This window comes from Paenibacillus sp. FSL R7-0216, from assembly GCF_037969915.1.
In the GTDB taxonomy this organism is placed as follows: Bacteria; Bacillota; Bacilli; order Paenibacillales; family Paenibacillaceae; genus Fontibacillus; species Fontibacillus rhizolycopersici.
In genome coordinates this window covers 4,215,001-4,270,867 of the sequence record NZ_CP150222.1, presented here as the reverse complement: position 1 = coordinate 4,270,867, position 55,867 = coordinate 4,215,001, and the positions used below count along the sequence as shown (strand labels likewise).

57 protein-coding genes and 1 riboswitch (2 of these 58 running past the window's edge) are annotated in these 55,867 nt (G+C 53.9%); of the genes, 47 read left to right on the top strand and 10 right to left on the bottom strand.

All coding sequences use genetic code 11. The annotated features are described in order from the left end of the window. Together MKZ15_RS19700 and MKZ15_RS19695 are read left to right on the top strand one after the other, a co-directional pair. A protein-coding gene (locus MKZ15_RS19700; protein WP_339817515.1) for an MMPL family transporter crosses the window boundary here: on the top strand, positions 1 to 330 show its 3' end. The gene continues 1,899 nt to the left of window position 1, outside the view; 330 of the gene's 2,229 nt are visible here — the last part of the coding sequence; the start codon falls outside the window, past its left edge; the stop codon is at positions 328 to 330. A 171-nt stretch (positions 331 to 501) separates the two neighbouring features. Next, positions 502 to 1,896: an amino acid permease gene (locus tag MKZ15_RS19695; protein WP_339817514.1), complete on the top strand. Its 1,395-nt coding sequence runs from the start codon at positions 502 to 504 to the stop codon at positions 1,894 to 1,896. 2 nt (positions 1,897 to 1,898) lie between these two features. Here MKZ15_RS19695 and MKZ15_RS19690 read toward each other — a convergent pair whose 3' ends face one another. After that, positions 1,899 to 2,531, bottom strand: coding sequence for a LysE family transporter (locus MKZ15_RS19690; protein ID WP_339817511.1), 633 nt, complete (start codon positions 2,529 to 2,531; stop codon positions 1,899 to 1,901). Positions 2,532 to 2,697: 166 nt separating this feature from the next. Between MKZ15_RS19690 and MKZ15_RS19685 the strand changes: the two genes are divergently transcribed. The 16 genes from MKZ15_RS19685 (at position 2,698) to trxB (ending at position 17,523) form a co-directional block, all read left to right on the top strand. Further along, positions 2,698 to 3,453, top strand: a complete 756-nt coding sequence (locus MKZ15_RS19685) for an MBL fold metallo-hydrolase (RefSeq protein WP_339817507.1) — start codon at positions 2,698 to 2,700, stop codon at positions 3,451 to 3,453. Between the two features lie 2 nt (positions 3,454 to 3,455). Next, positions 3,456 to 4,025 (top strand): TetR/AcrR family transcriptional regulator, encoded by a 570-nt coding sequence (locus MKZ15_RS19680; protein WP_155607831.1) that lies wholly within the window; start codon positions 3,456 to 3,458, stop codon positions 4,023 to 4,025. A gap of 70 nt (positions 4,026 to 4,095) precedes the next feature. Continuing rightward, positions 4,096 to 4,362 carry a YqkE family protein gene (locus MKZ15_RS19675; RefSeq protein WP_339817505.1) on the top strand — a complete coding sequence of 89 codons (267 nt, stop codon included), beginning with the start codon at positions 4,096 to 4,098 and terminating at the stop codon, positions 4,360 to 4,362. A 109-nt stretch (positions 4,363 to 4,471) separates the two neighbouring features. Next, positions 4,472 to 4,831 carry a hypothetical protein gene (locus MKZ15_RS19670; protein WP_167521274.1) on the top strand — a complete coding sequence of 120 codons (360 nt, stop codon included), beginning with the start codon at positions 4,472 to 4,474 and terminating at the stop codon, positions 4,829 to 4,831. Positions 4,832 to 4,899: 68 nt separating this feature from the next. Then, on the top strand, positions 4,900 to 5,091 hold the full coding sequence (locus MKZ15_RS19665; protein WP_155607876.1) for a helix-turn-helix transcriptional regulator: 192 nt from the start codon (positions 4,900 to 4,902) through the stop codon (positions 5,089 to 5,091). Next, complete coding sequence (def, locus tag MKZ15_RS19660) at positions 5,084 to 5,665, top strand: peptide deformylase (protein WP_155607834.1); 582 nt, start codon at positions 5,084 to 5,086, stop codon at positions 5,663 to 5,665. Before MKZ15_RS19665 ends, def begins: the two co-directional genes overlap by 8 nt. Positions 5,666 to 5,747: 82 nt before the next feature. Continuing rightward, a complete protein-coding gene (gene deoC, locus MKZ15_RS19655; protein ID WP_240908792.1) occupies positions 5,748 to 6,398 on the top strand; it encodes a deoxyribose-phosphate aldolase in 651 nt (216 codons plus the stop codon). Between the two features lie 189 nt (positions 6,399 to 6,587). Further along, entirely contained in the window at positions 6,588 to 7,475 is an 888-nt protein-coding gene (locus MKZ15_RS19650; protein ID WP_155607836.1) for an ABC transporter ATP-binding protein, read from the top strand. After that, positions 7,475 to 9,649 carry a hypothetical protein gene (locus MKZ15_RS19645; protein ID WP_339817502.1) on the top strand — a complete coding sequence of 725 codons (2,175 nt, stop codon included), beginning with the start codon at positions 7,475 to 7,477 and terminating at the stop codon, positions 9,647 to 9,649. Before MKZ15_RS19650 ends, MKZ15_RS19645 begins: the two co-directional genes overlap by 1 nt. Next, positions 9,630 to 10,364: a hypothetical protein gene (locus tag MKZ15_RS19640; RefSeq protein ID WP_339817499.1), complete on the top strand. Its 735-nt coding sequence runs from the start codon at positions 9,630 to 9,632 to the stop codon at positions 10,362 to 10,364. Before MKZ15_RS19645 ends, MKZ15_RS19640 begins: the two co-directional genes overlap by 20 nt. Positions 10,365 to 10,391: 27 nt before the next feature. Next, entirely contained in the window at positions 10,392 to 11,012 is a 621-nt protein-coding gene (locus MKZ15_RS19635) for an RNA polymerase sigma factor (RefSeq protein ID WP_155607839.1), read from the top strand. Then, positions 10,996 to 11,868 (top strand): hypothetical protein, encoded by an 873-nt coding sequence (locus tag MKZ15_RS19630; RefSeq protein ID WP_339817495.1) that lies wholly within the window; start codon positions 10,996 to 10,998, stop codon positions 11,866 to 11,868. Before MKZ15_RS19635 ends, MKZ15_RS19630 begins: the two co-directional genes overlap by 17 nt. Continuing rightward, on the top strand, positions 11,865 to 12,725 hold the full coding sequence (locus MKZ15_RS19625) for an ABC transporter ATP-binding protein (RefSeq protein WP_193417822.1): 861 nt from the start codon (positions 11,865 to 11,867) through the stop codon (positions 12,723 to 12,725). The genes MKZ15_RS19630 and MKZ15_RS19625 overlap by 4 nt, the downstream gene beginning before the upstream one ends. 151 nt (positions 12,726 to 12,876) lie before the next feature. Continuing rightward, the gene (locus MKZ15_RS19620) at positions 12,877 to 14,169 is read left to right on the top strand and encodes a homocysteine synthase (RefSeq protein ID WP_339817492.1); all 1,293 of its coding nucleotides are present in this window, start codon (positions 12,877 to 12,879) and stop codon (positions 14,167 to 14,169) included. 289 nt (positions 14,170 to 14,458) lie between these two features. Then, on the top strand, positions 14,459 to 16,405 hold the full coding sequence (locus tag MKZ15_RS19615) for a heavy metal translocating P-type ATPase (RefSeq protein ID WP_155607843.1): 1,947 nt from the start codon (positions 14,459 to 14,461) through the stop codon (positions 16,403 to 16,405). Between the two features lie 170 nt (positions 16,406 to 16,575). Further along, entirely contained in the window at positions 16,576 to 17,523 is a 948-nt protein-coding gene (trxB, locus tag MKZ15_RS19610; protein ID WP_339817488.1) for a thioredoxin-disulfide reductase, read from the top strand. A 71-nt stretch (positions 17,524 to 17,594) separates the two neighbouring features. Here the strand turns inward: trxB and MKZ15_RS19605 are convergent, their stop codons facing one another. Next, entirely contained in the window at positions 17,595 to 17,792 is a 198-nt protein-coding gene (locus MKZ15_RS19605) for a hypothetical protein (protein WP_155607845.1), read from the bottom strand. 295 nt (positions 17,793 to 18,087) lie between these two features. On the opposite strand from MKZ15_RS19605, the gene MKZ15_RS19600 reads away from it, so the two are divergent. Further along, positions 18,088 to 19,221, top strand: a complete 1,134-nt coding sequence (locus tag MKZ15_RS19600) for a transglutaminase domain-containing protein (protein WP_155607846.1) — start codon at positions 18,088 to 18,090, stop codon at positions 19,219 to 19,221. Positions 19,222 to 19,281: 60 nt separating this feature from the next. Here the strand turns inward: MKZ15_RS19600 and MKZ15_RS19595 are convergent, their stop codons facing one another. After that, positions 19,282 to 20,754, bottom strand: a complete 1,473-nt coding sequence (locus tag MKZ15_RS19595; protein ID WP_155607847.1) for an amino acid permease — start codon at positions 20,752 to 20,754, stop codon at positions 19,282 to 19,284. 138 nt (positions 20,755 to 20,892) lie between these two features. Beyond that, positions 20,893 to 21,092: riboswitch (Lysine riboswitch) on the bottom strand. 111 nt (positions 21,093 to 21,203) lie between these two features. Beyond that, the gene (locus tag MKZ15_RS19590; protein ID WP_339817484.1) at positions 21,204 to 22,358 is read right to left on the bottom strand and encodes a virulence factor; all 1,155 of its coding nucleotides are present in this window, start codon (positions 22,356 to 22,358) and stop codon (positions 21,204 to 21,206) included. A gap of 239 nt (positions 22,359 to 22,597) precedes the next feature. Between MKZ15_RS19590 and MKZ15_RS19585 the strand changes: the two genes are divergently transcribed. From MKZ15_RS19585 to MKZ15_RS19575, 3 genes are all read left to right on the top strand, one after another. Beyond that, positions 22,598 to 23,947, top strand: a complete 1,350-nt coding sequence (locus MKZ15_RS19585; protein ID WP_155607849.1) for a cytochrome ubiquinol oxidase subunit I — start codon at positions 22,598 to 22,600, stop codon at positions 23,945 to 23,947. Further along, positions 23,944 to 24,975: a cytochrome d ubiquinol oxidase subunit II gene (locus MKZ15_RS19580; protein ID WP_339817482.1), complete on the top strand. Its 1,032-nt coding sequence runs from the start codon at positions 23,944 to 23,946 to the stop codon at positions 24,973 to 24,975. The genes MKZ15_RS19585 and MKZ15_RS19580 overlap by 4 nt, the downstream gene beginning before the upstream one ends. Positions 24,976 to 25,163: 188 nt before the next feature. Next, positions 25,164 to 26,186 carry an MBL fold metallo-hydrolase gene (locus MKZ15_RS19575; protein ID WP_339817480.1) on the top strand — a complete coding sequence of 341 codons (1,023 nt, stop codon included), beginning with the start codon at positions 25,164 to 25,166 and terminating at the stop codon, positions 26,184 to 26,186. Between the two features lie 225 nt (positions 26,187 to 26,411). On the opposite strand, the gene MKZ15_RS19570 is transcribed toward MKZ15_RS19575, so the two are convergent. Beyond that, positions 26,412 to 27,317: an IS1595 family transposase gene (locus tag MKZ15_RS19570; protein ID WP_339817477.1), complete on the bottom strand. Its 906-nt coding sequence runs from the start codon at positions 27,315 to 27,317 to the stop codon at positions 26,412 to 26,414. 424 nt (positions 27,318 to 27,741) lie between these two features. Here MKZ15_RS19570 and MKZ15_RS19565 point away from each other — a divergent pair, with 424 nt between their 5' ends. Next, on the top strand, positions 27,742 to 29,367 hold the full coding sequence (locus MKZ15_RS19565) for an ATP-binding cassette domain-containing protein (RefSeq protein WP_339817474.1): 1,626 nt from the start codon (positions 27,742 to 27,744) through the stop codon (positions 29,365 to 29,367). Between the two features lie 88 nt (positions 29,368 to 29,455). Here the strand turns inward: MKZ15_RS19565 and MKZ15_RS19560 are convergent, their stop codons facing one another. Beyond that, complete coding sequence (locus MKZ15_RS19560; protein WP_193417837.1) at positions 29,456 to 29,644, bottom strand: hypothetical protein; 189 nt, start codon at positions 29,642 to 29,644, stop codon at positions 29,456 to 29,458. Between the two features lie 195 nt (positions 29,645 to 29,839). Here MKZ15_RS19560 and MKZ15_RS19555 point away from each other — a divergent pair, with 195 nt between their 5' ends. The 8 genes from MKZ15_RS19555 to MKZ15_RS19520 all read left to right on the top strand — a co-directional run bounded on the left by MKZ15_RS19555 (position 29,840) and on the right by MKZ15_RS19520 (position 36,882). Then, on the top strand, positions 29,840 to 30,742 hold the full coding sequence (locus MKZ15_RS19555; protein ID WP_272491455.1) for a cation diffusion facilitator family transporter: 903 nt from the start codon (positions 29,840 to 29,842) through the stop codon (positions 30,740 to 30,742). Positions 30,743 to 31,236: 494 nt separating this feature from the next. After that, positions 31,237 to 32,520, top strand: a complete 1,284-nt coding sequence (locus MKZ15_RS19550; protein WP_339817471.1) for an SH3 domain-containing C40 family peptidase — start codon at positions 31,237 to 31,239, stop codon at positions 32,518 to 32,520. 165 nt (positions 32,521 to 32,685) lie between these two features. After that, on the top strand, positions 32,686 to 33,186 hold the full coding sequence (locus MKZ15_RS19545; RefSeq protein WP_339817468.1) for a DUF948 domain-containing protein: 501 nt from the start codon (positions 32,686 to 32,688) through the stop codon (positions 33,184 to 33,186). A 162-nt stretch (positions 33,187 to 33,348) separates the two neighbouring features. After that, the gene (locus MKZ15_RS19540; RefSeq protein ID WP_155607858.1) at positions 33,349 to 34,503 is read left to right on the top strand and encodes a fused response regulator/phosphatase; all 1,155 of its coding nucleotides are present in this window, start codon (positions 33,349 to 33,351) and stop codon (positions 34,501 to 34,503) included. Next, the gene (locus MKZ15_RS19535; protein WP_339817465.1) at positions 34,476 to 35,243 is read left to right on the top strand and encodes an ATP-binding protein; all 768 of its coding nucleotides are present in this window, start codon (positions 34,476 to 34,478) and stop codon (positions 35,241 to 35,243) included. Before MKZ15_RS19540 ends, MKZ15_RS19535 begins: the two co-directional genes overlap by 28 nt. A gap of 62 nt (positions 35,244 to 35,305) precedes the next feature. Then, on the top strand, positions 35,306 to 35,644 hold the full coding sequence (locus tag MKZ15_RS19530) for an STAS domain-containing protein (RefSeq protein ID WP_155607860.1): 339 nt from the start codon (positions 35,306 to 35,308) through the stop codon (positions 35,642 to 35,644). Positions 35,645 to 35,662: 18 nt separating this feature from the next. Continuing rightward, positions 35,663 to 36,112, top strand: a complete 450-nt coding sequence (rsbW, locus tag MKZ15_RS19525; protein WP_193417848.1) for an anti-sigma B factor RsbW — start codon at positions 35,663 to 35,665, stop codon at positions 36,110 to 36,112. Next, positions 36,109 to 36,882 (top strand): sigma-70 family RNA polymerase sigma factor, encoded by a 774-nt coding sequence (locus tag MKZ15_RS19520; RefSeq protein WP_155607862.1) that lies wholly within the window; start codon positions 36,109 to 36,111, stop codon positions 36,880 to 36,882. Before rsbW ends, MKZ15_RS19520 begins: the two co-directional genes overlap by 4 nt. A 45-nt stretch (positions 36,883 to 36,927) precedes the next feature. On the opposite strand, the gene MKZ15_RS19515 is transcribed toward MKZ15_RS19520, so the two are convergent. Further along, on the bottom strand, positions 36,928 to 37,149 hold the full coding sequence (locus tag MKZ15_RS19515; RefSeq protein ID WP_193417850.1) for a hypothetical protein: 222 nt from the start codon (positions 37,147 to 37,149) through the stop codon (positions 36,928 to 36,930). A 174-nt stretch (positions 37,150 to 37,323) separates the two neighbouring features. Between MKZ15_RS19515 and MKZ15_RS19510 the strand changes: the two genes are divergently transcribed. Next, on the top strand, positions 37,324 to 38,334 hold the full coding sequence (locus MKZ15_RS19510) for an asparaginase (protein ID WP_155607864.1): 1,011 nt from the start codon (positions 37,324 to 37,326) through the stop codon (positions 38,332 to 38,334). A gap of 23 nt (positions 38,335 to 38,357) precedes the next feature. Here MKZ15_RS19510 and MKZ15_RS19505 read toward each other — a convergent pair whose 3' ends face one another. Beyond that, entirely contained in the window at positions 38,358 to 38,585 is a 228-nt protein-coding gene (locus tag MKZ15_RS19505) for a DUF1128 domain-containing protein (RefSeq protein ID WP_155607865.1), read from the bottom strand. A gap of 136 nt (positions 38,586 to 38,721) precedes the next feature. On the opposite strand from MKZ15_RS19505, the gene yyaC reads away from it, so the two are divergent. The 4 genes from yyaC (at position 38,722) to MKZ15_RS19485 (ending at position 42,255) form a co-directional block, all read left to right on the top strand. Next, positions 38,722 to 39,249, top strand: coding sequence for a spore protease YyaC (gene yyaC / locus MKZ15_RS19500; protein ID WP_339817458.1), 528 nt, complete (start codon positions 38,722 to 38,724; stop codon positions 39,247 to 39,249). A gap of 173 nt (positions 39,250 to 39,422) precedes the next feature. Then, positions 39,423 to 40,229: an alpha/beta hydrolase gene (locus tag MKZ15_RS19495; protein WP_339817455.1), complete on the top strand. Its 807-nt coding sequence runs from the start codon at positions 39,423 to 39,425 to the stop codon at positions 40,227 to 40,229. Between the two features lie 152 nt (positions 40,230 to 40,381). Then, complete coding sequence (locus MKZ15_RS19490) at positions 40,382 to 41,029, top strand: DUF6483 family protein (RefSeq protein WP_339817453.1); 648 nt, start codon at positions 40,382 to 40,384, stop codon at positions 41,027 to 41,029. A gap of 41 nt (positions 41,030 to 41,070) precedes the next feature. Beyond that, positions 41,071 to 42,255: an SAM-dependent methyltransferase gene (locus MKZ15_RS19485; RefSeq protein WP_155607869.1), complete on the top strand. Its 1,185-nt coding sequence runs from the start codon at positions 41,071 to 41,073 to the stop codon at positions 42,253 to 42,255. Positions 42,256 to 42,954: 699 nt separating this feature from the next. Here MKZ15_RS19485 and MKZ15_RS19480 read toward each other — a convergent pair. Further along, positions 42,955 to 43,098 carry a hypothetical protein gene (locus MKZ15_RS19480; protein ID WP_339822582.1) on the bottom strand — a complete coding sequence of 48 codons (144 nt, stop codon included), beginning with the start codon at positions 43,096 to 43,098 and terminating at the stop codon, positions 42,955 to 42,957. Positions 43,099 to 43,228: 130 nt separating this feature from the next. Here MKZ15_RS19480 and MKZ15_RS19475 point away from each other — a divergent pair, with 130 nt between their 5' ends. Beyond that, the gene (locus MKZ15_RS19475) at positions 43,229 to 44,806 is read left to right on the top strand and encodes an O-antigen ligase family protein (protein WP_339822528.1); all 1,578 of its coding nucleotides are present in this window, start codon (positions 43,229 to 43,231) and stop codon (positions 44,804 to 44,806) included. Between the two features lie 71 nt (positions 44,807 to 44,877). Here MKZ15_RS19475 and MKZ15_RS19470 read toward each other — a convergent pair whose 3' ends face one another. Continuing rightward, positions 44,878 to 45,189, bottom strand: a complete 312-nt coding sequence (locus MKZ15_RS19470; protein WP_155608881.1) for a dehydrogenase — start codon at positions 45,187 to 45,189, stop codon at positions 44,878 to 44,880. Positions 45,190 to 45,361: 172 nt separating this feature from the next. On the opposite strand from MKZ15_RS19470, the gene MKZ15_RS19465 reads away from it, so the two are divergent. From MKZ15_RS19465 to MKZ15_RS19420, 10 genes are all read left to right on the top strand, one after another. Further along, a complete protein-coding gene (locus MKZ15_RS19465) occupies positions 45,362 to 45,973 on the top strand; it encodes a DedA family protein (RefSeq protein WP_193419137.1) in 612 nt (203 codons plus the stop codon). A 124-nt stretch (positions 45,974 to 46,097) separates the two neighbouring features. Next, positions 46,098 to 46,727 (top strand): MBL fold metallo-hydrolase, encoded by a 630-nt coding sequence (locus tag MKZ15_RS19460; protein ID WP_339817448.1) that lies wholly within the window; start codon positions 46,098 to 46,100, stop codon positions 46,725 to 46,727. A gap of 370 nt (positions 46,728 to 47,097) precedes the next feature. Further along, positions 47,098 to 47,481 (top strand): ATPase, encoded by a 384-nt coding sequence (locus MKZ15_RS19455; protein ID WP_339817447.1) that lies wholly within the window; start codon positions 47,098 to 47,100, stop codon positions 47,479 to 47,481. 163 nt (positions 47,482 to 47,644) lie between these two features. After that, positions 47,645 to 47,932 carry an Asp-tRNA(Asn)/Glu-tRNA(Gln) amidotransferase subunit GatC gene (gatC, locus tag MKZ15_RS19450; protein WP_155608878.1) on the top strand — a complete coding sequence of 96 codons (288 nt, stop codon included), beginning with the start codon at positions 47,645 to 47,647 and terminating at the stop codon, positions 47,930 to 47,932. Positions 47,933 to 47,999: 67 nt separating this feature from the next. Continuing rightward, positions 48,000 to 49,454 (top strand): Asp-tRNA(Asn)/Glu-tRNA(Gln) amidotransferase subunit GatA, encoded by a 1,455-nt coding sequence (gene gatA / locus MKZ15_RS19445; RefSeq protein ID WP_213623781.1) that lies wholly within the window; start codon positions 48,000 to 48,002, stop codon positions 49,452 to 49,454. A 33-nt stretch (positions 49,455 to 49,487) separates the two neighbouring features. Next, a complete protein-coding gene (gatB, locus tag MKZ15_RS19440) occupies positions 49,488 to 50,927 on the top strand; it encodes an Asp-tRNA(Asn)/Glu-tRNA(Gln) amidotransferase subunit GatB (protein ID WP_193419139.1) in 1,440 nt (479 codons plus the stop codon). 64 nt (positions 50,928 to 50,991) lie between these two features. Then, the gene (locus MKZ15_RS19435) at positions 50,992 to 51,456 is read left to right on the top strand and encodes a GNAT family N-acetyltransferase (RefSeq protein ID WP_193419140.1); all 465 of its coding nucleotides are present in this window, start codon (positions 50,992 to 50,994) and stop codon (positions 51,454 to 51,456) included. A gap of 176 nt (positions 51,457 to 51,632) precedes the next feature. Then, on the top strand, positions 51,633 to 53,450 hold the full coding sequence (locus MKZ15_RS19430) for a DUF4097 family beta strand repeat-containing protein (RefSeq protein ID WP_193419141.1): 1,818 nt from the start codon (positions 51,633 to 51,635) through the stop codon (positions 53,448 to 53,450). Positions 53,451 to 53,594: 144 nt separating this feature from the next. After that, positions 53,595 to 54,023 (top strand): peroxide-responsive transcriptional repressor PerR, encoded by a 429-nt coding sequence (gene perR / locus MKZ15_RS19425; RefSeq protein ID WP_155608874.1) that lies wholly within the window; start codon positions 53,595 to 53,597, stop codon positions 54,021 to 54,023. Positions 54,024 to 54,161: 138 nt separating this feature from the next. After that, positions 54,162 to 55,867 carry the 5' portion of a glycosyl hydrolase family 18 protein gene (locus MKZ15_RS19420; protein ID WP_336244924.1) on the top strand. It continues 28 nt past the right edge of the window, so the window shows 1,706 of its 1,734 coding nt (coding positions 1-1,706); the start codon lies at positions 54,162 to 54,164; its stop codon lies beyond the right edge, outside the window.

Here is a 55,867-nt window from a genome sequence, read left to right as displayed (position 1 = left end):
GACTATAACATCTTCTTGATCTCGAGCATTTGGAAGAAACGTAAGGTGATGCCGCTGAAGGATGCGATCCGTGAAGGCGTCAATGAAACCGGGAATGTCATTACCTCGGCCGGTCTGATCCTGGCCGGAACGTTTGCGGTATTGGCCACGCTGCCGATTCAAGTGCTGGTACAGTTCGGTATCATCGCGGCAGTGGGGGTCTTGCTCGACACGTTCCTCGTGCGTCCGTTCCTTGTGCCTGCCATCACGATGCTGCTCGGCAAAGCGGCCTTCTGGCCGTCTAAAGAAGGGCGTCTTGGGCAGAAGTCGGTCGAAGACACAGCCAAATGACATACCGATTCGTGCGATAAATGTAAGAGTATAGCACTTGGGGTTTCGCTGCTGTTGGCGAGGCCTCAGGTGCTTTTTTTTACAAAAGCGAGGGTTACATATTTCCTGTTCCCCGTCGCACAATAGGGGGATGGCAGGAACGAAGAAATTCGATGAAACGGGGGAAAGAGAATGGCGAAGGTGGAAAACGCAGAGGGGAAAAAAGGAGATTTACGCTGGTGGCAACTCTCCTTGCTGGGAGTGGCTTCGACGATAGGCACCGGCTATTTTCTTGGGTCAGGCATCGGAATCCGTATGGCGGGTCCATCCATCCTGATCGCGTTCCTGTTGGCTGCGGTTGGCACCTACACAGTGTTTGAGGTGTTGGCTCGCATGACTGCGGATCGACCGGAGCAGGGATCCTTCCGTTCCTATGCGAAACGAGCCTTTGGACGCTGGGCGGGCTTTGGCAGCGGCTGGGTCTATTGGAGCTCGGAACTCCTCATCATGGGCAGCCAACTCACCGCGTTATCCCTGTTCTCGCGTTTCTGGTTCCCCGGTGTGCCGATGTGGATCTTTGCGATCGGATATGCCGTGCTGGGGCTGGGTGTCATTTTACTCGGCAACAAGGTGTTCGATTCGATGGAAAATATCCTGTCGGTCATCAAAATTGCCGCGATCCTGATGTTCTTGGTCGTTGCGGGAGCCGCGTTAATGGGCTGGATTCCCGGAGGGGGCGGCAAAGCGCCGGAATTCCCGCATACCGCGAAGACTTTTTTTCCAGCCGGGGGAATGGGCTTATGGTCGGGTTTCATCTTTGCGTTTTACGCTTTCGGTGGCATCGAGGTGATGGGGATGATGGCCATTCGGTTACGGGATCCGAAAGAAGCCCCGAAGTCCGGAACGATCATGTTGCTGTTGCTCTCGGTGGTCTATTTGCTCTCGGTGGGGCTTGCAGTCACCATGGTTGCATGGAACGCTATCGACCCCAAGCGCAGCCCATTCGTTACGGCCCTAGGCAAATACCCGTTGCCCTTTATCCCTCATGTGTTTAACGGCGTGTTGATTGTCGCTGGTTTCTCCACGATGGTGGCCTCGTTGTATGCAGTGACAACCATGCTTGTCACACTTGCGAAAGACAAGGATGCACCGCCGCTATTTGCCGGTAAGGCTTGGCGGGGGCGGCCGCTTTACGCCATCGGCTTAACCGCAGTTGGACTTGCGGCTTCCGTGGTGCTGTCTTTCGTGATGCCGGGGCGCATTTATGAGTACATTACGACCTCTGCCGGATTACTGCTGCTTTATAACTGGTTTTTTATCTTGGTTACTTCAGGTAAGCTCCTCAAACTCAGTGCGTTTGGACAGATCAAACGATGGGGCGGTATGATCTTGATCGTATTGGCGGTGACAGGAACGTTATTTCATGATACGAGCCGGCCGGGCTTTTGGGGGAGTTTGGCGTTTGTCGGCGTGATCGGGATCGTGACGCTAATTATGCAGTTTGTCGTGTGGAAGCCGAAGAAGCAAGCCAAGAAGAGAGGGAGACAGGCCAAATCGCTGGTCCTGCGTCCCAAGCGGACGACGTAAACTTATAGTCGCTCTGCAAGCAGCAAGGCGGCTTGATAGCCGAAATAAAGTCCGAAGCCGATCAAGGACACGCCCGACATTACCGAAACGAGGACCAAAATCTGGTTCGTGAGCAACTTGCGGAACACACTAGCAAACCCGGCCATGGTAAAATCCCAGAGCAGCAGTCCAACGATAATGGCGCCGCTGTTCATGATCAGATCTTGAGTTTGCATATTTGCTGACGCTTGAGCCAATACCGAACCGTAAATCCCTAGCCAGAATAAGATGGACAGCGGGTTGCTGACGGACATGAGAAATCCGGATAAAAACGATTTCCGCAGCGGCTCGCTGCCTCTCATTTCGCCCGCTGGGATTTTGCCGGCTTGCTTCAGGCTATCGATCCCAATATAGGTGAGCACGAAGAAACCAAACAACCAAAGGAAAGTTTTCATGAACGGGGTATTCAGGAAGTGAACCACGCCAAAGTAAACGAGCAGCATGTACACCAAATCGGCAGAAAGGGCGCCAAGCCCAACGAACCAGGCGTGCAGGAACCCGCCGCGAATGCCTTTGTCCAATTGAGCTGCATTCACCGGCCCGATGGGGGCGGATAAAGATAAACCAAGCAGTACATAGCTAAGAAAGCTGTTCATAACGAAACCTCCAACTGTTGAAATAAAATGAAGCTGCTTGTACAGCATATTCGGCCAGGCACGCTTGTACGACTTCAAAATAGGTGAAAACCTGCTTGCAAAACTAACGGCATTAGTTTAAACTAAAACTAAAGGTATTAGTTAATGGGAAAGAGGCGATTATCTTATGAAAATAACGAAGGTTGGACAGCTTCTGCAACTGTCGTTTATTCCCCGGTTGTTTCCGGTGAATTGTTATTTGGTGGAGGAAGAGGATGGCGTTACGCTGATCGACGCGGCTTTGCCGTATAGTTCCAAAGGGATCCTTCAGGCCGTGCAAAAAATCGGCAAACCGCTGACACGCATCATCCTCACGCATGTGCATGACGATCACGTCGGGGCGCTGGATGCCTTGAAGGCGAAGCTTCCCGAGGTAGCGGTGCATGTATCTGCTCGCGATGCGCGTTTGATGGACGGCGACGTTTCGCTAGATCCGGGCGAACCGACCTCCCCGATCCGCGGCGGGGTACCGAAGAAGCTGATCACCCGAGCGGATGTCACGTTTACGGATGGGGATCGGATCGGTTCGTTGCTGGCCGTGGCGGCTCCGGGCCATACGCCGGGATCGTTTGCCTTGCTCGACACGCGCAGCGGCGCGCTTGTCGCGGGCGACGCCTTCCAAACCCGGGCGGGTATCGCGGTGAGCGGCACTGTTCGCCCGCTGTTCCCGTTTCCGGCGCTCGCCACCTGGCATAAGGAAACCGCGTTAGCGAGCGCCCGCAAGCTGGCCGGCCTAAAGCCATCGCTATTGGCGGTCGGACACGGGCCGGTGTTGGAGCAGCCGGCCGCCGCCATAGCCAAGGCGATTGCGGCGGCCGAACGTGCACAAGGAACGGTGCAGCCAACAACTACACCGGCTGAGACCGGCCGGAAGGGGGATTGAGCATGTCGCCAAGAATCGGGATTGACAGCACGGCGGTGCTGATGGCTGCCGTAGATGTGGCAAACGCGGAGGGGTTGGAGGCCGTGACGATCACCTCGATCGCCAAGAAATTGGGAATTCGGCCGCCTTCTCTCTATAACCATGTGAGCGGCCTGGAACAAATTCGCACGGAATTGGCCATATACGCTCTAAATCGGCTTTATGAGCATATTTCGACTTCCACCGGTGAAGCAACGGGGAGAGCGGCGATCCACCGGTTTGCCAAGACGTATCTTGATTTTGCTTATGCATATCCCGGGTTGTACGATGCGGCGCAGGCCGCACCTGGTCCGGATCCGGCGTTGCAGGCAGCTGGAGGGCGCATCGTAGATCTGATCCTGCGTTATCTCGGCAGCTACTCATTAAGAGAGGATCAAGCCTTGCACACCGTGCGCGGGCTGCGAAGTCTGATTCACGGCTTCGCCTCCCTGGAACGTCGCGGCGCGTTTGGCTTGCCGCTCGAGTTAGGGGAGAGTCTGGAGTTCAATCTCAGCTTGTTCCTCAGCGGTTTGGACCAAATCACGTCGTATTGACAACGTTTTTTCGACTATGATACTTTAGGCTTGAACTACAGAGGATCGTCGGAACCGAGGTGAAGCATCCATGGGCAAGAAGAAGGGACGTTCCGGGCCAGGCACGCCGGCCAATCCGGCGGCGGATAAACCGGCTACGCTGAAGGATCTGCTTGGCGAGGATACGCTGGCCAAGCTGAGGGCGCAGGCTAATGAATTGAAGAAAGATGAGGAACGACATCAGGAGGAGGCGCGCGTACGCAAAGAGGAAGCGCGTCGTGCCGAGCAGAAACGGCTCGACAATGATTTCGAACACCTGTTAAATACGAGCGAACTGGACTGGCACAAATATAAATAAAACGATGATACGACAATGGCGATGAAGCTATAGCAAAGAACGAAGGTATGGCGGCTCCTGGCAGCGGGAGCTTTTATTTTTGCTTAAAAAGCGAAGGGAGCAACGGCGAATGGAGCATATCGGGGCGTGGATCGTTTTTTTTCTATTCATCGTGGTATTGGGTTTGTTTAACCAAAAGTTCAAATATTCGGCCAAGCTTCGGGAATCTTATGAAGAGTTAACCTCGCTTTCGGAGCGGACTCGGAAAGGCCGGACGACGAAGGCGGATCTGGCACGCTGGGATGCCGCATTGGCGCGGCTGGAGAAGCATCCGAGCGAATATAACAAGTTGGATCAGGAAATCCGCCTGCGCGAGGCTTACGTCCGGTATTTGGAACAGCATTATCCGGAGGATGAGCGGCTTCCGGCGTTGCGTGAAGCGGCTGGATTCCAGAAGGACTCGGTCTGGGGAATCAAGATGAGATCTTGATTTTGACAGGTCAATAGGGTCGTGATACCATGGTGAAGTCCAAAACTTTTGACATTCTGGTGGTGCCGATGAACAATAAGATCAAGCAGCTCCGAAAGCGACTGGGTTTAACCCAGAACGAGCTGGCCGCAGAATGCGGCGTGACGCGCCAAACGATCAATAGCGTGGAGAATAACCGGTACGACCCGACGCTTGAGCTTGCATTCAGGCTTGCGCATATTTTGCAGACGAAGGTGGATGAACTGTTTATTTATGAGTAAATTCAACCGCGATTACATCATTACGATGGATGACATTGTTAGAGAAGGGGAACCTATTCTTAGAGTGGTGACGGAACCCGTCAGTGTTCCCCCAACCGAGGAAGACCGCGAGGAAATGGCGGCGATGTTGCAGTTCCTGAAGAACAGCCAGGATCCGGAGATGGCGAAGAAATACAAGCTGCGCGCAGGAGTGGGATTATCGGCGAACCAGATTGGGCTGAATAAGCGGATGTTTGCCGCTTTACTGACGGACGAGAACGGTCAGGATCGGCCGATCGCCATGTATAATCCGAAGATCATCAGCCATTCCCAGGCAATGACGTATTTACCGGAGAGCGAAGGCTGCTTGTCGGTGGATCGGCCGGTGCAGGGATTCGTACCGCGTTATGAGAAGGTTCAGATCAAAGCCTGCGATGAGGCGGGCAACGAGGTTAAGCTGCGTTTCAAAGGTTTTGACGCCATCGTGATGCAGCATGAAATCGACCATTTGAACGGTATCATGTTTTATGATCATATCAATACGGAGCATCCGTTTAAGCTGCCAAGCGGCGTGACGATCTCCAGTTTATATTGAGGATCCGCACAGCCAGAAATATAGATTCGAAAAAACGAACGGAGGAATTCCCTTGTCCACTCATTCCCAATCCATTACTGCCATGATCGATCATACCCTTCTGAAAGCGGACGCCGGACGCGCCGCCATCATCAAGCTGGCTGAAGAAGCTAAGCAATACGGCTTCGCTTCCGTCTGCGTTAACCCGACTTGGGTGAAGACCGCTGCGGAGGTCTTGAAAGACACTCCAGTGAAAGTCTGCACCGTGATCGGCTTCCCCCTGGGTGCTTCGGCCCCGGAAGTAAAGGCGTTTGAAGCCAGCCATGCCATTTCCGAGGGGGCCGGCGAGGTCGATATGGTCATCAACATCGGTGCGCTTAAAGACGGTGACGACGAATTCGTCCGCCGCGATGTCGCCGGGGTTGTCCAAGCTGCTGCCGGGAAAGCGCTGGTGAAGGTTATTATTGAAACCTGTCTGCTTTCCGACGAGGAGATTGTCCGGGCCAGCAAGTTATCCGTCGAAGCCGGAGCCGATTTCGTCAAAACATCAACCGGATTTTCGACCGGCGGGGCGACGGTGGAAGCGGTCGAGCTCATGCGCAAAACGGTGGGTCCAAACGTCGGCGTGAAGGCGTCTGGCGGCGTGCGTTCGCTGGCTGATGCCGAAGCGATGATTAAGGCGGGGGCAACGCGCCTGGGCACGAGTGCCGGTGTGGCTATCGCCCAAGGGCAAACCAGCCAAAACAGCTATTAAGACAAGGTCCGGCCTTGGCCGGCTCAAGAAGGCTACATGAGGGAGAAACAGGGTGCTATTCCAGAGCGGGTGTGGAAATAGCACCCTTTTTTCGTTGATCCAAACTTTTTATGGACGCTTTCCGTTACAGCTACAGATGCCTCCCGCGGAAGGCGTCACTTGATAAAACGCTTGGAAAAGAGGAACAGTATGATACAAATTGATCATTTATCCAAAAAATATACGCGCGGCGGTCTAGCGCTAGATGATGTCACCTTAACGCTAAACGAAGGTATGGTGGGGCTTCTGGGCCCCAATGGTGCCGGGAAATCGTCGCTGATGCGCATATTGGCCACGCTCACGCCACCTACTTCGGGCGAGGCGACGCTGTTTGGCGTCTCGCTGCGCCAGGCGGAGGAGATCCGCCGCATGATCGGTTATCTCCCTCAGCAATTTCAGGTTTACCCGCAGCTGACGGGGGTAGAATACCTCGACTATGTTGCGGTGATGAAAGGAATGACGGACAAGAAGAAACGCAAAGCGGAGATTGAGGCTCTTCTGGAGCAAGTAAATTTGCAGGATAAGGCGCGAAAAAGAGTGCAGACCTATTCCGGCGGCATGAAACGCCGACTCGGCATTGCCCAAGCGCTGCTGGGTTCGCCGCAGGTCCTGATCGTGGATGAGCCCACGGCTGGACTGGATCCCGAGGAGCGCGTCCGCTTCCGCAATCTGTTGACCCGCTTCAGTCTGGGACGGATCGTGCTGCTGTCGACGCATATCGTTGCCGACATCGAAAGCAACTGTCGCCAAATCGCCGTCCTCGATAAAGGGAGAGTCAAGCTGTCCGGGGAGTTATCCGAGCTGCAAGAGTTCGGACGCGGCAAGGTGTGGGAGGTTCGCCTAAGCGAGAGCCAGTTTGCCCGGCTTGATCCGATGTCCGTCGTGTCCACACGTCCGACGGGAGGCGGCCTGTTGTGCCGCATGATCGGCGAAGCGCCGCTGGAGGTAGCCCAAGAGGCCGCGCTCGTTCCACCAACCCTGGAGGACGGGTATTTGGCCCTGCTGCGAACGGGCTTGATGGAAGGGGCGGCTCGGTAATGAACAAATGGAGACGTCTGTTTCAATTCGAGCTTCGCATGCTGTTCGGAAACCGGTGGCTGCTGGGTTTGCCGCTCGTGTTCGGCCTGCTCGTGTTCTGGAATCTTGAACGGCTGCCAGGACGTGAAATTTTGTTTTTTCAACGTTCGTACACCAGCCTGACGCTGCTGCACACGATGAGCCTGGGGCTGACGATGCTCCTTGGCGTGCTGACGATCCGTCGAGACATTCGCCGTACCTCCTATGAATGGAATGGGGCGCTGCCGGTGTCCTATATGTCCAGGATTTCAGCGAAATATATGGCAGGGGTACTGTATTTCACGATATTTTCGGTGCTGGCCGGCGCCGCGTTCGTCTGGAACTCCGCGAGGATGGACGTAGCGTTTACAATCACCCGGGAATTTGCGGTTTATTATCTGCTAACCTTCGAGGTTTCCTATCTGGTGACCTTGGCGCTGGCGATGCTGCTCGCCATTTGTATCGCCAATCGGGCCGTCTATTTGATCGCTTTTTGCGCCTGGATGTTTGGAACGTTCTTTCTGGATATGTTCCTGTTGGACCGTAACAAATGGTACGTGCTGCGTACGTTCCATCTCAATCAGCTGTTCGTGACCGGGGATTCCGATGCCGAAACGTGGGGCATTCGCCTGATCGCAGACGAACTGGCGGCCTCCCGCTGGTTTGTACTGGCGTTTACGCTACTGCTGTTGACGGCGGGCGTGCTCCTGCTCAACCGGTTGCGCCCGACTGCCTTTCGCCGAAGCAATTGGGTGGCTGGAGGTTTAGCCCTGCTGCTGGCGGCCGGAGCCTTTATCCCCTACCTCTCCATTTGGGGCGAACGTTATGCCGGATTGCATGAGAAACTCAGAGATCCTGCCGTTAAGACGGTGGAAGCGATCCAAGACCAGAAAGTCGAAACGTTTCAGATCGAGCGGTACGATATCCACTTGCAACGGGAGTCAGATGATCGGTTGAAAATCAAAACAGCGCTGCAAATTCCGGCAGGCCAGTTAACAGGACGCGGCGAGTTGCTGTTCACGCTCAATCGTACGTTCCATATAGAACGGTTGGCGGTGTCGGGTTCTCCCGTTCCGTTCACGCATGAGGGAGAGAAGCTTACGGTCCAATTATCCGCTCCTTTGACCGCAGACGAGACCGTCCAAGTCGAGATGGAATATACCGGAAAGGTTATGGATTACGTGGCGCAGAATTATACCGAGGGATCCTACTTGGCTTTTGTTAAGGGGGAGAACGTTTTCCTTCCCGGCTATGTCGCATGGTATCCACTGCCGGGGGATTTTCCGGTTTATATGAAGAACAGTTACGAGGATTCTTTGCAGGTGGCGGCCGATTATGGCGGCTGGCGCCTTCCGCCCGCCCATTTCCGTATCTCAACGTCCGGGTTTGCATCCAAGCTGTACGGAAATCTGGAACAAAAGGAACAAACTCGCGAAGGCCAAGTGTTCGAAGGCAAATCGACGGCGTTCGTCCGCTTTTACAGTGGGGAGTTTGAAGAAGTGAGCGACCCGAAGCTGCCGGTTCGCCTCGTGACTACGCCCTACGACGTCAAGACGGCCGAAAAGCTGTTGGAAGAATGGGCCGGGGAGTATGTTTATTTTGCCGGATGGGTCAACCATTTGGATCCTAAACTGGATCAAGTGCTGATGCTGTCGATGAACAATAATCACTCCCTTGAAATGGAGAATAAAACCTATTATTTGATCTGGCTGGTGAGCGAAGTGGAATACTTCGCAGACCAACTGATGAACTCGATGCTGCTCGGTACGAGCGAAGGGCAAATGGACATTCTGAAGGCTTCCGAAGATGTGCGTCCGCAGCTTCGCGCCTTGATGTGGTATATGTATTACCGAGAGTATAAAGGGTATACCGCCGATGATTTGAAGCAAGGTTCTGGGGGCGGCCTGTTGTACAACTTGTTTGATCCTTCGGAAGATGCCGATCCGGATCACGTGGGATTGCGGATGGCGGCACAAGTAGCCGGGGCGCTGGATGAAGGGAAGAACAAGCAGGTGAAAGAGGTGTTAAACCATTTCTACGCGCTTGGATTGGAAATCCCTAATCAAGCCGACGCAGAGGGTGGACCTAGGCCGATTCCGTATGACGAATGGGAACGGGAATGGAAGCGGGTGATGCATGATGCAGTTGCGAACTGACGCTCGAAGCTGGTTTCGCGGAGCGACTTTGGAGCTAAAAGTACAGAAACAACCGATGGCTTGGCTGGCGCTGCTGCTGTTCGCCGTCTATATCCTCAGCATCGTGCTTAGTGACCCCGGTCGCCCAAGAAATGTGTATTATTTCTCGGAAATGGCCCTGTTTTCCCTGGCGATCATCATACCCCTGCTGCTATTCCAGCGGGAAATCGGAGGAGGCGGCATGGAGGTCATCGCCACGTATCCCATTTCGTTAAGGATGCTGGCGTTCCGAAGATGGCTGATGTCCATCCTATTAACAGCGGGGTTAGGGATGGTCCTGATGTCGGTCTATGCTTGGCATTTCGGGGGAATTTGGACGCTTCGGTATCCTTGGAATGGCGCTGAGGTGATTCCTCAAGCCGAGATGACTGCCGGTTCCTTGATTCTTCAGAACCTCCCGGCTTACGTGCTGTTGATCTCCTTAAGTACCGCCGGAATCATTGCGTTTCGCCGGATCTACGGAGGATTAGTGTTGGGCTTTGCCGTTTGGGTACTCGATACGATGAGCTCGGGAGAATGGTTGGGGCGATGGACGTTATACGCAAGTTATTTGAAAAAAACCTATTCCTTTCCGCACAATCGGATCGGTTTGTTGATTGCATCGTTGATCTTGCTTGCCTTTGCCGTCTGGTTGATTGGGAAGAGGGAACGTTGGATCAGTGTGGAAGAGGAATAAGAGAAATGCAAAGGGGGAGGAAACATCATGATATCGGACTCGTTGCTGGCCGAGCGAATGGCTGCCGGCGACCAGGAAGCGTTCGAGTTGCTGGTTACGAGGTACCATGGACCGCTGCTGTCCTATGTCGCGAGCCAATTGAAAGATCGAGGCAAAGCGGAGGACATCGTCCAGGAGACGTTTATCCGGTTGATCCGCCATCTCAAGCGGCATGGCGGGATGGAACAGCTTCGCCCCTGGCTCTATAAAGTAGCGCTCAATTTATGCCGGGATTATTGGCGCAGCGCCTCTTACCGTTCGGAATACGCCGGCACGGATACGATCCCGGAGGATGCCGATCCGGCGCCAAGGGCGGAGGAATTGATCGAACGGCAGGAAACGGTGCAGCAGTTGGCCGAATCGATGACTCAGCTGCCGGAGGTGCAGCAAGAGGTGGTGCGCATGCGCTTCTTCCATGACTTGAAGCTGCAAGAGATCGCCGAGCTACTGGAGCTGCCGCTGAGCTCGGTCAAGTCGCATCTGTACGGGGGGTTGCGCAAGCTGAAGCGGGCGTTATCTCGCACGGCCGACCCTTCTTTTTCGGACTGGGAAGTCAAAAAAATACGCGAAGAGGAAAGTGAGGTGCCGACGCATGGAACCATCCATTGATAAAGAACTAGAGCGATTGGAGCGGGAGCTTCGCGAGCCGTTGCGACAGGCGCTACAACCGAGTCCAACACCGCTGGATACCGCGGCGTTAATCGAGGCGTTGCAGCCGGAATTCGCCGTCCTTCAGGCGCAAAACGCCGCCGCATTCCTTGATTTTAACGCGCGGGTCGAACCGCCGTCCCTGGGCCGATTGCTGCGTAGTCAATTTCAAATGAACCGCCGTTCGTTGATGCTGACCGGGGCAGCCGTGTTTTTGATGCTGGTATTTTTGGTTGATCCGAAGCAGCCTCTGTCCAATTGGCTGTTGGGAGACGGTATGCCCAGCATGTTCTCGCTGATCACGCCGCTTATGCTGATCGCGTCGATGCTGTATAGCTACCGCACCTGGGACCGGGGGATGCGCGCCATCGAGAGCGTTACGCCCTACCCGCCGGCACTGGTCATTTACAGCCGGATGCTGATGGTCATGGCGCTGGTCGTCGGCTGGGCATTGGTTAGCTCCGTGGCGGTGAGCATCCGCGTGGCTTCCGCGGGGGAAACTGCGTTGCCGTTTATCCCCTTTTTACTGGAATGGTTAGGAATATCCCTGCTTACCGGAGGGGCAGCGATGTACGCTTTATTTCGTTACGGCCATAAGGCGGGGGTTATGTCCGCGGGAGGCGTATACGCTCTTTGGCTGCTCCTCATCGACCAGACCTCGGTAATCCATTTGAATGCCGGGACGGGAGCAGGAGCAGGTGTAGGGATCGCGATGAACATCGCTTTCCTGCTGGTCGGCACCCTTCTGCTGTTCCGCTCGTATATTCGCAGTCGGAACTTGCAGACTGGCGCGGCACAGGGCGGTACGCGGCCATGATTCGCATTGAGGGGTTGCGGGAACGCCCTGTAGGCGGGTTTGTTCTTCAAATTGACCGGCTGCAATTGAAGCCGGGATTAACCCTGCTCGTTGGGGTCAACGGAGCAGGGAAAACCACTTTGCTGGAGCTGTTGGCAACGGTGAGCCTGCCTCACAAGGGGGAAATCCTGTACCAGGAGCGGTCCGCTTTGTCCGATTTACCGCTAGTGCGCAGCCAGATCGGTTATGTGCCGTCGGAAATCGAACTGTACGAAAATATGACTCCCACTAAGCTGCTTCTGTACTTGTCGGAGATGAAGGGGGTATTCCATTCCGAGCGGACCGGCGAGCTGCTCCGTGATTTTCGACTGGAGTCTTATCGGAACATCAAGATCAAGCGGTTGTCCGGAGGCGTGCAAAGGCGGGTGACTTTGGCTCAGTCGCTGCTGGCCGCCCCGAGATTCCTATTCCTGGACGAGCCGTTGAACGGCATGGATACCGGAGAGCGGAAGCTGGCGATCACCTACTTGAACCGATATGCGGAAGGGCGAACGGTGATAGCGGCAGTACACGAGCTGAGCGAATGGGAGGAGGCGGCCGATCACGTGCTTTGGCTGGATCGGGGAAAAGTACGCTTTTACGGAGGCAGAACGTCCTGGTTAGCGGATCTTCCCTACCCGCTTTGGGAGGGGAACCTAACGCGCGAGCAATTCGACCGTTGTCCGGAGGCGGGCTTGATCGAGTTTCGGGAAACGTCGGGAGGAATCTATGTCAAGTTGGTAGGGCAGGATCCCCCTTTCCCGGGATTAAGGGAATGCGCGCCAACGTTCGAGGATGCGTATTTTATCCGCAAATATCAACTGGATAGCTCAATCTGAGTAATTCATATAAAAATTATCGGATTTCCTATTTTCAAATTCCATGAGATGTGAGAGAATATGAAAAAACTCTGCACGATAAAGTGCCAATTCAAAATTTCATCATGGATAGATGATTTTTTTGAACAACATCTTAAAGGAGGAATTATCAATGTCTGAAGAGCGTCAATATGCCCCAGAAACACTGGCGATCCACGCGGGTCAGGAGATCGACCCCACTACTTACTCCCGGGCGGTTCCACTGTATCAAACGACGTCCTACGGTTTTCGGGACACCGAGCACGCGGCTAACCTGTTTGGTTTGAAGGAATTCGGCAACATTTATTCCCGGATTATGAACCCGACCAACGACGTGTTCGAGAAACGCGTGGCTGCGCTTGAAGGCGGCGTTGGGGCGCTCGCAACGGCCTCTGGCCAGGCAGCGATCACTTTCTCCATCTTGAACATCGCCGGAGCGGGCGATGAAATCGTTTCTTCCACGACGCTGTACGGAGGTACGTTTAACCTGTTTTCGACAACGCTGCCCAAGCTGGGCATTAACGTAAAGTTCGTGGATTCCTCGAATCCGGAAAACTTCCGCGCCGCGATCACGGACAAGACGAAGGCGTTATACGCCGAAACGCTGGGCAACCCGAAGGGCGATGTGCTGGACATCGAGGCGGTAGCCGCGATTGCCCATGAGCATGGCATTCCGCTGATCGTCGACAATACGTTCCCAAGCCCATACTTGCTGCGTCCGATCGACTTCGGTGCGGACATCGTCGTGCATTCGGCAACCAAATTCATCGGTGGACACGGCACCTCGATCGGCGGCATCATCGTGGACAGCGGTAAGTTCGATTGGGCTGCCAGCGGCAAATTCCCGGGCCTGACCGAACCCGATCCAAGTTATCACGGCGTCGTTTACACACAAGCGGTTGGTCCGCTGGCATACATCATTAAAGCTCGCGTTCAGCTGCAGCGTGATATGGGCGCTTCGTTATCTCCGTTTAATGCTTGGCTGCTGCTGCAAGGGCTTGAAACTTTGCATCTGCGCGTGGAACGCCACAGCCAAAACGCTTTGAAAGTGGCGCAGTACCTGGAAGCGCATGAACAGGTTGAGTGGGTCAGCTACGCCGGGCTGCCGAGTCACGAATCTTACGAACTTGCGCAGAAATATTTGCTGAAAGGCCAAGGCGCCATCCTTACGTTTGAAATCCGCGGCGGCGTGGATGCCGGGCGCAAGCTGATCGAAAACGTGAAGTTGTTCTCGCATTTGGCCAACGTCGGCGATTCCAAGTCGCTGATCATCCACCCGGCCAGCACCACGCACCAACAGTTGGGAGAAGCGGAGCAACAGGCCGCCGGCGTCACACCGGGCTTGATTCGCTTATCCGTGGGGACGGAGTCGATCGACGACATCCTTTATGATTTGGAGCAGGCGATCGCCGCCAGCCAGGCCTAATCCGCTATTATACTGAAGCCGCTGAATCGGGAATACGGTGATATCCGTCCCGGTCAGCGGCTTTTTTTGCGTTTGGATGGGGCAAGGTGGGGTGTTTACAAGACGGGAGAATTGGCATAAAATAAAAGTAAAGTTTCACTAAGCCAAAATTATTGTCCTGATACAAAAATGATTATCGTTCTCATTTGTGAGCTGCTCCGGGAAGATCCCGGGGCAGCTTGCGCCATTTTTAGGGGGTTAACAATAATTTTCATTCTCAACGCAAGTGACTTAAAAGGAGGAGTTCGTCATGGAAGCTGTGCATAGAAGAACGTTAAGCGAGATCCAAAAGTCAGCGAATCAGCCCAACCCGGGCAGGAAACGTCGGTTCGATTGGTTGCGTCTGTTACGTCATCAGGAGATGCTCCTCGCGTTAGGCAGCGGCGGGTTGATGCTTGCAGCCTGGGCCTGGGGGATGCAAGAAGCGATGCCATGGGTGTCGATGGCTCTTTATATTGCCGCGTATGCGGTCGGAGGATACGTAAAAGCTCGGGAAGGCTTGATCACGTTAGTGAAAGAGCGGGATTTGGACGTCAATCTGTTAATGATCGCTGCAGCACTTGGTGCGGCCTCAATCGGCTACTGGAACGAAGGCGCGATGCTGATCTTTATCTTTGCTTTGAGCGGTGCTTTGGAATCGTTCGCCAGCGACCGGAGCCGCAAGGATATCTCTGCGCTAATCGCGATGAAGCCGGAAACCGCATTACGTGTCAGCGGAGACGGGGTGGAGGAGGTAGCGGTGGAAGCCCTGGCAGTTGGCGATCTGCTACTGGTCAAACCAGGTGAGGTAATTCCTGCGGACGGAACGATCCGAACCGGGAGCTCTGCGGTGAACCAATCGGCGATCACCGGCGAATCGATCCCGGTGGATAAACAACCGGGTGACGGTGTGTATGCCGGGACGCTAAACGGAGAAGGCGCGATATACGTCGAGGTATCCAGTCCGGCGGAAGGCACCTTGTTCTCGAAGATCATCACCCTCGTGGAGCAAGCTCAACAGGAGGTTCCGGGGACCCAGCGATTCATCAAACGACTCGAAGGGATTTATGCCAAAACGATCGTGGCCGCCACGCTGGCGTTAATCTTGCTCACGCCGTTGCTGGTCGGCTGGAGTTGGTCCTTTGCCTTCTATAAGGCGATGGTGTTTCTCGTCGTCGCATCACCTTGCGCCATCGTCTCGTCGGTGATGCCGGCGATGTTATCGGCGATGTCGAAGAGCGCCCGCAAAGGCGTGTTGTTTAAAGGCGGGGCTCATATGGACCATCTCGGCAGCATCCGGGTCGTCGCCTTCGACAAAACCGGAACGCTGACGGAGGGTTCACCGGTAGTGACAGGGCTCTACACCGCAGTGGGCTTTGACCCGCGGGAGGTGCTTGCGGCCTGCGCTGCGGCGGAGAGCCTGTCGGAGCATCCGCTGGCCAAGGCAATCGTACGCAAGGCGGAGGCCGAAGGGGTCCCGCTCCGCGGGGCGGAGGAGCTGCGAGCGCTGCCCGGCTGGGGCATCGAAGCGGAGGTGTTCGGCGCCACGTGGCGGGTAGGCAAGGTAGACGAGGGTGATTCGATGTTGCCTCAGCCGATGGCAGATCAGCTTCACGCCTGGATCGCCGAAGGTCATACCGTGTCCGCCATTCAGCGGAACGGTGAATACGCCGGCTTGATCGCGCTCCGCGACGAGGTTCGCTCGCAAGCCAAGGCGGCCATCGCCCAGTTGCACGAACTGGGGCTCACCGTCGCCATGTTGACGGGTGACCGCGGCGTGACCGCGAACGCGTTGGCCGGGGAGATCGGCGTCGACCTCGTGTACGGCGACTTGCTCCCGCAGGAGAAGGTCGAGCACGTGAAGGCGCTGCGGGAGCGTTACGGCAGCGTCGCGATGGTCGGCGACGGAGTAAACGACGCGCCGGCGCTGGCTGCGGCGACCGTGGGCATCGCTATGGGCGGCGGCGGCAGCGGTGCAGCGCTGGAGGTGGCGGATGTTGTGCTGATGAACGACAGCATTGAGCGGATCGCAGAGACGATCTCGCTTGCTCGCCGAGCCCGGCGGATCGTGAAGCAGAACCTAACCTTTGCTGGAGCGGTCATCCTGATGCTAATCGTAAGCAACTTTGCTGCAGGCATTCCGCTGCCGCTGGGCGTGGTCGGTCACGAGGGCAGTACCCTGCTGGTTATTCTGAACGGGTTGCGACTGCTACGGTAATGATGTTCATCCTTGGACAGTGAAGCGCCCCTTCATCATTCCTTCATTTAACCTTCACCGAACCCTTCGGATACACAGATTGACAGGATGCCGTCGTCTTCACATAATTAGAATCAAGCAATCATGATTCTTAATTTTTGAGATGAATCCATTTGAAGGGGTTTGAGGATATGTACAAATCTATTATTATCGGCACAGGCCCGGCAGGGTTGACCGCCGCGATTTATCTGGCCCGCGCCAACATGAATCCGCTGATTATCGAGGGTCCGCAGCCTGGCGGTCAATTGACGACGACGACTGAAGTGGAAAATTTCCCGGGGTTCCCGGAAGGGATCATGGGCCCGGAATTGATGGATAATATGCGTAAACAAGCTGAACGTTTTGGCGCCGAATTTCGCACGGGTTGGGTGAACAGCGTGGACTTGAGTCAGCGCCCGTTCAAGCTTCAAGTGGAAGGGCTAGGCGAGCTCGTCGCGGAGACGCTGGTATTGTCTACGGGGGCTACGGCCAAATACCTGGGCATCCCGGGCGAAGAGACGAACGTTGGGCGTGGCGTAAGCACATGCGCAACTTGTGACGGATTCTTCTTCCGCGGCAAGGAGATCATCGTGGTAGGTGGCGGCGACTCTGCGTTGGAGGAAGCCGGTTTCTTGACCCGTTTTGCTTCGAAAGTCACGCTGGTGCACCGTCGCGACGAGCTGCGTGCTTCTAAAATCATGCAGGATCGTGTGCGCACGAATGAGAAGATCGAGATCGCGCTGAATCGTACGCCGCTTGAAGTCATCGCCGGCGAGAACGGAGTTACCGGACTGAAGGTGCGTAACAACGAGACAGGTAAAGAGGAAGTGATTACGGCCAGCGGCGTATTCGTGGCGATCGGCCATCATCCGAACACCTCGTTCCTGGGTGGGCAAATCGATCTTGACGCGAACGGTTATATCGTGGTGGAGCCCGGCACTTCCGAGACGAACGTCCCTGGCGTTTTCGCTTGCGGCGACGTGCAGGACACCCGCTACCGCCAAGCGATCACCGCTGCGGGAAGCGGTTGTATGGCCGCAATCGACTGTGAGAAGTTTATCGAGAGCATGGAGCATGAAACCGCCGCAGCCGTCAAATAATTACACAGCAAAACGGCGATACAGGTCAGGACCTGTATCGCCGTTTTTTTACGTTTATATCGTACGGAGTCTTAACTAAACAGCCCGGCAACCAGCTGAAAGACGAAATATCCCAACACGCCGCTGCCGATCAAAGTAAAGCCGGATCGCTTGCGTCCTTGAAACAATCTCAGCACACCAAGGCTGACCAAAGGGGCAACAATAAGCAAAAAAAACATAACGGCAATAAACAATTCCACGGATATATCCGAAATATTCACGATAGTCATCCGATCTATTCTCCATTCCTATGGACGTCTGCATTATGGCGCAATGATATAAGTCACAAGTCGATATTTTTTATTATACATAAGACGGGCTTCTATTTGTAGAAGCTGAATGTGAAATTTAGGCGTCAGAATGACGTCTTTTTTGCGAATAATCGCCGTTTTGGGATTTGTCCGAAGCTCTCCTTTCGTTCGACAAAACTAGAAAGCCTTTGCGGGATCGGCTGTGTTACAATGGGCTTGAAAGGCCGGCTAAAGAACACTTTATGCAGCTTGACCGGAAGGTGAGGGAAGCCAGATGGGAAAGAAAATCGGGAAACTTTCAAAGGGGTGGCTCATCACCGGGGTGATCGGTGGATTATTGCTGGGATCTGAACCAATCGGATGGGTTGCTGTCCCGGTACATGCAGCAACAGAGCCAGCTACGGTCACTACCTCCAAACAACTTCAAACGAAGTTAGCGGAAGGGATGGAGGCGCGGAGTACAACCATAACATTGAAATATAAAGGTTCAACCAAAAATCTGGAGAAGCAGCTGAAGCAGGCGGTTTACAACGCGCTTGATGCCGATCCTTATACAAAATATATCGTGGATCGTTACGTCTACTCCTGGCGGGGCACCACGGGTTCGGCCAAAATTACGTTGCAGGTCCATTACCGCGAAACGGCTCAGCAGACTGCTTACGTGCGCCAAAGGGTGAAGGAGATTCTGAAGCAGCTGATCGAACCGGGCATGAATGCGCATCAGAAAATCCAAGCCATTCACGATTATGTCGTGGTGAACTTAAAATATGACACCGATTTGCAGAAATATACAGCCTATGAAGGGCTCAAAACCGGCGAAGCGGTATGTCAAGGTTACGCCTTGCTGACTTACGAGCTGTTGAAAGAAGCCGGTATCGAGAACCGCTTGGTTGAAGGAACGGCTGGAGATCAGCTGCATGCGTGGAATCTTGTACGTCTCGACAACCGCTGGTACCATCTGGACACGACCTGGGACGACCCGGTCCCTGATGTACCCAAGCGGGTCAACTATACGTATTATTTGCGAACGGATGAACAGATGCGAAAGGATCATATCTGGGTTGCAGCGGATTATCCCTTAGCGTCCGTGCCTTATTTAACGACACTCCAAGCGTTGATCGAGGCGGGCGGGGTGAAGAAAGAAGCTTATCTTGCTCTGAAAACGACGCTTGGATACGACTTGTATGATGCCGACGCGGCAGTATCCAATGCCAAAGGGCTGGCGGACCGGGTCAAGAATGGATTGAAAGCCGGGAAAAGCGCGATAACCGTGCGTTATGCCGGCTCAGATCAGCAGCTCTTAGAGGACTTAGCAGGGTTATACGACCTTGGCATCCAGAATATCCGTTATTTAATGCAGCCCTTAGAAGGAACCGAGGATTTGCGAGTTGAGATCCACTGGGAGTAAACATCATAAACGAGCACGAGTCGATGACATGGGTCAGGACTCTTGCTCGTTTTTTAGTGTTTATGACCGGGTATGCACGGGGTGTACCTCGAGATCGCATTCCTGTAGCGGAATGACCTTCGTTTTCTTGTTCCATTTATAGCCGAGCCAGACCAACAGGAACAGCGGGATACTGATGTAGGATACGGCGACGCCATACCAGTCAATGGTTTCGCCGGTAAAAGCGGCTACATTCTGCCCCAGAATAACCACGAAGCAAAGGGCAAAAGCAAAGAGTGGGCCAAACGGAAACCAACGCGCTTTGTAAGGCAGGTCGTTCAGGTTCCGTCCCTGGGCCACATAGGCTCTGCGGAAACGGTAATGGCTGATGGCGATACCCAGCCAAGTGATGAAGCCGCACATGCCGGAAGCGTTAAGCAGCCAGTTATAAACTACGCCGTCGCCGAACAACGAGGCGAAGAAAGCGACCATGCCGACGAGCGTTGTCATGAAGAGCGCGTTCATCGGAATACCGCGGGAGTTCAGTCTCGCCAGGAACTTTGGAGCTTTCCCGCGCAGGGCCAGGGAATACAGCACCCGCGAGGAGGCATACATCCCGGAGTTGCCGGCCGACAGCACGGATGACAGAATGACGGCATTCATGACGGAGGCGGCGAAGGCCAATCCCGCTTTTTCGAATACCAACGTAAACGGGCTGACGCCGATGTTTTCGATTCCGCCTTGCAGCAGGTTCGGATTGGTGTAAGGAATCAGCAGGCCGATTACGAGAATCGCCAAAATATAAAAGACCAGGATCCGCCAGAACACTTGCCGAATTGCGCGAGGCACATGCTCTCTCGGGTTATGGCTTTCTCCGGCGGCAACACCAACCATTTCCGTTCCTTGGAACGAGAAGCCGGCGGCCATAAATACGCCGAGGATTGTGAAGAAGCCGCCGTGGAACGGAGCATCGCCTAACGTAAAGTTGGAAAAGCCAACCGCTTCGCCGCCCATGATTCCGAAGATCATGAGTACGCCTATGATGAGGAACACGATGACGACGATGATTTTGATCATGGCAAACCAATATTCCGATTCACCGTAGCCCTTTACGGAAAGGACGTTCAACAGGAAGATCAAGGCCAGGAATAACACGCTCCAGAGAAGCGAGGGGCTGTCGGGGAACCAGTATTTTATAATCAGCGTTGCGGCGGACAGCTCAGCCGCGATGGTGATCGCCCAGTTGTACCAGAAGTTCCAACCCATCGCAAAGCCCAGGGAGGGATCGACGAAGCGGGAAGCATACGTTTCGAACGAGCCGGAATCCGGCATATAGGTAGCTAACTCGCCTAAGCTGGTCATCAAGAAATAGACCATGATGCCGACGGCGGCATAAGCGAGTAACGCGCCTCCGGGTCCTGCCGAGGCAATCGCGCCGCCGCTTGCGAGAAACAGACCGGTTCCGATCGAGCCGCCCAAGGCGATCATTGTCATATGGCGAGCCTTCAGTCCCGGCTGAAGCCGTTCGTCCGTCGTTTGATGTTGTTTACTCATGGGTGTAACACTCCTTCTAAGCTCATAGTTTTCCCCGTAACCCGTCTCCGATGCGCCGACGGTTCTGCTTGAGCTCCATAGAAAAAGGCCGCGGAAAGGACTCCGCGGCCATATTTATACCGTAAATCCGCACCATTCCATGAAGATAGCTCAACACGATATCCCTCGGGTGACGGGAATATCGTGACAGTTCTGTCCCTTTCGGAAACAGCCCCAGCCCGAGTGCTTACAGAAGCGAGCAGCCAAGCTTCGGCGACGGTGCCTTTCGACCGGTATCGCGGGCGGCTTCTCACGCCTCCTCCGGTGTACTCTTCACAATCGCGACCTCTACCTCACCTTGAAATGATGAGGTTCATATGAAATTTTACATTTTCAAAGTATAGCGCATGGGGGATGGCCAGGCAATGTCAAATTAATGACAAGTGGTCAAAATAAATCCAGCGAAACGACTAGCTGAGTGATTTGCCTTCTCCTCGATCGCGGCCGGCCATTTGCTGCCAGACGGTTCCGGCGGCTTGCTCGCCGGATTCAATTCGCTCGACGGCCATGCGCGCTTGTAGACCAACCTCGAACTCGAGGTCATCCACCGCTGCGCGCAGGGATTCTAAGGCATCGTCAGTGCCGACCTCGTACAGGAAGCGGGCCGCACGCCAGCGGACCAGCTTGCTGCTGTCCGACAGCGCCGCGATCATCGGCCCGGTGGCCGCGGGATCGCCAATGTCGGACAGCGTGTCGCCGGCGGTGCGGCGCACGGCGGCGGAGGCATCGCGCAGCGCCTCGAACAGCAGCTCCATCGCCTCCGGCGTCCGCAGATCGCCGAGGTACACGACGGCGAGCCGGCGGAGCTGCATTTGCGGGTCGCGTAGCGCCTCCCCTAGCAGCGGCAGCGCCTCAGCGCCCGGCTGCTGCAACGCCTCCAGCGCGGCGTAACGCACGCGCCAATCCGGGTCCTGCATCCGCGCGCGGATTTCGTCCAGAGTCAGCTCGCGCCGTTGCTCGACGAACTCCGTCTCACTGCGGCCGTGGGCGATCGCTTGCGCAATGATCCCCTTGAGCCGCTCCGGCGGATACGCCGCTTCCAGCTCCTGCTCGATCTCGCGGGCAATGTCAGGCAACTCGCCGTAGCGCACGCCGTAATCGGTGAGCTTGCGCTCCTTGATCAGCGTGGCGCTGGCTACCTCCGTTACGGCGTTCACAAACCGCTCGGACAGCGAAATCCGCTCTTCGCGGTTTCCCGCCTTCACCCGAATTTGCATCGGGATACCGCGGAAGAACTGCACAAACACCTGTGCCTCCCCGTATCCCGACGTTTCCCCGCCTTCGGGGCTCCAAGCCGATTCGACCCCTTCCTGACCGAACTGCTTCTGAACATCAGACAGAATGGCCGCCCAATCAGCGTTTCCCTTACGGTCCAGGGCAACAAAGTCAGCGGTATGGAACACGCTTTTTACTCCGGGAATATGCAGCAACCCGCGGATCCAGGCCGGGGCAGAGCGTTCGTTTTCCAGTGTATATGTTTTCCGAATCCCCGGCTCCAGACGTTCATCCAGATGCAGCTTCATGGAATTTGGACTAGGGGTCGGTTCGATAAATACAATTTTCATAAAATGTCCACATCTCCTTTCCACTTTATTGTACCTCAATGCACCGCTTTGCCCAAGCGTCAGAAGGAATAAAAAGGAACATCCGCGACACACTAGATTGGCAAGGAGGCTGTGGCATGTTCCAGAAACAAGAGCGAACCCTGGCGATCGTATGTCTCATCGTGGCCGTGATTATGATGTACGCCTTTGTTAAAAGCGTTATCCGTTTTCTCCATTACTTTTCTTGAAGGAGCTTCGTCATGACAAATCTTGATCCGGTCACGTTAAGCCGGATGCTTACCGGACTGACCTTGTTTGTACATATCGTATTTGCATCGATCGGCGTCGGTGTCCCGCTGATGATCGCGTTAGCAGAATGGCGAGGAATTCGCGCCTCCGATCCGCACTATACTTTGCTGGCCCGCCGTTGGGCTCGCGGCTTTGTCATTTCCGTGGCAATAGGGGTCGTAACCGGAACGTCAATCGGATTGCAGCTGAGCTTGTTATGGCCGACCTTTATGCGGGTCGCCGGGCAAGCGATCGCGTTGCCGTTGTTTATGGAGACGTTCGCTTTTTTTGTGGAGGCGATTTTCCTTGGTATCTACCTGTATACTTGGGATCGGTTCAACAACAAGCTGTTGCATCTTCTCCTGCTGATTCCGGTGGCCATCGGCTCCTCCGCGTCGGCGTTTTTCATCACGACGCTAAACGCCTTTATGAACACGCCGCAGGGGTTTACTCTCAAGAACGGTGTCATTGCTGACTTCCAGCCGCTCGTAGCGATGTTCAATCCGGCAACGCCGACTAAAGTTGCGCACGTACTGGCTTCCTCATATACCGTCAGTGCCGGCCTTCTAGCCGGCATCGCCGCTTTCAGCCTGCTGCGCGGACGGGACCACGCCTACTTCAAGAAGGCGCTTAAACTGACGGTGGTATCCTCCTTCGTGTTTGCCCTAGCTACGGCTATGATCGGTGACTTCTCGGGTAAATTTCTGGCCAAGTACCAGCCGGAGAAGCTAGCCGCCGCGGAATGGCATTTTGAAACGATGGAGCGGGCTCCATTGATTTACGGCGGCGTGCTGGATGAGGCGGGGAACGTCAGATACGCACTGGAAATCCCGTATGCGCTCAGCATTCTCGCTGGAAACTCGCCGAACACCCGGGTGATCGGGCTGGAGGAATTTCCGGAGGATGTCCGCCCGCCTTTGTTGATCCATTATATGTTTGATCTCAAAGTTACGATTGGGGCGCTGCTCGTCCTGATTCCATTCCTGTATCTGCTGCGGCGCTACCTGCCCGGCGGCCAAAAAGGTTATCCGGTGTGGCTTCTGATCGGTATTTTGGCGCTAGGCCCGTTAGCGATGGTGGCGATTGAGCTAGGATGGATGTTTGCCGAGTTCGGCCGTCAGCCTTGGATTATCCGCGGATATATGAAGGTAGGTGAGGCGGCTACCACTTCGGAAAGCGTCGGCCCAATGCTGCTGTTGTTTGCCGTTCTGTATCTGGTCTTGTGCCTATCCTGCGTTCTCGTATTGTCCCGGATGTTCCGGAACAAGGACGCGTTAACGGAGTTGCGACAAGCCGGGCTCGAGGGAGGGAACGGACAATGAGCTACGAACTAGTAGGCATCACGGTGCTGTGGACGTTCCTTTTCGGATATTTAATCGTTGCTTCCGTCGATTTCGGGGCAGGATTTTTCAGCTACTACAGCGTGCTTACAGGGCATGAGAATAAAATTCACGATATCATTCAGCGCTATCTGTCCCCGGTGTGGGAAGTGACCAACGTGTTTTTAATTTTTTTTGTTGTAGGTCTGGTCGGTTTTTTCCCGGATTCCGCCTATTATTACGGCACCGCATTGCTGATTCCCGGCAGTCTGGTCACTGTACTTCTCGCTTTGCGGGGGGCCTATTACGCTTACAACACTTACGGCAGCAGCAAGGCAAACAACAAAACCTATATGGGGATCTACGGGGCGACGGGCCTATTGATTCCGGCTGCCCTTTCGACGATTCTGGCGATTTCGGAGGGCGGAATCATCGGTGAAGTCGAGGGGAAGGTGGTTTTGGACTGGGTAGCTTTTTTTGGTAATCCATATACCTGGTCGGTTATTGTGCTGGCGCTTGTATCTGTGTTGTACATTTCGGCGATGTTTCTTGCGTTTTACGCAGATAAAGCAGGGGATCTACGGGCATTCGAAGTGCTGCGTGGCTATGCGCTGCTGTGGAGTGGGCCGACGATTTTGGCCTGTGTATTCGCCTTTTTTCAGATCAATCGGCAAAATCCGGAGCATTACTCTCATATGCTGGAGGTAGCGTGGATGTTTATCGCCTCGTTCGTTTGTTTCCTGGTAGCCGTTGCGTTGGTATGGAAAAAGCGACGGTTAGGCTGGTCGTTCCTGCTGGTCATGCTGCAGTTTGCGTTTGCTTGGTACGGATATGGCCGTAGCCACCTACCCTATATTCTCTATAAGCAGGTCAGCATCTATGAAAGCTTCACGAACGAGACGATGGCCGTCGCCTTGATTACTGCTTTTGTTGCAGGACTGTGCATCCTAATCCCTTCTTTGTTTTTGCTGATGCGACTATTTTTGTTTGATGCCAAATACGTACGCGGTAGCTCACCGGGGAAAGGGTGAAGGCGATGGAGTGGTTTATGGTGATGGTGGCGCCGGAACTCGTTGTTATCGGGGCAGTAGCATTCCTGTTTATTTATGCCTGGAAATATAAGGACCGTGCCGATTAAAAAATGAAGTTTGGTTTGCCGCCGAAATTACTCTAAAATAGGAAAAAAGCGAAAGAAATGCGGAGAGGAGCAACCGGAGCGATGCCAAGAAGAACGCGCTACAACAACATCGATAACGTAAGTACTGACAAAACGTTGAAGCAGTTCAGACAATGGCGGGAAGAACGCCGCAGAAAAAGGAAGGATTATTCCTACGTCATTCCTAATAAGCCACCGCAGCTCGATTACTTGCATCAAAACCGCGTGGAGACGACGATGACCTGGATTGGCCACTCCACGTTTCTCATTCAGTATCAAGGACTTAATCTCGTGACGGATCCGGTATGGGCAATGCGCATGGGGTTCCAGCGCCGGTTATGTGAACCGGGCGTTCCGATCGACAAATTGCCGCGGATCGACGTCATCCTGATTTCCCATTCCCATTACGATCATATGCACATGGCTTCGATCCGTCGCTTATACGGCAGCGATACCACCATTTTGGTGCCAGTCGGTCTCGGGAGAAAACTGCGGCGCAAAGGATTCCAACGCGTCCAGGAGATGAGTTGGTGGGAGCGGGTGCGGATTGGGGAAGTCGACATCTCGTTCGTGCCAACCCAACACTGGACGCGTCGTACGCCGTTCGATACAAATACGTCGCATTGGGGCGGGTATGTTTTGGAGTCGGCGCAGAGCCCGGCCGACTCGAAGCCGCCGGTCATCTATTTTGCCGGGGACAGCGGGTATTTTCGCGGTTTCGCCGAGATCGGGAGCCGCTATGAAATTGATGTGGCGCTGCTGCCAATCGGCGCATATGAGCCGGAGTGGTTTATGACAAGCCAGCATACAACGCCGGAGGAGGCGCTGCAGGCGTTTGTGGATGTAAGGGCAAAACTGATGATTCCGATGCACTACGGCACGTTCCGACTGGCCGATGATACGGCTCGGGAGGCGCTTGACCGCTTAGAGGCGGACCGGAAGCGGCGAGACATTTCCGAAGACAAGATACGGCTTCTGCATCATGGGGAAACCTTGCGGTTACCTCATCTAACGCCGCATCCGATGGCTTCGACCCCGCTAGTTGATACGGAGAGAATTCCGCAGTTGAGCGGACGATTCAAATAATTATGATTGGCAGGGGGCTGCACGCTTCTGTATGGTGCTATCTGAAGCAGTACCTAGCTATTTGGGGCTGTATGTAGCTGTATGTAGCTGTATGTAGCTACCTGAAGCTGTCTTTAGCTATCTGGCGCCCCCTTTGCAAGATTATCCCGTTTGATCAGGTAGTAGTTGCAGTAGCAGTTACAGTTACTCAACCCTTTCCGTATGGCTGGTTCGCTTGGCGCCCGATTAGGCCGCAATCGGAAAAGGAGGATTCGATTGGCGTGCGATCAGCTTAGGGTAAGAAATCGCTGGAATCGCCATACACAGGCACAGCAACTTCTGCAGCCTCGCTTCTTCTTCCGCACCGGGCCGGCGCAGCTGGCGGCGTCCGGTGTACTCGTTCAAGTACGACTGCAGATATTTCGGTCCCAAGGCAACATATGTACTTTTAAGTGAATCCCACGCTTCTCTTACCACTCTCCGCAAGGGTATATACAGCTTAAATGCCAGCGTCGGCGACTGAACAATCGACGTAGGAATATCTACCTGTCGATTGATAAATTCAACGAGTTCGTGACGATGGACAATTCTTTCTCCTCTTTTTTGCGAGATCAGATGGATTTTCACCTGCTCCGGTTCTCCCGCCTCCGTTACCGTACATCCAGCCACGACTGCTAAGCCATCGGGATGAGGAAACTGGTTGCATCGGGACGGATCCCCACCATATCGGTCACAGTTCACCTTCACGTCTCCACTCAATAGCTCTAAGGCATCGGATTCTCCGAGGGTATGGCGGATTTTGTGCAGCATGAACCAGGCGGTCTTGTAGGTGACCCGAATCACCTGGCTCGACCGCATTGCCGAGATCCCATCTGGAAGCAGGAATAACTCCAGGGCGTGGAACCATTTTAAGAGAGGAAGATGTGTTCTTTCAAAAATCGTGTCGACCAAAGGTGATGCTTGATACCCGCATCTGCCACACTCGAACAAGGTGATTCGACGGGAGTTCAAGCGGGTACACTGGGTGTAACCGCAACGTGGGCAGACGAAACCGTTTCGCCACTTCATCGCGATTAACGCCTCCATGCAGGCTTCCTCACTGTCATAACAGCAGCTAATTAGATGTAGACCCGTTCCCGCATTAACTTCCATGTTCGCTCTCCTCCAAATCCTGAAACACGTACGTATGTTCCCTTTATTTTATTATACCAAACACATGTTCTTATATCAAGAAAAAATTACCACTTATTTGCATTCAAACCAAGCCCGCTGAACGAAAGGGATAATCGTGCAAAGAGGGAGTAGGGATGGTCTTAGGGGGCTTAGATAGGTGACTCAGGAAGGTGACTCAGGAAGGTGACTCAGGAAGGTAATTCAGGTAGGTGACTCAGGTAGGCAACCCTAGCAGGTGCCCGGCCGGATCCCCGAGGCTGAAGACGAGCATAACGGGGGTTGATTTAAGGCTTTCTGCGCTTTAGGTTCAATTCCACTGGTATTCTATGATATAATACGCCAGTAGTATCGACTATTTGAGATAGTCCGCACTCACTATGATAAAAGGATGGTAATGCCTAACATGATCAGCACTAACGGTGTAACGCTCCGGTACGGAAAACGGGCACTTTTCGAAGACGTAAATATAAAATTCACCCCCGGCAATTGCTACGGTTTGATCGGGGCGAACGGGGCGGGCAAGTCGACGTTCCTGAAAATTCTCTCCGGTGAAATTGAGGCGAATCAAGGCGAAGTATTTATGACACCAGGCGAGCGCATGGCAGTCCTGAAGCAGAACCATTATGAATACGACGAATATCCAGTGCTGGAAACGGTCATTATGGGCCACAGCCGACTGTATTCGATTATGAAAGAGAAGGACGCGTTGTACGCCAAAGCCGATTTCTCCGAAGAGGACGGTATGCGTGCCGGGGAGCTGGAGGGCGAATTCGCTGAGTTGAACGGCTGGGACGCCGAACCGGATGCGGCCGCGCTCCTGATTGGTCTAGGGATCCCACGCGAACTGCACGATAAGAAGATGGCCGAGCTCAGCGGCAATGAGAAGGTCCGCGTCTTGCTGGCTCAGGCGTTGTTTGGACGTCCGAACAACCTGCTGTTGGACGAACCGACGAACCACTTGGATCTTGAATCGATCCAGTGGCTTGAGAACTTCCTGATGGATTACGAGGGGACCGTCATCGTCGTATCCCATGACCGCCACTTCCTGAACAAGGTATGTACGCACATTGCGGATATCGATTTCGGCAAAATCCAGATGTATGTCGGTAACTACGACTTCTGGTACGAATCCAGCCAGCTCGCGCTGCAATTGCAGCGGGACGCCAACAAGAAGAAGGAAGAGAAGATCAAGGAGCTCCAGGCGTTCATTCAGCGTTTCTCCGCGAACGCTTCGAAATCGAAGCAAGCGACTTCCCGGAAAAAGCAGCTCGATAAAATTACCCTGGATGATCTGAGACCTTCGAACCGGAAATATCCGTTCCTTAACTTTAAAGCGGAGCGCGAGGCCGGCAAGCAGTTGCTGACGGTCGACGGGCTGACCAAAACCGTTGAGGGCGATAAGGTGCTGGATAATGCCAGCTTCGTCGTGAACAAAGGCGACAAAATCGCGTTTGTCGGACCAAACAGCCTACCGAAAACAACGTTGTTCCAAGTCGTGATGGGCGAGCTAGAAGCGGATGGCGGAGAATACAGCTGGGGCGTTACTACGTCACAGGCCTATTTTCCTAAGGATAACTCCAGTTATTTCGATGGTATCGATTTAAATCTGGTTGAATGGCTGCGTCAATATTCGAACGACCAGGACGAAACGTTCCTGCGCGGCTTCCTTGGACGGATGCTGTTCTCCGGGGAAGAGGCGCTGAAGAAAGCGAGCGTGTTGTCCGGGGGCGAAAAGGTCCGCTGCATGCTGGCCAAAATGATGCTGAACGGGGCCAACGTGCTGCTGTTTGACGAACCGACCAACCACTTGGACCTCGAATCGATTACGGCGCTCAACAATGGGCTGATCGACTTTGACGGAACGATTCTGTTTACATCGCATGACCATCAGTTCATTCAAACCATCGCTAACCGTATTATTGAGATTACGCCAAACGGGATCATCGATCGCGTCATGACCTACGATGAGTACCTGGAAAGCGAAGAAATCCAAAACCTGCGGAAATCGATGTATCCGGAAGAAGTTTAACGGAGCCGCGATAAGCCGAATAATAAAAGCCGCACGGGCGGGTCTCATAGGACCTGCTCCGTGCGGCTTCTTTGCGCTGCCGGGATTTTTACGAACCGCCCGTCCGGCGGCGCTGATTGTTCGGTTTTTTATTATTTTGGCTCTTCAGTGCCTTGGTTTGAAGATTGTCCTTCATCCCTGGTTTATTTGCCGCTTGCTGCAGTTGTTTTTTCTGCTGAAGCTTTTGACGCATCGCCTCGGCTAAATCGATTTTGCGTGGTTCTTTATCTTCCGTCACCGATATCATCTCCTCGTAAGTAAAAAGGGGCTGTCCTTATTTTATACGTTTTTAAAAGCGCGTACAACGGGAATAATGATGAAGGCTGCTTTTCCCGGAGGCAACACTGTTTCTCTAGACTTACTCGGGGTTTATTTGCTACGATGATTAAACGCTTTTCATGGAAAGCCACTTTAGGTTTGAACATGTTGTTGAATGGCTTCGGGGAGAAGTCTGGAGGTGCGGGACTTGGATATTTACGACGATATACGAAAAGGGGAGCGCGGGGCTTGGGTAAGCATAACCGCTTATTTGCTGCTGTCCGCCTTTAAATTGCTTAGCGGTTTTTATTTTGATTCGAACGCGCTGTTGGCCGACGGTTTTAATAACCTCACGGATATCGTGGCTTCCGTTGCGGTGCTAATCGGCCTTAAAATCTCGCAAAAACCGCCGGATTCGGATCATGCTTACGGCCATTTTCGTGCGGAAACGATCGCCGCGTTGGTTGCCTCTTTTATTATGGCGATGGTCGGCATTCAAGTGATCCTTGACGCGATCCGATCGTTAGCGGCAGGTGTGCATAGCCAACCTGACATTCTCTCGGCCGCTGTAGCCGCAGTTTGTGCTCTGGCGATGGGCGGGGTCTATATCTACAACCGGAGATTGGCCAATCAGATCAACAACCAGGCGCTGATGGCGGCAGCCAAAGATAACTTGTCGGACGCTATGGTGAGCGTAGGGGCGGCCATCGGGATCATCGGGGCACAATTCGGGCTGCCATGGCTGGATGTAGTGGCTGCGATTGCCGTGGGTCTGCTCATTTGCAAGACCGCCTGGGACATCTTCCGCCAATCGACACATAATTTGACTGACGGGTTCGATGAGAAAGAATTGGGTGACCTGCGCAGTACCATTGCCAGAACTCAAGGGGTTGAAGGCATCAGAGATTTGAAAGCCCGCGTTCACGGTAATCATGTGCTGGTTGACGTCGTCATTGAAGTCGATCCACAACTGACAGTGATCGAGAGCCATAAAATCAGCGACCGAGTAGAGGAACGGATGAGAAGCAAGCAAAACGTGATGCATGTTCACGTTCATGTTGAGCCTAAAGAGGGTTAAAGCGCCCCGTTTGGCGCGTATACGTTTTACGGGTTACATAAGGTAGCACAGAAGAAGACAAGCCATTGTCGTAATACAAGACCCAAGCGGGCAGACCGAGGAAATAGTTACCAGGTCTGCCCGCTTGGGCTTTTTTACGTTAAAAACCGGGTGTTTATCCCTAGAAAATAGTTCAATTGGATAAATTGGAATAATCATGAAAATCGTTAGGTGTCTTGCGTAATCAGGTACTTTTGTTACAAAAATCAAGCCTCTAAACGCGAGAATGCGTTTTCATCGGTGTGTTTTAGGTCGAAGTTTATAGGTCGCATGCCTCTATTTTTGATAAATGGAAACTAGGCCCAATGTCTTTGAATGCGCTTTCGGACAATGTGATCTTCGACCGATTTAGACTGTTTTCGACAAGGGATATAATGGGGACAAGACCAAAGAAAGGAGAACGTTGGAACGAAGGATAACAACTAGATTTTACATTAGGAGGCAGGACATCACCTATGAAACGAAGCGTAGCGATCACATTGTTGAGTGCCATTCTTCTCTCTACTTATACAGCTGTTCCTCACCAGGCCGCGGCCGCAACCGCAACCGCTCAAACGATAACCAAAGGTCATATTGTTGGCGGGGTCAATTTTCGTGACCAACCTTCCCTTTCGGGCAAAGTAATCGGATTCCTTAACGAAGGTTCCGAAGTAACTGTATTGGATCAGAGTAACCGATATTTCTATCAAGTAAAAACGGCGGATGGAACGGTTGGTTACGTCAGCGCTAACGACAAGTACATTCAGGTAGAAACGGTAGTTATCGCTCCATCGCAACCTTATTTGGGATGGCCCGCTACGGTAGTTTACGGCGTCAATATGCGAAACGAACCCTCCACTGCGGGCGATGTCCTCGATATGCTGAGCAAAGGCACCCAACTGACCATTCTCGAACAAAGCAACGAATATTTCTATAAAGTGCAGACAAGTGCCGGCCAGACCGGTTACGTCAGCACGAATGAAAAGTACCTTCAGATCGACAAGGTTGCCCCTACGCCTTCCCAGCCTACGCTTGGTTGGCCGGCCACGGTATCGTACGGCGTGAATATGCGCGATCAGCCGTCCACCTCGGGGAATGTGATCACGATGTTGCGTACGGGTACTTCGCTGACGATCCTCGAACAAAGCAACGAGTATTTCTATAAAGTACAGACGGCCGATGGAACGATAGGTTACGTTAGCACGAATGAGAAATATTTGGAAGTCAACGGTCAAGCCGAAATACCGACTCCGGTACCTACGCCTCCCCCTGCCCCGGAACCCGTGCCAACGCCAGCTCCGGCACCGTCTAATGGAATTAACCAACAGATCGAACAAGTTATTGAGGCGGGCATGAAATACCTGGGTACGCCGTATGAATTCGGCTCAAGCCGCAGTAACACTTCAACGTTTGACTGCTCTGATTTCGTAAGACAAGCCTATAAGGATGCGCTAGGCCTTACGCTTCCTGCAGATTCACGTCAACAAGGGGATTACATTAAGGATAACGGCACCGCGGTGTACAGCATCGACAACTTGAAACGTGGCGATCTGGTCTTCTTCATGAGCTATAAGGGCTCTTCGGCCAAGTCTTATGCCGGGATCGACAAACTCAGCCAGCGGATTACCCACGTGGCGATTTACCTTGGCAACGGACAACTTCTGCACACCTACTCAACGGAGTCTGGAGGAGTGATTGTCGATCAACTCGACGGCTCCTGGGTATACCGCTTCATGTATGGCGGTAGCGTCTTGAAATAAAGAAAATCCATGCCGCTTTGATTCGTTCTCTGTCTACAGAGGACGGACAAAGCGGTTTTTCGTCTTGGTACAACGCCTAAAGAAACAACTGTTCTTCCGCACATTTTCGTGTATAGTTAAGGAAAGAAGGCTTAACGCAAACGGACGGAAAGCGAGGAACGATACATGATTTGGGAGATCAGCGTGGCGGTTGCCGCGGCGGCTTTTGTGTTACTTGTCGTATACCTGGTCAAAACGCTGAAGGCAGCAGAGCGCTCGCTTCAGACAACAACGGAGACGCTGCGAGAGGTGCAAAAAACGGTTGACGAGCTGGGAACTGAGGTCCGGCAAGTCGTCCGGCAAGCGAACGATTTGACCGGCGATATCCAGCATAAAATGAAACAAATCGATCCGCTTATGGAATCGGTCCAACATGCCGGCGAGGTATTAAACGAAGTTACTTTGGCGACGAAGCAGGTTTCGGCTGCCTTGGCCAGCCGAATCGCAAGCCGTCCTCGGATGGCGAAGCGAAAGGCTCAGGCTGCAGTTACGACAGCTCCGGATGGACCGGTTCGGCAGAATCAAGCGGATGCCGAACTACCGTCTCAGGATGCAAACCGCAAACCGGCGGGCTGGGTTAAGTGGGTGGATGTTGCCGCAGACGTCTGGCAGAAGTACCGGAGTTAAAGCGATCACGGGATGGCTACACCGGTCCGCCGTTTCAATTTTGATTAGGCAGGGTAATGTTTATAGAATTAAGTCTAAAGGAACGGGGAAAGCGCCCCGTTCTTTCTTTTATCGCTGCATTATACATAACTCATTGTCCAAGCTCATACTAAGGAGATTAACATGAGAATATTGATCGTTGACGACAATCCGACAAACACCATAATCATTCGTGAAATCTTGAAGAAGGAAAATTACCGGAATACCGTTGCGGTCACTTCAGCACGGGACATGTTTGAGAGGCTTGGGGTAAAGGATTTCGATACGGTTGAGGAAAGCGGTCCGTCTGATGTTGATTTGATTCTGCTTGATATTATGATGCCGGAGATGGACGGAATCCAAGCTTGCCGGATCTTGCAGCGCTCTGAACATTTGAGGGAGATTCCGATCATTGTAGTCACGGCGGTAGGGGACTCCAACAAGCTGGCGGAAGCGCTGGATGCCGGAGCCGTCGATTATGTGACGAAACCGATTAACAAGGTCGAGCTGATGGCGCGAATCCGGCTGGCTCTGAGACTTAAGCTGGAGAAGGATTGGCACCGTAACCGGGATCAACGAATCCAGGAAGAATTAAAGCTGGCATCGCTTGTCCAAAATGCGGTTCTTAGTTCTCCAATCCGCGATCCGGAAGTCGAAATCGATGCCATTTACAAGCCTTCCTATGAGCTGGCAGGAGACTTATATTCCTGGTATTCTCTAGGCGAGGGTAAATATGCGGTTATTTTGCTTGATATGATGGGTCACGGCATATCCTCGGCCTTATTCTGCATGTTCATCTCCTCCGTTCTGAAAGACACCGTTCATACTTATGTGGAGCCCGAGAAAGTAATCCAGGAGCTGAATCGGCGGTTCATCCAGCTGCATATCGAGAGCAAGCTGATTCAATATTATTTCACTGCCATTTATCTTGTCGTGGATACCCGGCGTAAAAAAATCGATTACGTGAACGCCGGACACCCTCCAGCCATGCTGTTCACGGGGAACGGACAAGCTGTTCGCCTCGATAAGATAGGGCCTCCTGTAGGCTTGTTTGACGGCATTGAAACCGATCCGCAGACGCTGCATTATGAAGGTCCGGGCCATTTGGTCCTCTACACCGACGGACTGATTGACGTGCAGGAGGAATCGGCGGAAGCGAGGCAGGCATGGCTGGAGGAACAGCTAAATACCGGCAGTCATGACTTCGACCGCGAGGCAATGAGCCGGTTGTTCCTTGATGAAACCGTACCGCGGAAAAGGGAAGACGATAAATGCATGGTATGGATATCGTTGAAATGAAGGATGCAAGTGGCAGCGAACAAGCTAAACGGGATTTTCTGGCGATGGTGGGCCATGAAATTCGTACACCGCTGAACGGAGTGTTCGTGCTGAGCGAGTTGCTGCTAGAGACAGAGTTGACCGACGAGCAGAAGAAGTACGTTGGTTTGATCTACCATAATGCGCACGCCTTATTGTCGATGTTTGATGATATCCTTGATTTTAGTCAGCTGGGACAAGAGAAGGTGGGTCTGGAGATAACGCCGTTTGCGCTACGGGAATCGATGCGGGATATCCTTGCCTTGTTCCAACAAGAGATCGTCGCCAAGCGGTTGGAGCTGTACTTCGCAGTTGATGAGCAGATTCCGGATCTTCTCTATGGCGATATTCGGCGTCTGCGCAAAGTGATGATTCATTTGCTGGCCAATGCCGTCAAATTTACCGATCAAGGAAGAATCGGTCTCATCGTAAGCTCAAAGCATGCCGAAAGTGGAATGATCCGTTTGAGTTTTACGATCAGCGATACAGGGATCGGTATTCCCGCGGACAAGATGTCCTTTTTGTTTGAACCATTCACACAGCTTGACTCCACGATGACGAGGAGATATGGCGGTCTCGGTCTGGGACTGGCTATTTGCCAGAAGTTAGTAAGTCAGTTGGGCGGCGAACTTCAGACGAAGCCGTTGATAGAGAGCGGTACGATATTCACTTTTTCGGTTACACTTTGGAGCCGTGCCCCCGGCGAGGGCAAATCACTTTGATTCAGCGGCGGACAAGCTGGGTTATGTTGTTATAAGAAAACCTATTCCAGGGAGAGTATTTCATGAATACGAGAAAAAGCTTGAAATTTTCCACCACGACACAACTGGAGAATGGAATTTGTACCGTATCCTTGCGCGGCGAGCTGGACTTGTCCGTAGCTCCCGACTTTCGTAAGGTGATGGACCCGCTAGTAGGCAAAGATGACGCGGATTTAGTCTTGAATCTGAAGGAATTGAAGTACATCGATAGCACCGGGATTGGAATTTTTCTGTCCATCTTGAAAGCGAGACAAGGGATGAGCTCAAGGTTTTACGTGCGGGAAGTACCGGATCATATCCGGAAGTTATTTGAAATGACCGGGATAGCTAAGTTTTTCGCGGAGCAGGAGAACTCCCAATAAGGAAAGGATCGAGAATTAATGATAGAGGAAGTAGAGAGAATCGTCATCAGCCTTCCGGCTACAGCGGAATATGTGGATATAGTTAGGTTGAATCTATACGGCGTAGCCTCGAAAATGGGATTTTCGTACGAGGAAATTGAAGATATGAAGGTGGCGGTGTCGGAAGCCTGCAACAATTCCGTGTTGTATGCGTACCGGAAGGAAGTTGGAAAAATGGAGATCACGTTCGAGGTATTGACGGATGCTTTGTCGATTACGGTCAGAGATGAAGGGGAGAGCTTTGAACCGTGGGGGCAGGCGGGTCACGTTACGCTGCACGAGAAAGAGTTGAGCGAGGCTCCAATCGGAGGACTAGGCTTCTATCTGATGCAGGCGTTAATGGATGACGTCAGCGTCGAGACGCAAGCCGGAAAAGGAACGAAGGTCATGTTGGTCCGCCGGCTTCAGAAGAGCGAGGAGAAGGTATGACCGACCGAACGGCTCCCCAAGAGTCATTCCACGAATCGACTCGATTGATTCGGCTGTACCAGCAAACCAAAGATAATGAAATCGCCACCCGGTTAATACGCAAATACGATCCGATGGTGAAAATGGCCGCCGGCAAAATTGCCCGCAATCGGCCGGATTTGTATGAGGACTTGTACCAGGTGGGCGAAATGGCGCTGGTTCGTTTGCTTCAACAGTACGACAGTGAGTTAGGCATTCCGTTTGAGCCCTATGCGATGAAAAGCATGATCGGGCATATGAAAAATTATCTGCGCGACAAATCCTGGTATATTCAAGTACCGCGAAGAATTAAGGAAAAGGGAGCGCTGGTCCAGCAGGCGATCGATGAGCTTACCGTCAAACTGGAGCGGTCCCCTGACATCAAGGAGATCGCGGAATATCTGGAGCTCTCGGTCGAAGAAACCGTCGAGGTGCTGGCTGGACGAGAATGTTATCACTACGTGTCCTTGGACTCGCCGCTATCACCGGACGAAAGCGCCGCAACGCTAGGTGAGATGATCAGCACGGATGCCGACGATTACGATGCGGTGGAGAATCGGATGGATTTGCAGCAAGCGCTGAGTCAATTGAAAACGCAGGAACAGCAGGTTCTCCTGATGGCTTTTCAAGATGGACAATCCCAACGGACGATCGCTCAGAAGCTGGGAATGTCTCAAATGAGCGTATCCCGGATCCAGAAACGGGCAACCGAGAAGCTTAAGCAGATTATGGATCATATGAACACGACTTAGAAGCGTTGCCTATGGAATTTGAGGCAACGCTTTTTTGTAAACAGCCTATTGCTCCGGATCGGACAACAAGCCACTTTGCTTTAGATCCTCTTGGCTCGTTTTCATAGCCTCCATGTCATCACCTAGTTGAATCAAGTCCTCCATGTCATTCACCATGGATCCGTTTTCGGCTTCGTCAATGTCTTTATGCTCGGGATATTCACCGGCTTGGGCAGCCCGGATTTGTTTGGAGACATACTGCTCCTGCTGGTCTTCGGGTTGGGTCATAAAGGGTTTTGCCTCCTCTTCGTTCGCTTCTGAACCACAGATAGTTTGCGCAGATAACCTCGCTTCGTATACCGGCGATACGCCAAGAAGACGTGCGGGAGGGTCTATAGCCAGCGGGCTTTCACTGTACTATACTGTGTAGGAATGGAACCGGATTAAGGAGAGAACGATGAGATGAACAACAATGAAGCGTTACTGGTGAATGAATATCGCGGGGGGTTGCTGGAATGCGCCCACTATGGTCATATCTGTATCATTGATGAACAAGCAAGGATTGCCGGGCGGGCTGGGAATCCCCATGCTACTGTATTTACCCGCTCTTCGGCTAAACCGATTCAGGCGCTTCCGGGCATCCGCGCAGGGATCATAGGGGCTTATGGATTAACGGACGAGGAGATCGCCATCATGACCGCTTCTCACCGGGCCGAGGAGGTGCATGTTGGTACGCTGGAGAGCCTGTTGAGTAAGACGGGACTCGCCGAGGAGAGGCTGGTATGCGCCCCAAGCCTTCCGCTGGACGAGACGGCCAAGGAGCGGCTGCTGCGTCAGGGTGGAGCACATCGCCGGATTTATCATAATTGCTCGGGTAAACATTTAGGCGTTCTGGCCTACTGCAAAATGATGGGATATCCGCTGGACAGCTATAATCACCCCGATCACCCGGTCCAACGTGAAATTTTGGCGACACTGGCCGGCTTGGCTGGGATTCCCGAGGCCCAAATCTCGCTGGGAACGGATGGCTGCGGCTTCCCTGTTTTTGCGCTGCCGTTATCCGCTTTGGCGACCGCCTATTTGAAGCTGGCTTGTCCGGATCTAATTGGGGATACGGCTACAGCCGAGGCGGCCAAGGTCATTACCGAAGCGATGAATCGCCATCCCCTGCTTGTAGCTGGCACCGGACGTATCGACTCCATCTTGCTGAGCGACCCGAATATCGTCGCCAAAGGCGGGTTCAAAGGGGTTTACGCGTTTGCTTTGCGTCGCGAGCGCGTAGGTGTGACGTTTAAGATTCAGGATGGTTCCGAAGAGGAGTGGGGAATGATCGCGTTGTCCGTGCTGGAGCAGTTAGGGTACGAAAACGAGGAAACGCTGCGAAAGTTGCGCGAAGCGTTCCCGTCTTCGATCTTGAACGATGAGGGCTGGCAGGTAGGTCAAGCTGAAACGGTCTTTCGGTTGGAACCTTAACCGACGCTCAGGCAGCATCGGCCTTAGGCTTTACCGCGTAGTCTCCCGAGCTCTTGGGCAAGGGCTTCGACTTCAGAGATGCTTAACCGCTCTTTGCTCATGACAATGTCATAAACATCGCGGATATCGTCATATTGGTTAACGTGGAACGCGGACGCCGACATCGCCGCTCCTGAGGCCATTTTCAGCTTACTCTTGATTGCTTCGATCATGTATTCAATATTTTCTTGGTTTTTCGTGGATAGATCCATGCCTTATTCATCCTTCCGGTTTATGGGTTATTAACTATTGTATCATGAGGGATGCAGGTTCATGAAGTTTTGCGATCGGCCGTCCGGATGCGTTACAATCAGGGTACGGAATACCGGGAGGGAGCGTGTCAAGGTCATGCAGGAACAGGAAGAATGGCCGGCGGCGGGCTTGAACCGAAGGAAGCTGAGCGGCGTAGAACTGGAAGTTTTTTTTGCAGGCATTCGCGCCCGGCATATCCGTGATGTCGTTACTTTTCTATGTATCGGTACGGATCGGTCTACGGGAGACGCGTTAGGTCCGCTTGTAGGAACCAAGTTGACAGACTTGGGGTTTGGACAAGTGATCGGGACGCTTCGCGAGCCTTGTGACGCGACGAATCTGGAGCGGCGCATGGCCGAGATTCCCGAAGGTCGCGTAATCATCGCCATCGATGCCTGCCTAGGCATGTCGGATTCAGTTGGGTATTATCTGGTATCCGGCCAGCCGCTGCAACCGGCCCAATCCGTCGGGGCGAGCCTGCCGGAGGTAGGGCACTACAGCATCGCGGCCGTCGTCAACGTCAAAGGCCCAAAACCTTATTGGACGTTGCAGATGACCTCCCTTTACAAGGTCATGCAGATGGCCGATGAAATCGCGGGCGCCGCGGCTTCAGCGTTTGTGTGAGAAGGTTGGATGAAGCTAGGGAGTGAGTAGCGGAGCGTAGACAGATCTACGTGAGCAACGGAAGTCCCGGGTGAATTCAAGATTCGATGCCGATTTCCTTCAATGAGCTGCTTCGTGATCCAAAGATGATTTTTTGAACAACCTCTAAAATATGGATGAAAGTGGGTAGCGTTATGGACAAAATAACGGTCAACGGAACAACGATCGCCTATGAACAACAAGGACAGGGCGAAACGGTAGTTTTGCTGCACGGCTTCTGCGGCAGCTCCGCTTACTGGGAGAAAGTTCAGCCGCTGCTTGCCGAACAATATCAGGTCATTGCCCCTGACCTTCGGGGCCACGGGGCCACTGCTGCGCCGATGGGCGCGTATACGATCGATCAAATGGCGGACGATGTCGCCGGTCTCATGGAAGCCTTAGGCGTTTCCAAATATACGCTCTTGGGCCATTCAATGGGCGGTTATGCCGCTTTGTCATTGGCTCAGCGTTATACATCGCGCTTGAACGCTTTCGGATTGATCCATTCTACGGGATTCCCGGACAGCGAGGAAGCGAAGGAGAAACGGCTTCAGGCCGTTTCACAGATACGATCCGAAGGGATCACCCACTTTGTGGATGGTCTGGTACCTGGGCTGTTCTCTCCGGAAAATGTCACCAAGCTGGTACCTGAAGTGGATCGCGTGAAAGAAATTGGTTACAAAACGCCGCCTCAAGGGGCTACGGGGGCTGCGCTGGCGATGCGCGAGCGGCCCGATCGCCGGGACGTGATGGCGGATACGCCGCTGCCGCTGCTGCTAGTTGCTGGCGAAAGCGACGCCGTCGTACCGATGGCGCGGCTGTTTACCACCGAAGGCCCTAACGTCACGAAGGCCGTCATTAAGGGTGCAGGACACATGAGCATGTATGAAGCGCCTGAGCAGCTGGCTGCTGTCATCGCCGATTTTTTGCGCAGCGTGACGGAAGAGAAGCGAGAAGCGTGAAAAATAGCGTGATTGCACAACGTTTCGCCTCTTCAACGAAGTCGAATTGATGCCAAAGAACCGGAGCTTCCATCTGAACTCCGGTTTTCGGCTTTTATTTTGACCGATGGGGAGAGGGAGGGGCAAGGTCACGTGATGAAAGGGGGAGAACCATGCTGCGAAGGGATTACCTGGTCAGGATGATCGAGGAAATGACCGAAGTATTGGGGAAAGTGTTTATGCTGAAGCAGCAGAAAAAGAAGGTTGAGGCGTTATGGGCCCTCGACGAGCTGTTTAAAGGGCAGTTTCGCTTGAGTTCTCAGCTGCTGGAGAACCTGTCCGCTCAAGACATTGTGCGTCTGTTTCAGACCGGCGGCGAGGTGGAGGCGGACAAGCTGCAGAGCTTGGCCCGGCTGCTTAAAGAAGAGGGCGATCTGTACGAGACCTCCGGCGAATCGGATGAAGGAGCTTTGCGATGGCTAAAATCACTGCATCTGTACTTGACTGCCGCGCTGCATGGTGCGGAGCGCTCCCTCTGGGACATCTCCGCCGCCATTTCCGAGCTGCAATCTCTACTTAAATCCTATCGGCTGCCGCCAGATACCGAATGGCTTGTGCTGCACTGGGAGGAAACCGAAGGCAGGTTCGACCAGGCCGAGAATGCCCTCTATCGTTTGTTGGAGGAGGGCCATGCGACTAAAGAGGACGCGGCTGGATTCTATGAGAGGCTGCTGACACTTTCGCCCGACACCCTTTCGGCCGGCGGTTTGCCGATCGAGGAAGTCGAGGAGGGGCTTGCGGAAGTGAAGGTTCGTTTTTAAATCATAACTACTCCTATGCAGAAAGGCAGCTGTTAAACGAAATGGAATCACTGCACAAACTCGCGAACGAACTGGCGCAACAGGGTACCCTCATCACGGCAACGATCAGTGGCCGCCGCAAAACGGGAGAAACGGACTACAGCAAGGTGCAGATCAAGCCGGTCGAAATCAAAAAAAGCCTGCACTATCAATTTGCTTACCATTATTCGAACAAGGTGCTGCATCAGAATATTCCGTCCACTGCATTAGCGGACGAGTTAACGAAGCTGTTTGAGGAGACGTTCCGACAAGGGCTGATTTGTACGGCGGACGCCGATTATCAGGTGTTGATCAGCAAGAAGTTCAAGGTGACGATCCTGAAAAAAGCGCCGTCTCGCAAACCGCTGGGGACGTTGACCCATAACCGGAAGAAGCAGTACGTGCTGGAGGAAGGAACCGCAGTTCCGTTTCTGGTGGAACTTGGCATTATGAATGCGGAAGGTAAGGTACTCGCCAAAAAATACGATAAATTCAAGCAGATCAATCGTTTTCTCGAAATGGTTCAGGACGTTCTTCCTCATTTGCCGGAGGGCCGCCCGCTGACCATTGTCGATTTTGGCTGCGGCAAGTCCTATTTGACGTTTGCGTTGTATCATTACTTGGCGGTGCAACAGCAAAGAAAACTGAATGTGGTCGGACTTGACTTGAAGGCGGACGTCATCGAGCATTGCAGCGGGTTAGCTCGCAAGCTAAAGTATGACGATTTACGGTTCCTCGTCGGCGATATTGCCGATTACGACGAACTAAGCGCAGTCGACATGGTAGTTACGCTTCATGCCTGCGACACGGCAACCGATGCCGCGCTGGAGAAAGCAGTCCGCTGGGGAGCTTCGGTCATTTTATCCGTTCCGTGCTGTCAGCATGAGCTGTTTAACCAGGTGCAAAACGAGGTATTGCAGCCGCTGCTGGGACATGGCATCCTGAAGGAGCGTTTTTCCGCGCTTGCAACCGATGCGATTCGGGCCAAGCTGCTGGATGTGATGGGCTACAAAACTCAGCTGCTGGAGTTCATCGATATGGAGCATACGCCGAAAAACATCCTGATCCGTGCCGTCAAATCGGCCGGCGGGAATAGGGCGGAGCTCTGGCGGGAGTATACGGGGTTCCGCGATTTTTTACGCGTCGATCCGTACCTGGAGCGGGCCTGCCGCGACCTGCTGCCGTTGGCGACAGGGGAGGAAAAATGATATAGAGTAAACCGGTCGGGGGATACCTGACCGGTTTTTTTTGGCGTTAGCCGGTAGGGATCGCCGACGTGGAGCTCTAAAGGGGGATGAACTGCAAAAATGCAGTTATTATCGGGCGATGGAGCTTGAAACGAGGCTTGAACTGTAAAAGTACAGTTTATTTTGCGCGATCACAAAGAAATCGCTCTTTTTATCGGAAATAGACTGCACTTTTGCAGTTGTTTTCGAAAAGTGACCCCCAAAACCGGGAAATAACTGTACTTTTACATTTGCTTAAGCGTGCTGCTCGTAACCTCAGAGAATACCCTGCCTTAAACTTGCCAATGAATGGAGTAAAGTGGCTTGTTCGAAGAGGAAAGGTGGAGTGGAGGTGGTGAAGCAGCAGTGGACTTGGGGAGTAACGGTGGCGGTTTGGCTGAGCGCCGTATGGGTTTGCTTGAATCAGGGTCTGTATTGGACGGATCGTCCGGGAGCCCTGCTGCTGGTCTCCGGCTCGCTGGCCGCCGGAGCGGTGGCTGCGGGAGGATGGGCGATCACGCGAGGGGGAGGCTGCAGCGCAAAGGCAAGCCTTAAACTTCAGTCAGTTGCCGGCTCGTTAGGGGTGGAGCCGGCGGCTCGATATATCCTGGCATTGTCCGCCGGCCCTATGGTCATTGCGGCGTCATACGGAGTGCGGCTCGCCGCAGGTCCGCTGTCCGTTCAGTCCACGCTGGAGGCGATACGGCTGTGGGCATTTCTAGGTGGATTTGGTGCGGTGTCAGCTTCGTTGGCGGCGATCTCCCTGCGCGGCCGCCGCGCTCTGGAGGCGGGCTGGCTGCTGATCGGCAGCCTGTTAACCCTCACCGCGCTAGCCGCCGTTTACGGCGTGCTGCCGTTGCCGGGAGCGATTTTACGCACCGCAGATCCGGCCGTTTCGGCGACCGGTGCCCGGCTCGGCGGGCTGCTCCAGTACCCGAACGCCTTCGGCGCGGTGATGGCGGCGTTCCTGCTGGAGCGGCTGATGCGGCTTGCGAGGATGGAGCGGGCCGCTTTTACGCGCGAAGGCGGCTGGCGCGGCCAGCGGGCGGGGGCCCTCGCCCTGCTGTTTGCCCTTGGCCTGCTGCTGAGCGAGTCGCGCGGGGCGCTCGCCGCCGCGTTGGCCGGCTGGGCCGCAGGCCTCGCGCTGCTGCGCGGCCCCGAGCGGCGGCGCTACGTCCGGCACAGCGCCGTCTTCGCCGGCGCGGCCGCCGTGCTGGCGCGCGGGCTCGCGGCCGCGCAGCTCGCCCCGGCGCCGGGGGCCGGCGCGCTCGCGCTCGCCGCGGTGCTGGCCGCGGCGCTGCTCGCGTCCGCGCTCGTCGCCGGCGCCCTGCCGCGCTCGCGCCCGCCCGCCGCGGGTCTGCGCCGCGCGGCCTGCGCCTGCGGCGGAGCGGCGCTGCTGCTCGCGGCGCCGCTGGCCGCGCTGCCGGAGTCCGCCGGTTTCCTCGGGCGGGGGTTCCGCCCGGAAACGGCGTCCGCCCGCGCGGCGATGTACGCCGATGCCGCCGCGCTGCTCCGGCGGTCGCCGTGGCTCGGCCAAGGCGGAGATACGTGGCGCCACGCGTTCCGCAGCATCCAAAGCCTGCCTTACGTCGGCAGCGAGGTGCATAGCGGATACCTGGACCTGGCGCTCGATCTGGGCCTGATTGGCCTCTCCTTCGTCTTGCTCTGGCTGGGGGTGCTGGCCATCCCCCTGCTGCGGGCACGCAGCGCCCTGCTCCCACCTTACCTCGCGCTGCTGCTGCATAGCGCCGTTGACTTCGACCTCAGCTACGGTCTTGTCTGGCTGCTGCTGCTTTCGGCGGCGGCCATAGGGATCGCCGAGGCCCGCGAAGATCGCCTTCGCTTTCCGCCTAGGCCAACCTTGGCAAGCGGGGGGCCACTGCCCGACGCTGCTTGGTTCCTCCCCTGGCTTGTCCGCGGCGCATTTGCCGTGGTCGCCGCCATGCTTCTCCTGCTTAGCGTGTCCGGATACCGCGAAGCCGAGAGCCAGCGGCTGCACCGCCAAGCATTAGCCTTACCGCCCCAGGCGAACCGGGAGGCGGCCGAGCTGCTTCAGCGCTCGCTGGCTCTCTCCCCGTACCGTACCGCGGCGCGGTTGGCATTGGCGGAACGCTCCGCACCACAGGAGGCTGCCTCGCTCCTGCGGGCCGGCCTCCGTTACGAACCGGAGTGCTCCGAGCTGTGGCTGGCTCTGGGCCGGGCACTGGCCCGGGAAGGTGACCCCGCAGCCGCAGAGGCGCTGCGGCGAAGCGTGGAGCTGGACCGGTTCGACCGGGTCAAGCAAACGACGGCTTTGCGCGAGCTATCGCAGCTTGCGCAAAGCCTGCAAGCAAGCGGCCATCTGCGGCAGGCTGAAACCGCCGCATCGGCTGGCGCCGACCTGTACGCGGACTACTCGCGTTTGGCTGAAGCCGTTGCTGGCGCTCCCACTTCACGAAACGACCGAGCGTTCTTGTTAACGGAGGAAGCCATGGAGTTAGGCCGGCAACTGCAGCAGCAATCTCATCCTTTAACGAGAAACGCCTTGAAGTAGGTATCCGCGCCTTTTTACATCCAAGCTCGCGGAGCGGCATTCCCGCCAGTCAAGTCCGTTCGCTTTGCAGCTTATCCTCCGAACGCCGCGCGGAAGGCTGAGGACAACGTTTCTTGATCGACCTCCCACAGCTCGGCGAGCTCGGCGCTGACGGCCTCATCCCACCAGTCCGCCAACAGCTTGCGGTTGCTGATGTTTTCGCCGATCCATAACAGGTTGCCGATCACTTTCTTGTAATACAAGGCTTCGCCTTGCTTAATTCGCTCCTCGGGAATATAAATGCCGAGCCGCTTCACTGTCCGGTACAGCTCTTTGCTGCAGCTGCGGCGGATCTTGCGCGGGGTCGGGAGGGAAGTCCGATGTTTTGCCGGGAAGTTGGACATGGTTTAAAGTCGCCTCCTTTTTGCTCCAGCATATGCGGGCGGATTCCCCGGAGTCACCAGGGAGCAGGGTGAAGTAGAACGCATGTCCCCGGCTATGATAGAATAGACTGAGATTAGTGGGAGATTTTGCAGTCCCTCGGGACGGAAAGCTAACGGGAAAGAGGACGAAGCTGTGGATTGGATATCGAATTTAGTAGGCGTATTATTGGATTGGGTGCAGCAATTGGGCTATTTCGGCATTATGCTGGGACTGATGATCGAGATCATCCCCAGCGAAATCGTGCTGGCTTACGGCGGTTATCTCGTGCATATGGGAGAGATCAACTTTATCGGGGCCGTCTTCTTCGGTACGGTTGGCGGCGTGATCGCTCAGTTGTTTATCTACTGGATCGGGCGCTATGGCGGCAGGCCGATTTTGGAGAAGTACGGGAAGTATATTTTGATTCAGAAGAAGCATATCGACGTGTCCGAAGCCTGGTTTCTGAAATACGGGCCCGGGGTGATTTTTACCGCGCGGTTTATTCCGGTGGCGCGGCATGCGATATCCATTCCTGCAGGGATGGCCAAAATGCCGGTCGGCAAGTTCCTGCTATTGACGACCTTGGCGGTGATTCCGTGGTCGGTGTTGTTCGTATACTTGGGGATGCTGCTCGGCGAGCAGTGGCAACACATTGATGAGAAGGCCGGGCCTTATGTCATGCCGATTCTGTTAGGCGCTTTGGCACTATTGATCGTGTACCTTATCGTCAAAACCTTCGGGAGCCGGAAGAAAGGCGACGCTTAAGCTGGGCCGCTTCCGCTTGCTGACAAACTGGACGGGCTGGCTGCTGATAGAACTTACGAGGGAGGATACGGAGTAGGCGAAGCTGCCGTCATCGGACGGTGTGCGCTTATTTCGAGTGATAAACATGATGCTGAATATCGAAAGCTTTACATTAGGACCCCTGCAAACTAATGCCTATTTGTTGCGGGGAGAAGACGAAGGCCGGGCGGTGATTATCGATCCCGGCACGAACCCGGGACCCTTGCTGCGCAGAATCGAGGGCTTGGAGATCGAGGCCATTTTGCTTACGCATGCCCATTTTGACCACATCGGAGGCGTGGATCAGATCCGTAAAGCCAAGAATTGTCCGGTCTATGTGCATCCGCTGGAAAGCGACTGGCTCACGACACCCAAACTGAACGGCTCACTGATGTGGCCGGAGGTCGGACCGCCTATCACAACGGACCCGGCGGAATACGATCTAGCCGAGGGGCAGAAGCTCCGATTGATTGGGCACGAGTTCACCGTATATCATACGCCGGGCCATTCCCCCGGCAGCGTCAGCTTTCTGTGCGGAGACGACCTATTCTCCGGTGACGTGCTGTTCCGACTTGGCGTCGGGCGCACGGACTTGCCGGGAGGCCGCGAGGCGGACCTGTACAATTCGATTCGCGGGAAGCTGTACCGGATGAAGGATGAAGTGAAGGTCTATCCCGGCCACGGGCCTAGAACGACGATCGGCTTTGAACGGGCGAATAATCCGTATGTTTCCTAGGAACGGATGTCCATTCTTCGACTTGTCGTTAAACGAAATAAAATCGACGAAAAAGTACAAAAATAGTGGACAAAAGTGCAACCCTTTGATAGGATGTACTTATTAAAACATTGTAACTTCTGCGAAGCACGCAAGCTGAGGAATTTTCCCGGTTTGCGTTCTTTTTTGTCTTGTCCTGCGGGACGACGCTGAAGCGGGAGTTTCCGCGAAACGGGATGTACACCTCCCACCCGAAGTGCATACGCTATTTCACAACCAGGATTCCGGTCAAGAACTTGACCTGACTCCGACTCTTTTAGTAGGATGATATAAAGCAATACAAGTTTATGAGAGTTAAGCAACCAAAATAAATAACTCAGGGAGGTAGACGATGCTTCAGTTGGGAGAAAAAATCGTTATCGTCGGTGATGCTTTTGAGCAGAATCTTCCTGTTGGGGAATATGGCTACGTGATTGCTTACGACCGCAATCCGGACAATGCTTTCGATTATGTCATTCGGTCTCCGAAGACGGGGCGGAATTACTTCGTTCCTCAGAGCGATATAGAATCCGAAAATCGGCTGATCGAGCAAGAGGCGGAGCGCGCGACACAGGAAGCTTTGATCGACTACGCGCTGGCGACGCATAATGAGAAGCTGTTTCGGCAAATCATGAACGGCGAAGACAGCGAAGCAGACGAGCAGCAGGAACCAACAAAGGAAGTAATGTCCCAAGCGGAGTTCATTAAACAAGTGAACCTGCGGGCATGGATATAAGAAGGGGAGGGAGTCGGCATGCGGCCGGCTCTTTTTCTTTCCTTCCTTTCCGCTTTAACGGATTGAATTGAACCGGATTCTACAATATAATTTTATTCAATTGTACAAGCATGGTAGAATGTACGAATAGTGTGGGAACGCATCACTAAAGGAGGCATCAAGCATGAGTATCCAGACGAAGGATGTTGAACATGTGGCGAAGCTGGCCCGCTTGCACCTGACTGATGAAGAGCGGGAGATGTTCACGGAGCAATTAAATGCGATTTTACAATACGCCGAGAAATTAAATGAATTAAATACGGACGATATCGCGCCAACGACACATGTACTCCATTTAAGCAACGTCATGCGCGCGGACGAAGTGAAGGAAAGCCTGCCGCCGGAGAAGGTGTTCCGCAATGCGCCGGACGAAGAGGACGGGCAGTTTAAGGTTCCGGCTGTACTGGAATAGGATTTTCGTCTCTAGGACCAACTGATTGATTAGAAATCACTAGGATTCATAAAGGAGGAAGCTTAGATTGGCGCTTTTTGATATGCGTTTGCAGGAGATACATAATCGGCTTCACAGCAAGGAGTTGTCCGTATCCGATTTGGTTAGCGAAGCCTTCGCCAACATTCGGGAATACGACGGGAAGATCGGTGCCTATTTGACGTTAAATGAAGAGGGAGCCCGTGCAGAGGCATCCCGTCTGGACGCGAAGCTGGCGAAGGGTGAAGCTCGCGGTTTATTGTTTGGTCTGCCCGTTGGCGTGAAGGACAATATGGTGACCGAGGGGTTGCTGACGACGTGCGGAAGCCAATTTTTGAAAAACTATGATCCGATTTATGACGCTACGGTCGTCACGAAGCTGAAGGAAGCGGAAGCGGTCACGATCGGCAAGCTGAATATGGACGAGTTCGCCATGGGCGGCTCCAACGAGAATTCCAGCTTCCATCCCGTACGTAACCCTTGGGATGTAAGCCGCGTTCCGGGCGGTTCCAGCGGCGGTTCGGCAGCAGCGGTCGCTGCGGGCGAGGCCTTCTTCACGCTCGGTTCCGATACCGGCGGTTCGATTCGCCAGCCCGCGTCGTATTGCGGCGTGGTGGGTCTTAAGCCAACCTACGGCCGGGTATCGCGCTACGGGCTCGTGGCGTTTGCTTCTTCTCTGGACCAGATCGGGCCGATTACCAAGAACGTCGAGGATGCCGCTTACGTCCTGCAGGCGATCGCCGGCCACGATCCGAAGGATTCTACCTCCGCTGACGTGGGGGTGCCGGATTATTTGAGCGCCCTCACCGGCGACATTTCCGGACTGCGCATTGCCGTACCCAAGGAATATTTAGATGGCGTTGACCCTCAGGTCAAGGCTTCCGTGATGGAGGCTTTGCGTATGCTTGAAAGCCTAGGCGCGGTATGGGAAGAAGTGTCATTGCCGCATACGGAATACGCGGTGGCTGCCTACTATTTGCTGGCATCTTCGGAGGCTTCGTCCAACCTGTCGCGTTTCGACGGCGTTCGTTACGGCGTTCGCGCCGACCATGCCGGCAGCCTGCTGGACCTGTACTACGATTCGCGCAGCCAGGGATTCGGCCCGGAAGTGAAACGCCGGATCATGCTCGGTACTTACGCCCTCAGCTCGGGTTATTACGATGCCTACTATTTAAAGGCGCAAAAGGTCAGAACGCTGATCAAACAGGATTTCGATCAAACTTTTGCCAACTATGACGTGATTATCGGACCAACAGCGCCAACCACCGCGTTCCCACTGGGATCGCAGGTTGACGATCCGCTCACGATGTATTTAAACGATATTTTGACGATTCCGGTGAGCTTGGCCGGGGTTCCAGCCGTCAGCGTGCCTTGCGGATTTGCCGAAGGTCTGCCGGTTGGGCTGCAAATCATCGGCAAGCCGTTTGATGAAAGCACGATTTTACGCGTAGCTCACGCCTTTGAAGCGTCAACGGATCATCACAAGCAACGTCCCGCCTTGTAGGTTCCATATCAATGTTTTGCAGGAGGATAGGCCATGTCAACATCCAAATATGAAACGGTGATCGGGCTGGAGGTGCATGTGGAGCTGCATACGAAAACGAAAATTTTCTGCGGCTGCTCCACCGAGTTCGGCGCTCCGCCCAACACGCATACCTGCCCGGTTTGCCTAGGGCATCCCGGCGTATTACCGGTGCTGAATCGCCAAGCCGTCGACTACGCGATGAAAGCGGCGATGGCGCTGAATTGCGAAATCGGCGATATTAGCAAATTTGACCGGAAGAATTATTTTTACCCCGATTCGCCGAAAGCGTATCAAATTTCCCAATACGATCAGCCGATTGGCTTGAACGGATACATTGACATTGAAGTGGATGGGAAAACGAAACGGATCGGGATCACTCGTCTTCACCTGGAGGAGGACGCTGGCAAGCTGACGCACGTGGATGGCGGCTATGCTTCGCTGGTGGACTTTAACCGTGTCGGTACGCCATTGGTTGAAATCGTCTCTGAACCGGATATTTCCTCGCCGGAAGAAGCGCGGGCCTATCTGGAGAAGCTCCGGGCGATCATGTTGTATTGCGACGTTTCCGACGTCAAAATGGAAGAAGGCTCAATGCGCTGCGACGCCAACATCAGCTTGCGGCCGCAGGGGCAGAAGGAGTTCGGTACACGGGCCGAGCTCAAGAATATGAACTCGTTCCGCGGCGTGGTTCGCGGATTGGAGTATGAACAACTTCGCCAGGGCGAGATTTTGGACGAGGGCGGAGAAGTTGTGCAGGAGACGCGGCGCTGGGACGAAACCCAAGGCAAGACTTTCTCCATGCGCGGCAAAGAAGAAGCGCATGATTATCGCTACTTCCCGGATCCTGATCTAGTTACTCTGCATATCGACCAGGCGTGGAAAGATCGGATCCGCGCGTCGATTCCGGAGCTCCCGGATGCCCGGAAGGCCCGCTACACATCGGAATACGGCTTGCCGGAGTACGATGCCGGCGTCATTACGTCGTCCAAAGCGCTGGCGGATCTATTCGAAAGCAGCCTTGCGTATACGAAAGACGCCAAAGCGGTATCGAACTGGATCATGGGCGATCTGCTGGGTTACCTGAACAGCAATTCGCTGGAACTGTCCGACGTGAAGCTCACCGGTCAAGGTCTCGGCGAGATGATTGGCCTTCTGGAGAAAGGCACGATCAGCTCCAAGATCGCCAAAACGGTGTTCAAAGAGATGCTGCAAAGCGGCAAGCTCCCTCAGCAGATCGTTGAAGAGCAAGGGCTTGTGCAAATCAGTGACGAAGGCGCGATTTTGGCAATTGTCCAAGAAGTCGTGGCGAACAACCCTGCTTCCGTAGAAGATTACAAAGCCGGCAAGGAGAAAGCGATCGGCTTCCTCGTTGGTCAAGTTATGAAGCAAAGCAAAGGGAAAGCCAACCCGGGGTTGGTCAACAAGCTGTTGGTGGAAGTATTGAAGGGCTAGGACGCCTGCTGCTTTCGGGGCGAGCCGAAGATAGGTTGATAGCCATTCCGAGGGGGAAGAGCGTGTGATCAAGCCGTTGTCGCTGAAGGACACCGATCTCGTGGAACAGCTGTGGGGTTTGCAGCATGCGGCTTACCGGCTGGAGGCTAAGGCCGTAGGTCTGACGGAAACGCCGCCCCTGCCGGATACGTTTGATTCCATCCGCACGAGCAGCGATCATTTTATCGGAGAACTGTCAGAGGACGGCGAGCTGCTGGGCGCTATTGCGGTTCGCGATGAATCGCCCGGAATTCTCGAGATCACCCGCTTGATGGTTCACCCTAATCATTTGCGCCAGGGAATCGGGGGCAAATTGCTGGAGTACGTCCTTGCAAACCACTCTGACAAGCAAGGATTTACCGTTACAGCCAGCACGCTGAACGCCCCTGCGGTAGCGTTATATCGTAAGTTCGGCTTTAGATCAATCCGTCAAATAGGCTCCGCCGCAGGCGTTGAGCTGACCCTATTTCGGTTGGATCTGTCTAAGTGATCATGCACGCTTTCGAACCCCGGTTTCCGGGTTTGAAGGCGTGTTTTTTTTGAAAAAGTGGGGGGGATCCCTCTGGTCCAGTTCATTCCACGTTACAGATGAAGTTTATTTCGGTTATGATGAAGAGAACGGGATATCCGCGCAGATAAAACCTAACGATAGAAAGGGGTGGGGAGATGACGCCGGATATGCTGCCATTAGGCGAGCCGTCAAACCAGGTGCGAACCAAAGGGTACCAGCCCCGGCGACGCAAGCGCAAGCTGGTAGCCTGCCTGCTATCCGCCCTGCTACCGGGTTTGGGGCATTTGTATTTGCGTCTTTATTTACGCGGCCTTTGCTTTATGTATTTCGTATTGATTGATGCCTCAGCGTTGATATATTTCTCTTCGGTTCGCACGGCCATCAACGTACCGCTGCTGATCTGGCTGGGCTTGCTGATTCCCGCAGCGTACTTCTTCAGCATTTATGATGTTCTTCAATCAACCGATGCACATAATGCCCGTCTGCGAAAGGAGCTCGAGGTGAGCTCAGCCCCCTTTACGGATACGCCGTCCAGCCGAAACGTCAAGCAGGGCCTCGGAGCCGGTGTACTTCTGATCGGCGGCGGAGCCGTCTTGTTTATGTTTCGGGTGAAGCCCTTTTGGCTTCAGCTTCTAGTGCAAAATGCCGGGGCTTACCTGGTCTCATTCGCGTTGGCGCTGGCGGCGCTTTTGCTGATCTTGCGTGAATTGAAGCGCGCGTTTTTACGGTCGGGACGCTTTACGGCAGCCGCGCTGTTAATGGCAATAGCAGTCATTCTTCTGCGCGATGCGATGACAGGACGGGATGAGATGCGGTTGCTCATCAAATGGTGGCCATTGGTGTTCGTTTTATGGGGAATCGAGCATATTTTGATATTAGCTTGGAACCCTATGAAAAAAACGCTAGCCAAACGCCGGCCGCATGTAGACGTCAAAGGACTGCTGTTATCTATGTTTATGGCCTTCTCCGTATTTGCGATTACGCAGCAGGATCAATATATGCATGTATGGAACCGGGTCAGCCTGGATCTGACGGCGGCGGGGGCGGAGTACAGTGCAGAGGAGGGTTATCGAGTCGAAAAACCTCAACTGGACATCCCCATTGATCTGGATACCGAGCGGATTGTCGTTGACGGGATGAACGGGGATATCGAGGTCCGTAAAGCGGAGATCGATCACATTATCGTTCGCTATACGGTTTGGATCGACCAGTTAGGTACGGAAGATGCCCGTAAAATCGCGGCCGTGACATCCGTCGAAGCCAAGGAAGGCAAAACGCTGGGCTTATCCGTTAAGGACAAGGCTTATGGCGAGACCGGCCGCCGCCACCCGCGCGTGAATCTAACTCTAATCGTACCGGAGAACCGGTTTCTGGATCTGGACATCACCACCTCAAGCGGTGGGATCACCCTGACCGGAGTTCAGACGATGAAGCAGGCGAAATTGCAAACCGGAAATGGGGATTTGCGGTTATGGGACGTGATTGGGGACGTATCGGCCAAGACGCTGAACGGGGACGTGGAGCTGTACCGAATCTTTGGCGAGGCTCAAGTCGATACGCAAGGCGGCAACATTAAAGGACGGGGGATCACCGGTAAGGCTTCCCTGTCCACCTTGGTAGGTGATATTACGCTGACGGAAGCTCAGGACGGAATTCAAGCGCGCACGAAAAACGGTAATATCCGACTGGATGGCGTTCCCCTGGGGCTGCATGCGGAATCGCTAAACGGCAAGATCTATATTACCTCCCGCCTGATCGGCGGCGATTGGGATGTGTATAGCGCGGTCGGCGAACTCCGGCTGGAGCTTCCGGAGGAAGGGAATTACGAACTGGAAGGTTCCAGCGGGTATGGCGATATTTTCACCGAGCTGCCTTTTGCGGTTGAGAACAAGGAAATTCATGGTACGGTCGGAAACGGCGATTACAAGCTCAAGATAGACGGCAACAGCGATCTATATGTGAATAAAAGCTGAACACCAGTAAAATCAGGCGATGACCCGGCTCTTTGCCGTTGATCTTGCGTTGACAAAAGTTTTGACCTAAACGTACAATAATCTTGCGAGCTATTTTAGCATAACTATTAATTAGGAATGAGCATTTAGAAGGCGGTGGACGAGATGACAACGCGCGTACAGCACGCCCTGGACCAACTGAAGAACAATGGTGTCCGCATTACGCCGCAGCGTCACGCCATACTTACGTATCTGATGGAATCGATGAGCCATCCGACCGCAGACGAGATTTACCGGTCCTTGGAGCCCCGCTTCCCGAACATGAGCGTAGCTACGGTATACAACAATTTGAAGATGCTGATTGAAGCCGGCATGGTCCGGGAGTTGACATACGGGGACAATTCGAGCCGATTTGATGCTGACGTGTCCAATCATTATCATGTAATTTGCGAGAAATGCGGAAAAATTGAGGACTTCATGTACCCGTCCTTGGAGGACGTGGAGCGTAAAGCGGCAGAGGCAACCGGTTTTGAAATTCACGGACACCGGCTGGAGTTGCATGGGGTATGCAGCGAGTGCCGCATCGAACATTAAACGTAACGATCCTGCGAGAATATTAGAAGACGTGCGGAATTCCTTCGGAGTTCTACACGTTTTTATTTTTATGGTAACTTTCTGCACGATTCATAAGTTATTATTAGTAGACAGAGATTTAGATACGGAGGGTTGTCCTTGAGAAGCAGAAAAGACATGTATCGCAAAAAAAGGCGCGGCGGGGGCAAAACCAAATGGTTCTTCGGACTGATCCTTATTATAGCGGGATTGTATTGGGCTCAATCGGTATGGCTGCCGAATCGCGAGCATGTCGACCCTGAATGGTTGGGCCGTGTGGAGAAGCCGATATTTTCTGGCGGGCAATGGCTGGACGGAACCGGGATCGGATCGGGAGATAGCCTGAAGCTCCCGCTTCCGATCATTCAACAGGTGATTGAGCCAACGATCCGTTATGAGGAAGATACGAAATCGGTTATTTTGACGACGCCGCGGAAATTGGTCTTGCTCAAAGCGGACGAGAAGATCGCCAAAATTAACAATAAGCCGACTGAGCTACGATTTGCTCCTGAGGAAAAAGACGGCATTCTCTATCTACCTGCTCATCTGCTTCAGGAATTGTACGGGGCCGAGGTTCAAGAGGATGCTTCCACTGGCGCGGTGCTGTTGTACCGGGCAGGAGAGAGTCTCATGCCGGCTGCAGTAAATACCGGCTCCGGCAAGAAGGATGGCACCATTCCGCTGCGGACCGGGCCAAGCATTCATGAACCCATCCTGGCCGATATGAAGGATGAAACCAAACTGCGGATTCTACAGGCTCCGGATGATGAATGGTATTATGTTCAGCTGGATAATGGGTATACCGGATACGTTCGACAGAAAAATGTGGTGACAGGGGAGAAACGTTTCGTCCCCGAGTTAAAGCAGGAGTTGTCCGCGGCCAAACAGAAATGGCAATCCAAAACGGTCAACATGACCTGGGAGGCGGTGTACCAGGTGGCTCCGAAACCGTCATCCATTGGTAAGTTGCCGGGTGTGAACGTCGTCAGCCCCACCTGGTTTTCGCTGGTGGACGGCGCTGGCAATGTACGGAGTAAGGCGGACAGCGTTTATGTAAAATGGGCTCATGGCCAAGGGAAGCAGGTCTGGGGATTGTTCAGTAACAGTTTTGAGCCGGATTTGACTTCCAAGGCATTGTCTAGTTTCGAGAATCGTCTGACGACCATAATGCAAATGCTTCATTACGCGAAAATTTACGATTTGGACGGCATTAACATCGACTATGAAAATGTTTATACCAAAGATGGGGACAATCTAACCCAATTCATGCGCGAGCTTCGCCCTTTGGCGGAGGAGCAGGGGTTGATCGTTTCGATCGACGTGACTCCGAAGTCGAACAGCGAGATGTGGTCGGCGTTTTTGGACCGCCGAGCCTTGGGAGAAGTGGTGGATTACCTCGTTGTGATGGCTTACGATGAGCATTGGGCGGCCAGTCCGGTAGCCGGCTCCGTCGCTTCATTGCCGTGGGTACGTTCGTCGATAACCCGAATTCTGGAAGAGGACGGCGTGCCGCCAAGCAAACTGATCCTGGGCATCCCGCTCTACACGCGGATTTGGACGGAAACCCAGAAGGACGGCAAAACCGAAGTCGACTCCAAAGCGATTGGGATGGATAAAGCCCAGCAAATCATTGCCGAGAAGAAATTGAAGCCGCGCTTTTCCGAAGAGACCGGTCAGAATTATGTGGAATACGAAGATAAGGAAGGACGGCACCGGATCTGGCTGGAGGATGCGGAATCGTTGCAACGTCGTGTGGAATTGGCTAAATCGCTGAAGCTGGCAGGCATTGCCACCTGGACTCGCAGCTTTGCTTCCGATAACGCATG

What these genes read in the sequence shown, in the direction of transcription:
- MKZ15_RS19430 (WP_193419141.1), top strand. Translation starts at nt 51,633, where the DNA reads ATGACGCCGGATATGCTGCCATTAGGCGAGCCGTCAAACCAGGTGCGA.
- trxB (WP_339817488.1), top strand. Translation starts at nt 16,576, where the DNA reads ATGTACAAATCTATTATTATCGGCACAGGCCCGGCAGGGTTGACCGCC.
- MKZ15_RS19565 (WP_339817474.1), top strand. Translation starts at nt 27,742, where the DNA reads ATGATCAGCACTAACGGTGTAACGCTCCGGTACGGAAAACGGGCACTT.
- MKZ15_RS19460 (WP_339817448.1), top strand. Translation starts at nt 46,098, where the DNA reads ATGATGCTGAATATCGAAAGCTTTACATTAGGACCCCTGCAAACTAAT.
- MKZ15_RS19680 (WP_155607831.1), top strand. Translation starts at nt 3,456, where the DNA reads ATGTCGCCAAGAATCGGGATTGACAGCACGGCGGTGCTGATGGCTGCC.
- MKZ15_RS19665 (WP_155607876.1), top strand. Translation starts at nt 4,900, where the DNA reads ATGAACAATAAGATCAAGCAGCTCCGAAAGCGACTGGGTTTAACCCAG.
- MKZ15_RS19485 (WP_155607869.1), top strand. Translation starts at nt 41,071, where the DNA reads ATGGAATCACTGCACAAACTCGCGAACGAACTGGCGCAACAGGGTACC.
- MKZ15_RS19570 (WP_339817477.1), bottom strand. Translation starts at nt 27,317, where the DNA reads ATGGAAGTTAATGCGGGAACGGGTCTACATCTAATTAGCTGCTGTTAT.
- MKZ15_RS19520 (WP_155607862.1), top strand. Translation starts at nt 36,109, where the DNA reads ATGACCGACCGAACGGCTCCCCAAGAGTCATTCCACGAATCGACTCGA.
- MKZ15_RS19675 (WP_339817505.1), top strand. Translation starts at nt 4,096, where the DNA reads ATGGGCAAGAAGAAGGGACGTTCCGGGCCAGGCACGCCGGCCAATCCG.
- MKZ15_RS19585 (WP_155607849.1), top strand. Translation starts at nt 22,598, where the DNA reads ATGACAAATCTTGATCCGGTCACGTTAAGCCGGATGCTTACCGGACTG.
- def (WP_155607834.1), top strand. Translation starts at nt 5,084, where the DNA reads ATGAGTAAATTCAACCGCGATTACATCATTACGATGGATGACATTGTT.
- MKZ15_RS19685 (WP_339817507.1), top strand. Translation starts at nt 2,698, where the DNA reads ATGAAAATAACGAAGGTTGGACAGCTTCTGCAACTGTCGTTTATTCCC.
- MKZ15_RS19645 (WP_339817502.1), top strand. Translation starts at nt 7,475, where the DNA reads ATGAACAAATGGAGACGTCTGTTTCAATTCGAGCTTCGCATGCTGTTC.
- MKZ15_RS19600 (WP_155607846.1), top strand. Translation starts at nt 18,088, where the DNA reads ATGGGAAAGAAAATCGGGAAACTTTCAAAGGGGTGGCTCATCACCGGG.
- MKZ15_RS19495 (WP_339817455.1), top strand. Translation starts at nt 39,423, where the DNA reads ATGGACAAAATAACGGTCAACGGAACAACGATCGCCTATGAACAACAA.
- MKZ15_RS19690 (WP_339817511.1), bottom strand. Translation starts at nt 2,531, where the DNA reads ATGAACAGCTTTCTTAGCTATGTACTGCTTGGTTTATCTTTATCCGCC.
- MKZ15_RS19515 (WP_193417850.1), bottom strand. Translation starts at nt 37,149, where the DNA reads ATGACCCAACCCGAAGACCAGCAGGAGCAGTATGTCTCCAAACAAATC.
- MKZ15_RS19620 (WP_339817492.1), top strand. Translation starts at nt 12,877, where the DNA reads ATGTCTGAAGAGCGTCAATATGCCCCAGAAACACTGGCGATCCACGCG.
- MKZ15_RS19510 (WP_155607864.1), top strand. Translation starts at nt 37,324, where the DNA reads ATGAACAACAATGAAGCGTTACTGGTGAATGAATATCGCGGGGGGTTG.
- MKZ15_RS19635 (WP_155607839.1), top strand. Translation starts at nt 10,392, where the DNA reads ATGATATCGGACTCGTTGCTGGCCGAGCGAATGGCTGCCGGCGACCAG.
- MKZ15_RS19595 (WP_155607847.1), bottom strand. Translation starts at nt 20,754, where the DNA reads ATGAGTAAACAACATCAAACGACGGACGAACGGCTTCAGCCGGGACTG.
- MKZ15_RS19630 (WP_339817495.1), top strand. Translation starts at nt 10,996, where the DNA reads ATGGAACCATCCATTGATAAAGAACTAGAGCGATTGGAGCGGGAGCTT.
- MKZ15_RS19470 (WP_155608881.1), bottom strand. Translation starts at nt 45,189, where the DNA reads ATGTCCAACTTCCCGGCAAAACATCGGACTTCCCTCCCGACCCCGCGC.
- MKZ15_RS19545 (WP_339817468.1), top strand. Translation starts at nt 32,686, where the DNA reads ATGATTTGGGAGATCAGCGTGGCGGTTGCCGCGGCGGCTTTTGTGTTA.
- MKZ15_RS19590 (WP_339817484.1), bottom strand. Translation starts at nt 22,358, where the DNA reads ATGAAAATTGTATTTATCGAACCGACCCCTAGTCCAAATTCCATGAAG.
- MKZ15_RS19490 (WP_339817453.1), top strand. Translation starts at nt 40,382, where the DNA reads ATGCTGCGAAGGGATTACCTGGTCAGGATGATCGAGGAAATGACCGAA.
- MKZ15_RS19555 (WP_272491455.1), top strand. Translation starts at nt 29,840, where the DNA reads ATGGCTTCGGGGAGAAGTCTGGAGGTGCGGGACTTGGATATTTACGAC.
- gatB (WP_193419139.1), top strand. Translation starts at nt 49,488, where the DNA reads ATGTCAACATCCAAATATGAAACGGTGATCGGGCTGGAGGTGCATGTG.
- MKZ15_RS19530 (WP_155607860.1), top strand. Translation starts at nt 35,306, where the DNA reads ATGAATACGAGAAAAAGCTTGAAATTTTCCACCACGACACAACTGGAG.
- MKZ15_RS19535 (WP_339817465.1), top strand. Translation starts at nt 34,476, where the DNA reads ATGCATGGTATGGATATCGTTGAAATGAAGGATGCAAGTGGCAGCGAA.
- MKZ15_RS19580 (WP_339817482.1), top strand. Translation starts at nt 23,944, where the DNA reads ATGAGCTACGAACTAGTAGGCATCACGGTGCTGTGGACGTTCCTTTTC.
- MKZ15_RS19475 (WP_339822528.1), top strand. Translation starts at nt 43,229, where the DNA reads ATGGCGGCGTTCCTGCTGGAGCGGCTGATGCGGCTTGCGAGGATGGAG.
- MKZ15_RS19625 (WP_193417822.1), top strand. Translation starts at nt 11,865, where the DNA reads ATGATTCGCATTGAGGGGTTGCGGGAACGCCCTGTAGGCGGGTTTGTT.
- MKZ15_RS19615 (WP_155607843.1), top strand. Translation starts at nt 14,459, where the DNA reads ATGGAAGCTGTGCATAGAAGAACGTTAAGCGAGATCCAAAAGTCAGCG.
- MKZ15_RS19670 (WP_167521274.1), top strand. Translation starts at nt 4,472, where the DNA reads ATGGAGCATATCGGGGCGTGGATCGTTTTTTTTCTATTCATCGTGGTA.
- MKZ15_RS19605 (WP_155607845.1), bottom strand. Translation starts at nt 17,792, where the DNA reads ATGACTATCGTGAATATTTCGGATATATCCGTGGAATTGTTTATTGCC.
- MKZ15_RS19575 (WP_339817480.1), top strand. Translation starts at nt 25,164, where the DNA reads ATGCCAAGAAGAACGCGCTACAACAACATCGATAACGTAAGTACTGAC.
- gatC (WP_155608878.1), top strand. Translation starts at nt 47,645, where the DNA reads ATGAGTATCCAGACGAAGGATGTTGAACATGTGGCGAAGCTGGCCCGC.
- MKZ15_RS19695 (WP_339817514.1), top strand. Translation starts at nt 502, where the DNA reads ATGGCGAAGGTGGAAAACGCAGAGGGGAAAAAAGGAGATTTACGCTGG.
- MKZ15_RS19505 (WP_155607865.1), bottom strand. Translation starts at nt 38,585, where the DNA reads ATGGATCTATCCACGAAAAACCAAGAAAATATTGAATACATGATCGAA.
- MKZ15_RS19650 (WP_155607836.1), top strand. Translation starts at nt 6,588, where the DNA reads ATGATACAAATTGATCATTTATCCAAAAAATATACGCGCGGCGGTCTA.
- perR (WP_155608874.1), top strand. Translation starts at nt 53,595, where the DNA reads ATGACAACGCGCGTACAGCACGCCCTGGACCAACTGAAGAACAATGGT.
- MKZ15_RS19640 (WP_339817499.1), top strand. Translation starts at nt 9,630, where the DNA reads ATGATGCAGTTGCGAACTGACGCTCGAAGCTGGTTTCGCGGAGCGACT.
- yyaC (WP_339817458.1), top strand. Translation starts at nt 38,722, where the DNA reads ATGCAGGAACAGGAAGAATGGCCGGCGGCGGGCTTGAACCGAAGGAAG.
- deoC (WP_240908792.1), top strand. Translation starts at nt 5,748, where the DNA reads ATGATCGATCATACCCTTCTGAAAGCGGACGCCGGACGCGCCGCCATC.
- MKZ15_RS19540 (WP_155607858.1), top strand. Translation starts at nt 33,349, where the DNA reads ATGAGAATATTGATCGTTGACGACAATCCGACAAACACCATAATCATT.
- rsbW (WP_193417848.1), top strand. Translation starts at nt 35,663, where the DNA reads ATGATAGAGGAAGTAGAGAGAATCGTCATCAGCCTTCCGGCTACAGCG.
- MKZ15_RS19550 (WP_339817471.1), top strand. Translation starts at nt 31,237, where the DNA reads ATGAAACGAAGCGTAGCGATCACATTGTTGAGTGCCATTCTTCTCTCT.
- MKZ15_RS19455 (WP_339817447.1), top strand. Translation starts at nt 47,098, where the DNA reads ATGCTTCAGTTGGGAGAAAAAATCGTTATCGTCGGTGATGCTTTTGAG.